Annotated in this window: 36 protein-coding genes; 28 read left to right on the forward strand and 8 right to left on the reverse strand. The window is 72.6% G+C overall.

Annotated features, from left to right (window positions below; genetic code table 11):
• The first annotated feature begins 480 nt into the window (after positions 1-480).
• Positions 481-1,341, forward strand: coding sequence for a tetratricopeptide repeat protein (locus NLX94_RS37450; RefSeq protein WP_254387792.1), 861 nt, complete (start codon positions 481-483; stop codon positions 1,339-1,341).
• Positions 1,342-1,416: 75 nt separating this feature from the next.
• Here the strand turns inward: NLX94_RS37450 and NLX94_RS37455 are convergent, their stop codons facing one another.
• Positions 1,417-2,688, reverse strand: a complete 1,272-nt coding sequence (locus NLX94_RS37455; RefSeq protein ID WP_254387760.1) for a DUF1015 family protein — start codon at positions 2,686-2,688, stop codon at positions 1,417-1,419.
• A 112-nt stretch (positions 2,689-2,800) separates the two neighbouring features.
• On the opposite strand from NLX94_RS37455, the gene NLX94_RS37460 reads away from it, so the two are divergent.
• The 4 genes from NLX94_RS37460 to NLX94_RS37475 all read left to right on the forward strand — a co-directional run bounded on the left by NLX94_RS37460 (position 2,801) and on the right by NLX94_RS37475 (position 6,976).
• A complete protein-coding gene (locus NLX94_RS37460) occupies positions 2,801-3,850 on the forward strand; it encodes an HAD-IIA family hydrolase (RefSeq protein ID WP_254387762.1) in 1,050 nt (349 codons plus the stop codon).
• A 152-nt stretch (positions 3,851-4,002) separates the two neighbouring features.
• A complete protein-coding gene (locus NLX94_RS37465) occupies positions 4,003-5,049 on the forward strand; it encodes an iron ABC transporter permease (RefSeq protein WP_254387763.1) in 1,047 nt (348 codons plus the stop codon).
• Between the two features lie 71 nt (positions 5,050-5,120).
• Positions 5,121-6,122 carry an iron chelate uptake ABC transporter family permease subunit gene (locus tag NLX94_RS37470; RefSeq protein ID WP_254387793.1) on the forward strand — a complete coding sequence of 334 codons (1,002 nt, stop codon included), beginning with the start codon at positions 5,121-5,123 and terminating at the stop codon, positions 6,120-6,122.
• Positions 6,119-6,976, forward strand: a complete 858-nt coding sequence (locus NLX94_RS37475; protein WP_374684070.1) for an ABC transporter ATP-binding protein — start codon at positions 6,119-6,121, stop codon at positions 6,974-6,976. Before NLX94_RS37470 ends, NLX94_RS37475 begins: the two co-directional genes overlap by 4 nt.
• Positions 6,977-7,074: 98 nt before the next feature.
• On the opposite strand, the gene NLX94_RS37480 is transcribed toward NLX94_RS37475, so the two are convergent.
• Positions 7,075-7,422, reverse strand: a complete 348-nt coding sequence (locus NLX94_RS37480; protein ID WP_254387765.1) for an SCP2 sterol-binding domain-containing protein — start codon at positions 7,420-7,422, stop codon at positions 7,075-7,077.
• A gap of 66 nt (positions 7,423-7,488) precedes the next feature.
• On the opposite strand from NLX94_RS37480, the gene NLX94_RS37485 reads away from it, so the two are divergent.
• The 5 genes from NLX94_RS37485 to NLX94_RS37505 all read left to right on the forward strand — a co-directional run bounded on the left by NLX94_RS37485 (position 7,489) and on the right by NLX94_RS37505 (position 12,768).
• Positions 7,489-7,773: a hypothetical protein gene (locus NLX94_RS37485; RefSeq protein WP_254387766.1), complete on the forward strand. Its 285-nt coding sequence runs from the start codon at positions 7,489-7,491 to the stop codon at positions 7,771-7,773.
• A 7-nt stretch (positions 7,774-7,780) separates the two neighbouring features.
• The gene (locus NLX94_RS37490; protein ID WP_254387767.1) at positions 7,781-8,596 is read left to right on the forward strand and encodes a TlyA family RNA methyltransferase; all 816 of its coding nucleotides are present in this window, start codon (positions 7,781-7,783) and stop codon (positions 8,594-8,596) included.
• Entirely contained in the window at positions 8,593-9,552 is a 960-nt protein-coding gene (locus NLX94_RS37495; RefSeq protein ID WP_308402648.1) for an NAD kinase, read from the forward strand. Before NLX94_RS37490 ends, NLX94_RS37495 begins: the two co-directional genes overlap by 4 nt.
• Before the next feature lie 152 nt (positions 9,553-9,704).
• Positions 9,705-11,441: a DNA repair protein RecN gene (recN, locus tag NLX94_RS37500; protein WP_254387795.1), complete on the forward strand. Its 1,737-nt coding sequence runs from the start codon at positions 9,705-9,707 to the stop codon at positions 11,439-11,441.
• Between the two features lie 184 nt (positions 11,442-11,625).
• Entirely contained in the window at positions 11,626-12,768 is a 1,143-nt protein-coding gene (locus tag NLX94_RS37505; protein WP_254387768.1) for a glycosyltransferase family 4 protein, read from the forward strand.
• A gap of 118 nt (positions 12,769-12,886) precedes the next feature.
• Here NLX94_RS37505 and NLX94_RS37510 read toward each other — a convergent pair whose 3' ends face one another.
• Positions 12,887-14,509, reverse strand: a complete 1,623-nt coding sequence (locus NLX94_RS37510) for a PucR family transcriptional regulator (protein WP_254387770.1) — start codon at positions 14,507-14,509, stop codon at positions 12,887-12,889.
• A gap of 181 nt (positions 14,510-14,690) precedes the next feature.
• On the opposite strand from NLX94_RS37510, the gene NLX94_RS37515 reads away from it, so the two are divergent.
• On the forward strand, positions 14,691-16,232 hold the full coding sequence (locus NLX94_RS37515; RefSeq protein WP_254387771.1) for an APC family permease: 1,542 nt from the start codon (positions 14,691-14,693) through the stop codon (positions 16,230-16,232).
• 15 nt (positions 16,233-16,247) lie between these two features.
• On the forward strand, positions 16,248-17,885 hold the full coding sequence (locus NLX94_RS37520; protein ID WP_254387772.1) for an NAD(P)/FAD-dependent oxidoreductase: 1,638 nt from the start codon (positions 16,248-16,250) through the stop codon (positions 17,883-17,885).
• 9 nt (positions 17,886-17,894) lie between these two features.
• Here NLX94_RS37520 and NLX94_RS37525 read toward each other — a convergent pair whose 3' ends face one another.
• Positions 17,895-19,280, reverse strand: coding sequence for an FAD-binding oxidoreductase (locus NLX94_RS37525; protein WP_254387773.1), 1,386 nt, complete (start codon positions 19,278-19,280; stop codon positions 17,895-17,897).
• A gap of 54 nt (positions 19,281-19,334) precedes the next feature.
• Positions 19,335-21,140, reverse strand: a complete 1,806-nt coding sequence (locus tag NLX94_RS37530; RefSeq protein WP_254387774.1) for a glycoside hydrolase family 15 protein — start codon at positions 21,138-21,140, stop codon at positions 19,335-19,337.
• Positions 21,141-21,611: 471 nt separating this feature from the next.
• On the opposite strand from NLX94_RS37530, the gene NLX94_RS37535 reads away from it, so the two are divergent.
• From NLX94_RS37535 to NLX94_RS37600, 14 genes are all read left to right on the forward strand, one after another.
• The gene (locus tag NLX94_RS37535; RefSeq protein ID WP_254387775.1) at positions 21,612-23,264 is read left to right on the forward strand and encodes a CTP synthase; all 1,653 of its coding nucleotides are present in this window, start codon (positions 21,612-21,614) and stop codon (positions 23,262-23,264) included.
• Positions 23,265-23,352: 88 nt separating this feature from the next.
• The gene (locus NLX94_RS37540; RefSeq protein WP_254387796.1) at positions 23,353-23,985 is read left to right on the forward strand and encodes an NUDIX domain-containing protein; all 633 of its coding nucleotides are present in this window, start codon (positions 23,353-23,355) and stop codon (positions 23,983-23,985) included.
• A 128-nt stretch (positions 23,986-24,113) separates the two neighbouring features.
• Positions 24,114-26,153: an AAA family ATPase gene (locus NLX94_RS37545; protein ID WP_302171612.1), complete on the forward strand. Its 2,040-nt coding sequence runs from the start codon at positions 24,114-24,116 to the stop codon at positions 26,151-26,153.
• 152 nt (positions 26,154-26,305) lie between these two features.
• Positions 26,306-27,421, forward strand: a complete 1,116-nt coding sequence (gene ald / locus NLX94_RS37550; protein WP_254387777.1) for an alanine dehydrogenase — start codon at positions 26,306-26,308, stop codon at positions 27,419-27,421.
• 326 nt (positions 27,422-27,747) lie between these two features.
• Entirely contained in the window at positions 27,748-28,908 is a 1,161-nt protein-coding gene (locus tag NLX94_RS37555; protein ID WP_374684071.1) for a ParA family protein, read from the forward strand.
• Positions 28,893-29,378: a hypothetical protein gene (locus NLX94_RS37560; RefSeq protein ID WP_254387778.1), complete on the forward strand. Its 486-nt coding sequence runs from the start codon at positions 28,893-28,895 to the stop codon at positions 29,376-29,378. Before NLX94_RS37555 ends, NLX94_RS37560 begins: the two co-directional genes overlap by 16 nt.
• Before the next feature lie 271 nt (positions 29,379-29,649).
• Positions 29,650-30,642, forward strand: coding sequence for a ScpA family protein (locus tag NLX94_RS37565; RefSeq protein ID WP_254387779.1), 993 nt, complete (start codon positions 29,650-29,652; stop codon positions 30,640-30,642).
• Positions 30,639-31,271 (forward strand): SMC-Scp complex subunit ScpB, encoded by a 633-nt coding sequence (gene scpB / locus NLX94_RS37570; protein ID WP_254387780.1) that lies wholly within the window; start codon positions 30,639-30,641, stop codon positions 31,269-31,271. The genes NLX94_RS37565 and scpB overlap by 4 nt, the downstream gene beginning before the upstream one ends.
• Positions 31,271-32,701: a pseudouridine synthase gene (locus NLX94_RS37575; protein WP_254387781.1), complete on the forward strand. Its 1,431-nt coding sequence runs from the start codon at positions 31,271-31,273 to the stop codon at positions 32,699-32,701. The genes scpB and NLX94_RS37575 overlap by 1 nt, the downstream gene beginning before the upstream one ends.
• A gap of 96 nt (positions 32,702-32,797) precedes the next feature.
• Positions 32,798-33,436, forward strand: a complete 639-nt coding sequence (gene pnuC / locus NLX94_RS37580; protein ID WP_254387782.1) for a nicotinamide riboside transporter PnuC — start codon at positions 32,798-32,800, stop codon at positions 33,434-33,436.
• The gene (locus NLX94_RS37585) at positions 33,433-34,551 is read left to right on the forward strand and encodes an AAA family ATPase (RefSeq protein WP_254387783.1); all 1,119 of its coding nucleotides are present in this window, start codon (positions 33,433-33,435) and stop codon (positions 34,549-34,551) included. Before pnuC ends, NLX94_RS37585 begins: the two co-directional genes overlap by 4 nt.
• Positions 34,548-35,318, forward strand: a complete 771-nt coding sequence (locus NLX94_RS37590) for an NUDIX domain-containing protein (RefSeq protein ID WP_254387784.1) — start codon at positions 34,548-34,550, stop codon at positions 35,316-35,318. The genes NLX94_RS37585 and NLX94_RS37590 overlap by 4 nt, the downstream gene beginning before the upstream one ends.
• A complete protein-coding gene (locus tag NLX94_RS37595) occupies positions 35,315-36,340 on the forward strand; it encodes an ADP-ribosylglycohydrolase family protein (protein WP_254387785.1) in 1,026 nt (341 codons plus the stop codon). The genes NLX94_RS37590 and NLX94_RS37595 overlap by 4 nt, the downstream gene beginning before the upstream one ends.
• A gap of 3 nt (positions 36,341-36,343) precedes the next feature.
• A complete protein-coding gene (locus NLX94_RS37600) occupies positions 36,344-37,096 on the forward strand; it encodes a DNA polymerase beta superfamily protein (RefSeq protein ID WP_254387786.1) in 753 nt (250 codons plus the stop codon).
• Here the strand turns inward: NLX94_RS37600 and NLX94_RS37605 are convergent.
• The 3 genes from NLX94_RS37605 to NLX94_RS37615 all read right to left on the reverse strand — a co-directional run bounded on the left by NLX94_RS37605 (position 37,093) and on the right by NLX94_RS37615 (position 38,754).
• Entirely contained in the window at positions 37,093-37,818 is a 726-nt protein-coding gene (locus NLX94_RS37605; protein WP_254387787.1) for a DNA polymerase beta superfamily protein, read from the reverse strand. The genes NLX94_RS37600 and NLX94_RS37605 overlap by 4 nt on opposite strands.
• 28 nt (positions 37,819-37,846) lie before the next feature.
• The gene (locus tag NLX94_RS37610; protein ID WP_254387788.1) at positions 37,847-38,329 is read right to left on the reverse strand and encodes a Rieske (2Fe-2S) protein; all 483 of its coding nucleotides are present in this window, start codon (positions 38,327-38,329) and stop codon (positions 37,847-37,849) included.
• Positions 38,330-38,412: 83 nt separating this feature from the next.
• Complete coding sequence (locus tag NLX94_RS37615) at positions 38,413-38,754, reverse strand: DUF952 domain-containing protein (RefSeq protein WP_254387789.1); 342 nt, start codon at positions 38,752-38,754, stop codon at positions 38,413-38,415.
• A 148-nt stretch (positions 38,755-38,902) separates the two neighbouring features.
• On the opposite strand from NLX94_RS37615, the gene NLX94_RS37620 reads away from it, so the two are divergent.
• Complete coding sequence (locus NLX94_RS37620) at positions 38,903-39,343, forward strand: YidB family protein (RefSeq protein ID WP_254387790.1); 441 nt, start codon at positions 38,903-38,905, stop codon at positions 39,341-39,343.
• 178 nt (positions 39,344-39,521) lie between these two features.
• Positions 39,522-40,610 (forward strand): prephenate dehydrogenase, encoded by a 1,089-nt coding sequence (locus NLX94_RS37625; RefSeq protein WP_254387791.1) that lies wholly within the window; start codon positions 39,522-39,524, stop codon positions 40,608-40,610.
• Positions 40,611-40,681 lie beyond the last annotated feature (71 nt).

The raw sequence follows: 40,681 nt of genomic DNA on the forward strand, positions 1-40,681 counted from the left end.
GGTGGCGGCTTCCGCCGTGACGACCGCGGCGAGCGTCCCTCGTACCCGCGTCGCGATGACGACCGTGGTGGGTTCCGTGGGAACGACCGTGGCGACCGTCCGTCCTACCCGCGTCGCGATGACCGTCCCTCCGGTGGGGACCGTCCTTCGTACCCGCGTCGCGATGACGACCGTGGTGGGTTCCGTGGGAACGACCGCGGCGACCGTCCCTCGTACCCGCGTCGGGACGACCGGGGCGGGGACCGTCCTTCGTACCCGCGTCGGGACGACGACCGTGGTGGGTTCCGTGGGAACGACCGCGGCGACCGTCCGTCCTACCCGCGTCGCGATGACCGGGGTGGCGACCGCGGTGGGTTCCGCGGGCGTGACGACCGGGGTGGCGACCGTGACTTCCGTGCGGACCGGGACCCGATCAAGCGGCTTCCGATCGACGAGGACGTCACCGGTTTCGAGATCGACTCCGACGTTCGCCAGGAGCTGCTGAGCCTGCCCAAGGGGCTGGCCGAGGAGGTCTCCAAGAACCTGGTCATGGTGGCCCGGCTGATCGACGAGGACCCGGAGCAGGCGTACGCGTACTCGCGCATCGCCCTGCGTCTGGCCTCCCGTGTCGCCGCCGTGCGCGAGGCCGCCGGCTTCGCCGCGTACGCCAACCAGAAGTACGCCGAGGCGATCGCGGAGTTCCGCGCCGCCAAGCGGATGACCGGTTCGGTCGAGCTGTGGCCCGTCATCGCCGACTGCGAGCGCGGTCTCGGCCGTCCGGAGCGGGCGCTGGCCATGGCCGGCGAGCCCGAGGTGCAGAAGCTGGACAAGGCCGGACAGGTCGAGATGCGTCTGGTCGCGGCCGGTGCCCGCCGGGACATGGACCAGCTCGACGCGGCCATCGTGACCCTGCAGAGCCCGGAGCTGGCCTCCAACGCCGTGCAGCCGTGGACCGCGCGCCTGCGGTACGCCTACGCCGACGCCCTGCTTGCGGCCGGCCGTGAGGACGAGGCGCGCGAGTGGTTCGCCAAGACCCTCGAGGCCGACAAGGACGGGGCCACGGACGCCTCCGACCGTCTCGCCGAGCTGGACGGTGTCGAGTTCGTCGACGCCTCCGCCGACGACTCGGACGGGGACCTCGAGGTCGAGGACGGGTTCGACGACGACGAGGACGAGGACGAGGACGACCCGGAGGTCCGGGCCGCCGAGCGTGCCTCCGACCAGGCCGAGTACTACGACGAGGACGACGAGGAGTACGAGGGCGACGCCGATGTCGACGTCACCGACGAGATCGTCGTTCTCGACGAGGACGAGGACGAGGACGAGGACCAGGTCCACGCCGAGGCCCGCGACAAGGGCTGAGTGAACTGAGGAAAGGGCGGTACCCCCATCGGGGGTACCGCCCTTTTTCGTTCCTCTTTCGTTGCTCCGGGCCGTTCAGTCCACGCTGCGCAGGACCAGGCCGGTGGCCGGCTTCGGGCCGAAGGAGGTGGACTTGCGGGGCATCGTCACGCCCTGGCGGGCCAGTTCCCGTACGACCGACTCGCGTACGGGGTGCAGCAGGACGGCCGTGCCGCCGAGGCGCTCCGCCATTTCGACGGTGGCCTCGGTGTCGTGGATGTACGAGATCTGGTCGGGGGCGTCGGGGACGGACCAGAGGGTGTCGAGCAGGGTGGCGTGGAGGACCGTGGCGTCCAGCCGGCGCCAGGCCTCGGGGCGGTCGCTGCGGACCGTGCGCTCGATCAGGGCCGGCTCCGGGTCGGTGACCAGGTGGAAGGTGCCGTCGCCGGTGAGCAGGAAGGCGTTGCCGAGCTCGGCGGCCTCGGCGAGGGCCGCCATGGCGGCCGGCAGGGGGCCGTCGACGGTGCGGACCCGGAAGCGGCCGTCGAGGGCGGCCAGGGCGTCGGCCGGGGCCAGGCGCCGCAGGAGCCGGTGGATGGCGCGGACCTGGAGCGGGTAGCGGGCGGTGTCGACGAGGAGGACCAGGCCGAAGTCCCAGGGGGTGGGGGACCCGTGCTCCTCCTGGAGGCGCAGGTACGTGGCCCAGCGGTGGTGGCCGTCGGCGATGAGGGCCTGGCGGTCGCCCAGGTCGGCGGTGATCGCCGCCAGGTCGGCGGGGTCCGTGACGGCCCACAGCCGGTGCTGGAAGCCGTCCTCCGTGGTGGTGGAGAACAGCGGGGTGGTGCGGGCGGTGCGCTCGACGACCGCGGCCGCGCCCGCCGCCGGATCGTCGCCGAGGTAGGTCAGGAGGAGGGGTTCGAGATTGGCCGAGGTGGCGCGCATCAGGCCGGCGCGGTCGGTGACCACGTGCGGCATGACGTCCTCGTGGGGCAGGACGATCCCGGCGTCCGCCGCGGAGAGGGCGAGGGCGCCGATGACACCGCGCTGCAGGAGTTCGTCCCGGCGCTGCTCGTAGACGTAGAGCGCGGGGACCGGATCGGCGCTGAGGATGCCCTCGGCGAGCCAGTCGCGCAGCGTGTGCGCCGCCTGCTGGTTGCGGGCCGCGGGGGTGTCGGCCTGCGGGAGGATCAGGCGGACGATGTTGTGGGGGTCGGCGGACTCCAGGTGGTTGAGTCCGTCGGGGCGTACGACCACGTCGTACGGCGGCGAGGTCACGGCGGCCAGGCTGCCGACGCGCTCGGGGACATAGCGCAGGCCGTGGAACGGGATCAGGCGCAGTCCGTGGTCCGCGGTGCCAGATGTGGTCATTGGTGAATCGTAAGACCCGTCTCGCCATGCGGGATGATCGGGGGGAGTACGGAACCGGACAAGATCGAACTCCCCCAGCTACCGCTGGGAGGTACCCAGAGGAGCGGACACCATGACCCGGCAGAGCAGGACCCTTCCCGCGGGCAGTGAGCGGAGTCTGCACCAGGCTTACGACACGGCTCTGCTGGACCTCGACGGGGTGGTGTACGCGGGCGGGGAGGCCATCGCGCACGCCGTGGACTCGCTCGCCGCGGCGCGGGCCGACGGGATGCACCTGGCCTACGTGACGAACAACGCGCTGCGCACGCCGGACGCGGTCGCCGGGCACCTGACCGAGCTGGGGATCCCGACCGAGGCCGGCGAGGTGATCACATCCGCGCAGGCGGTGGCCCGGCTCATCGCGGAGCAGGTGGAGCCCGGGTCGAAGGTGCTGGTGATCGGCGGTGAGGGGCTGCGGGTCGCGCTGCGGGAACGCGGGCTGGTGCCGGTGGACTCCGCCGAGGAGGAGGGGCTCGCCGCGGTGGTCCAGGGGTACGGGGGGCCCGATCTGCCGTGGGGGCGGTTCGCGGAGGCCTCGTACGCGATCAACCGCGGGGTGCCGTGGTACGCGTCGAACACCGATCTGACGATTCCGGGGGCGCGGGGGATCGCGCCGGGCAACGGGGCCGCCGTGGAGGTCGTACGGATCGCCACGGGCGCGGAGCCGCAGGTGGCGGGCAAGCCGCTGCCCCCGATGCACCGCGAGACCGTGCTGCGGACCGGGGCGAAGCGGCCGCTGGTGGTCGGAGACCGGCTGGACACGGACATCGAGGGCGCCTTCAACGGGGGTGTGGACTCGCTGCTGGTGCTGACCGGGGTGACGGACGGGGCGCAGCTGCTCCGGGCCGAGCCGAAGTACCGGCCGACGTACGTGGACCGGGACCTGCGCGGGCTGCTGACCGGGCAGCCGGAGGTGGTGCCGGCGGCCGGGGGCGGGTTCCGCTGCGGTGGCTGGACGGCGGTGGCGCTGGACGGCGTACTGGAGCTGCGGGGCGAGGGCGCGGAAGATGCGGATGGTGCCCTCGACGGGCTGCGGGCGCTGTGCGCGGCGGCCTGGACCGAGGCGGGGGACGGCGCGTGCGGGCTGGACGCGGGGAAGGCGCTGGCCAGGCTCGGGCTGTAGGGGCGGCCGCAGGGCTGGTGCCGGGCGGGTGCGGGGGCGGCTGCGGCCGGTGCGAGGGCGGCTTCGGGCGGCCGGCGAAGGGACGTAAGGCCTGGCCGGAGGGCCTGTTCGGGGGAGCCGAGCGAGGTGGAGGGTAGGCTAACCTAACTTCCGTGTTGGTCGAGAGTCCCCCCGAACCGAGCGCGGCGCAGCCCGCCGCCACCCGCTCGCGCCCCGGCGCGCGCGCCGCCGGTCTGCTCGCCGCCTTCGGCGTGCTCGCGCTGATCATGGTGGCGAGCATCGCCGTCGGCGCCAAGCAGATACCCCTCCCGGAGGTGTGGCACGGCCTGTTCCACTACTCCGGGACGACCGCCGACGTCGTGGTCCGGGACCTGCGGGTCCCGCGGACCCTCCTCGGCGTGCTCGTCGGCCTCGGCCTCGGGCTGTCCGGCGCCGTGATGCAGGCCCTGACCCGCAATCCGCTGGCGGAGCCGGGCATCCTCGGCGTCAACGCGGGGGCCGCGGCCGCCGTCGTATCGGCCATCAGCTTCTTCGGGGCCTCCTCGCTGAACGAGTTCGTGTGGTGGGCCTTCCTCGGCGCCGCCGTGGTCTCCGTGGTCGTGTACGTGCTCGGCGGCAGCCGCAGCGCCACGCCCGTGCGCCTGGCGCTCGCCGGTACGGCGGCCACCGCGGCCCTCGTCGGGTACATCAACGCCGTGCAGCTGATGGACAGCAAGGCGCTGGACAAGCTCCGCTTCTGGACCGTGGGCTCGCTGGCCTCCGCGAACATGGACACCGTCCGGCAGGTGGCGCCCTTCCTGCTGGTCGGCGCCGTCCTCGCGCTCAGCCTCGGCCGGCCGCTCAACGCCATGTCGCTGGGCGAGGACACCGCCCGGGCGCTCGGCGCGCACCTGACCCGGACCCGGATCGGCGCGATGATCGCCATCACCCTGCTCTGCGGGGCCGCGACCGCCGCCTGCGGGCCGATCGTCTTCGTCGGCCTGATGATCCCGCACCTCGTACGGTTCTTCACCGGCCCGGACATGCGCTGGGTGCTGGCCTACTCGGCGGTGCTCTCGCCCGTCCTGCTGCTCGGCGCCGACGTCATCGGCCGGGTCGTCACCCGGCCCGCCGAACTCCAGGTCGGCATCGTGACCGCGCTCATCGGCGGCCCCGTCTTCATCTACCTCGTCCGGCGCAAGAGGATGGCCCAGCTGTGACAGTCACCGACGCACCCCGCACGGCGCGCGGGGGCCGGAGCGGGCCCCGGCGCGTGGACCTGCCCGGCGGGATGTCGCTGCGCGTGGAGCGGCGCGCGCTGGGCGTCGGGGCGCTGCTCCTGGTGCTCGTACTGGCGACGGCCGTCCTGCTCATCGGGACCGGCGACTTCGTCATCGCTCCCTGGGACGTCGTACAGACCCTGCTGGGCAACGGCACGCCCGCGCACGAGTTCATTGTCAACGACCTGCGGCTGCCGCGGGCGCTGGTCGGCCTCCTGGTGGGTGCGGCGCTCGGCATGGCCGGAGCGGTCTTCCAGTCCGTCTCGCGCAACCCGCTCGGCTCGCCGGACGTGCTGGGCTTCGGCTACGGATCGGCCGTCGGCGCGCTGGTGGTCATCGTGCTGTTCCACGGAGGCGCCGGAGAGGTGGCCGCCGGGGCCCTGGTGGGCGGGCTGGTGGCCGGAATGGCCGTGTACCTCCTCGCCTACAGGCGGGGCATCCACGGCTACCGGCTGGTTCTCGTCGGCATCGGTGCGTCCGCGATGCTCGTCGCCGCCATCCAGTACCTCCTGACGAAGGCGCAGCTCGTCGACGCCACCCGCGCGATGGTCTGGCTGACCGGCTCGCTGGCCGGCCGGGACTGGGCGCAGGTCTGGCCGCTGCTCGTCACCTGCGCGGTGCTGTTCCCGCTGATCCTCGGGCAGAGCCGGGCCTTGCGGATGATCGAGATGGGGGACGACGCGGCGCACGCCGTCGGAGTGCGGGTGGAGCGGACCCGCCTGCTGCTCATGGTGTCGGCGATCCTGCTCACCACCGCGGCCAGCGCCGCGGCCGGGCCGATCAGCTTCGTCGCCCTGGCCGCGCCCCAGCTCGCGCGCCGGCTGACCCGCTCGCCCGGGGCGAGCCTGCTGACCGGCGCGCTGATGGGCGCGCTCCTGCTGCTGGTGTCCGACTGGGCCTCGCAGCGGGCCTTCGGCGCCGACCAGCTGCCGGTGGGCGTGGTCACGGGGCTGGTCGGCGGCGTCTATCTGCTGTGGCTGCTCGTCACCGAGCGCAAGGCGGGCCGGATATGAGGAACCAGAAGGCCATGAGTGATCAGAGTGACCAGAGTGACCGAGGGAGCAGGCAAGTGCAGCGGCTGACCGCGGAGAACGTGACCCTCGGCTACGACCAGCGGGTCATCGCCGAGAACCTGTCGGTGGAGATCCCCGACCACTCCTTCACCGTGATCGTCGGGCCGAACGCCTGCGGCAAGTCCACCCTGCTGCGGGCGCTGTCGCGGATGCTGAAGCCGACGGTGGGGCGGGTGCTGCTGGACGGGCAGGCCATCGGGTCGATGCCTGCGAAGAAGGTGGCCAAGACGCTGGGTCTGCTGCCGCAGTCCTCGATCGCCCCGGACGGGATCACCGTGTCGGACCTGGTCTCGCGGGGCCGCTATCCGCACCAGGGGCTGCTGCGGCAGTGGTCGGGCGAGGACGAGCGGATCGTGCAGGAGTCGATGGCCTCCACCGGGGTCGCCGAGCTCGCGGACCGGGCGGTGGACGAGCTGTCGGGCGGGCAGCGGCAGCGGGTGTGGATCGCGATGGCGCTCGCGCAGCAGACGCCGCTGCTGCTGCTGGACGAGCCGACGACCTACCTCGACATCCAGCACCAGATCGAGGTGCTGAACCTCTGCGCGGAGCTGCACGAGGAGCGGGGGCGGACGCTGGTCGCCGTGCTGCACGATCTGAACCACGCGGCGCGCTACGCCACCCACCTGATCGCGATGCGGGACGGGAAGGTCGTGGCGGAGGGGGCGCCGGGCGAGGTGGTCACGGCGGAGCTGGTGGAGCGGGTGTTCGGGTTGCGGTGCCAAGTCATCGACGATCCGGAGACGGGGACGCCGCTGGTGATTCCCGCGGCCAGGGTTGCTCGCGCGGTCGGGTAGGAGGCGTGCCGCGCCGTTGCCGGGGGCCAGCCCCCGGACCCCCGCTCCTCAAACGCCGGAGGGGCTGGATTTGGCGGGGCTGGATTTGGCTGGAGTGGTTAGAGGAGGCTCTTGAGCTTCAGGAGGTCGCGGAAGCCTGCTTCCAGGCGGATGCGGCCCGAGGCCCAGGCCTTGGGGAACTTCAGGTCGCCGGATACCAGGGAGACCAGGTCGTCGCCGGTCATGGCGAGGCGGATCTCGGCCTTGGTGGACGGGGGGCCGGGGGACACCGCGTCCACGCGGATCCGGCCCGCGTCGAGGCGGCCCGTGAAGGTCCGGTCCAGGTCGGTGATGTGGCAGCTCAGCGAGCGGTCGAGCGCGGTCGCACCGCGCACGTCGCCTTCGGCCCGCGCCAGGTTGTCGGAGAGTTGGTCGAGTGCCGCACGGCACTCCTCGATCGTAGCCATCGTGATCCCGACCGTACCGCAGAGCCGTGCGCGGTCGTGGACCCCCTACGCGGTAGCGTCGGGGGCATGAGCGAAGAAGTGCCCGCCGCGGACCGGGCCCAGGAGCAGGCCCAGGAGCAGGGGCAGGACGAAGCCCTGGCCGCGCCCGCCGGGCCGGTCGCGCTGGGCGTCGTACGCACGCCCACCGGGCACGCCGGGGTGGACGCCGCGCTGGAGCGGCTGGCGGACGCGAACCACCTCCCGGCGGACGGTCACGTCGAGGTGTACGAGGATGTGCACAGGGGGTTGCGCTCCGCGCTGACCGCGCTGGACGCGACCGAAGGCCCCCGTCCGTACGAAAACAGGAGCTGAACCGATCGTGGCAGGAGTGGCACGCCGCCGCCTGGACGCCGAACTGGTACGCCGCAGCATGGCCCGCTCGCGCGAGCACGCCGCGCAGCTGATCGCCGCCGGCCGGGTGACCGTGGGCGGCAACACGGCGACGAAGGCGGCCACCCAGGTCGAGACCAGCGCGGCCCTCGTCGTCCTCAAGGACGACAGCGACCCCGACTACGTCTCCCGGGGCGGCCACAAGCTGGCGGGGGCGCTCGCGGCCTTCCAGCCACTGGGGCTGCGCGTGGAGGGCCGCCGGGCGCTGGACGCGGGCGCCTCGACCGGAGGGTTCACCGACGTGCTGCTGCGCGCCGGGGTGGCCCACGTGATGGCCGTGGACGTCGGCTACGGGCAGCTCGCCTGGTCCCTGCAGAGCGACGACCGGGTCACCGTCAAGGACCGTACGAACGTGCGCGAGCTGACGGTGGAGCTGATCGACGGGGTGTCCGTTGACCTGGTCGTCGGCGATCTGTCCTTCATCTCGATCGGGCTGGTGCTGCCCGCGCTCGTACGCTGCTGCGCGCCCGACGCCGATCTGGTGCTGATGGTCAAGCCGCAGTTCGAGGTGGGCAAGGAGCGGCTCGGCAGCGGTGGCGTGGTGCGCAGCGCGGAGCTGCGCGCCGAGGCGGTGCGGGACGTGGCGGCGCAGGCGTGGAAGCTGGGCCTGGGTGTGCTCGGGGTGACCGCGAGCCCGCTTCCGGGCCCCTCGGGCAACGTCGAGTATTTTCTGTGGCTGCGGGCGGGGGCACCGGCCCTCGACCCGGCGGATGTTGACCGTGCAGTGGCGGAGGGGCCGCAGTGAGTGATCTTTCGGGGGACCCGGCGCAGTCGGGGGAGTCAGGGAAGCCGGGGGCGCCGGGGAGGCGGACCGTCTTCCTGCTCGCGCACACCGGGCGGCCGGCGGCCATCCGCAGCGCCGAGCTGGTGGTGCAGGGTCTGCTGCGCAGCGGGCTGGGCGTACGGGTGCTGCGGCACGAGGCGGCGGACCTGCCGCTGCCGCCCGAGGTGGAGCTGGTGGCCGAGTCCGAGTGCACCCCGGAGGTGCTCGACGGGTGCGAGCTGCTCATCGTGCTCGGCGGCGACGGGACGCTGCTGCGCGGCGCGGAGTTCGCGCGCGGCTCCGGGGTGCCGATGCTCGGCGTCAACCTGGGCCGGGTGGGCTTCCTCGCGGAGGCGGAGCGGGACGACCTGGACAAGGTCGTGGACCGGGTCGTGACGCGGGAGTACGAGGTCGAGGAGCGGATGACCCTCGACGTGATCGTGCGGACCAACGGGGACGTGGTGCACCGGGACTGGGCGCTGAACGAGGCGGCGGTCCAGAAGGTGTCCCCGGAGCGGATGCTCGAAGTGGTCCTGGAGATCGACGGGCGGCCGGTGTCGGGCTTCGGCTGCGACGGGATCGTCTGCGCGACCCCGACGGGCTCGACGGCGTACGCCTTCTCGGCCGGCGGGCCGGTGGTCTGGCCGGAGGTGGAGGCGCTGCTGATGGTGCCGATCAGCGCGCACGCGCTGTTCGCGAAGCCGCTGGTGACCTCGCCGGACTCGGTGCTGGCCGTGGAGGTGCAGAACGGGACCCCGCACGGGGTGCTGTGGTGCGACGGGCGGCGGACGGTGGAGCTGCCGGCCGGGGCCCGCGTGGAGGTCCGGCGCGGCGCGGTGCCGGTGCGGCTCGCCCGGCTGCACCACGCGTCGTTCACGGACCGGCTCGTCGCGAAGTTCGCGCTGCCGGTGTCGGGATGGCGCGGGGCCCCGCACTAGTCCCGTACCGGTGGCGTACGGGTTCTGCCGGGTTCCGTGCATGTCCCGTGCACCGTGCGTACGTAAATAGCATGACTGTTCGAGTGGGTTCGGGCGGGTGACGTCACATGGCACCCATGAAACCTCGGTATCGTCGTCCCGTGCTTGAGGAGATGCGGATACGGTCGCTCGGGGTCATCGACGACGCTGTGGTCGAGCTGTCACCCGGTTTCACCGCGGTGACCGGCGAGACCGGCGCGGGCAAGACCATGGTCGTCACCAGCCTCGGGCTGCTGCTCGGCGGGCGGGCCGACCCCGCCCTGGTCCGGATCGGGGCCAAGGCGGCGGTCGTCGAAGGGCGCATCGTCATGCGCCCGGACGCCCCCGCGGCTTTGCGCGCCGAGGAAGCCGGCGCCGAGCTCGACGACGGCGCGCTGCTGATCAGCCGGACCGTTTCCGCCGAGGGCCGCTCGCGCGCCCACGTCGGCGGCCGCGCCGTGCCCGTCGGACTGCTCGCCGAACTCGCCGACGACCTCGTCGCCGTCCACGGCCAGACCGACCAGCAGGGCCTGCTCCGGCCCGCCCGGCAGCGTCAGGCCCTCGACCGGTACGCGGGCGACGCCGTCGCCGTTCCGCTGGAGAAGTACGCCGCCGCCCACCGCAGGCTGCGCGCCGTCGCCGGAGAGCTGGAGGAGATCACCACCCGGGCCCGGGAACGCGCCCAGGAGGCCGATCTGCTGCGCTTCGGGCTCGACGAGATCGCCGCCGTGGAACCGGTCGCCGGTGAGGACGCCGAGCTGGCGGCGGAGGCGGAGCGCCTCGGGCACGCCGAATCCCTGTCCTCGGCCGCCCAGGTCGCGCACGCGGCCCTCGCCGGCAACGTCGAGGACCCGGAGGGAGTCGACGCGGGAGCGCTCGTCGCCGGGGCGCACCGCGCGCTGGAATCCGTACGCTCCCACGACCCGGCGCTCGGCGCGCTCGCCGAGCGGATCGGGGAGCTGGGCATCCTGCTCGGGGACGTGGCCGGGGAACTCGCCGGGTACGCGGACGATTTGGACGCCGATCCGCTGCGGCTGGCGGCCGTGGAGGAGCGGCGGGCGGCGCTGACCCAGCTGATCCGGAAGTACGGGTCCGCCGGGGACGCCGGGAACACGGTGGACTCCGTCCTGGAATGGGCCGAACGGGGTTCCGTACGGCTGCTGGAGCTGGACGGCGACGACGAGCGGATCGACGAGCTCACCGCGGAGCGCGACGGGCTGCGGCTGGAACTCTCCGCACTGGCGCAGGCGTTGACCGATGCGCGGGGCGAGGCGGCGACCCGCTTCGCGTCGGCGGTCACCGAGGAGCTGGCCTCCCTGGCGATGCCGCACGCCCGGGTCAGCATCGACGTCCGGCAGACCGAGGACCCCGAGGGGGTCGAGGTCGGGGGCCGGCTCGTCGCGTACGGGCCCTCCGGCGTCGACGAGGTCGAACTGCTGCTGGCCCCGCACCCCGGAGCCCAGCCGCGGCCGATCGCCAAGGGCGCCTCGGGCGGTGAGCTGTCCCGGGTGATGCTCGCGGTCGAGGTCGTCTTCGCCGGCTCCGACCCGGTGCCGACGTACCTCTTCGACGAGGTCGACGCGGGCGTCGGCGGCAAGGCGGCCGTGGAGGTCGGGCGGCGGCTGGCGAAGCTGGCGAAGTCGGCGCAGGTGGTGGTGGTCACCCACCTGCCGCAGGTGGCGGCCTTCGCCGACCGGCAGCTGCTGGTCGAGAAGACCAACGACGGTTCCGTGACCCGCAGCGGCGTCACCGTCCTGGAGGGCGAGGACCGGATCCGCGAGCTGTCGCGGATGCTCGCCGGTCACGAGGACTCGGCTTCGGCCCGGGCGCACGCGGAGGAGCTGCTGGCGGCGGCGCGGAGTCCGGAGTAGGGCCTCTCGTTGTCATGAGGGTCATCCGGCTGACGCCCGGCTAGCCCGTGTGGGTGAGGATCGGGGGGTCGGGGCGGTATCTCGTACGGGATCCGCACCCGAATGGTCCCGGAACGCGCGTGCGGACTGGCATTCTGGGCGACGTCCCTGCCTTTTTCCTTCCCTCACCCTGGAGCTTCGGCCCGTGAGCAGCTCCCCGGTCCCCGTTTCTGTTTCCGCTTCCGTTTCCGCTTCTGTCCCCGTCCTGCGCACCGTTCAAGTGCTCTGCGGCGCGAGCGGCGGTGCGCACGTGCGGTCGCTGGCCACCGGGCTCGCCGCGCGCGGCGTCCGCGTCACCGTGTGCGGACCCGTCGAGACGGAGGGGGAGTACGACTTCACCGGCGCCGGGGCGCGGTTCACCCCCGACGCGGTGAGCGCGCTGCGGGCCGCGTGCGTAGAGGCCGACGTCGTGCACGCGCACGGGGTGCGGGCGGGCCTGCGCGCGGCGCTGGCCCTGCGCGGGCGGCGGATCCCCCTGGTCGTCAGCTGGCACGGCGGCGGGCCCGGCGGCAGCCGCCTGAGCCTGCTCCTGGAACGGCACGTCGCGCGGGCCGCGGCGATCGTCCTCGGGGGCTCCTCGGCGCAGGTGGACGTGGCCCGGCTGCGGGGGGCGCGGGACGCGCGGCTGGCGGCGGAGGCGGTGTCGTCGGGGGCGGTGTCGGGGGTGGCGTCGGGGGCTGCGGCGGCCGGGGTGGCGGGAGCTGCGGATGCTCCGGACCACGGGAAGGTGCGGGCGGAACTCGGGGCGGTGGAGCGGCCGTTGCTGATCGCGGTCGGGAGCCTGGTGCCGCGGCGGGGGTACTCCGTACTGCTCGACGCGGCGCGGGAGTGGCGGAAGCTGGACCCGGTACCGCTGCTGGTGATCGCGGGCGAGGGCCCGATGCGGGGGGAGCTCGCGCGGCGCATCCAGGCGGAGCAGCTGCCGGTGCGGTTGCTCGGGCAGCGGCGGGATGCGGTGCGGCTGCTGGCCGCGGCGGATGTCGCGGTGCTGGCCAGCCGGTGGGAGGCGCGGTCGCCGCTCGCGCAGGAGGCTCTGCGGAGGGGGGTGCCGTTGGTGGCCACGGCGGTTGGTGGCGTGCCGGAGTTGGTGGGGGTGGGGGGTGTGCTGGTGCCTTACGGGGATGCGGGGGCGATGGCTTCGGCGGTGGCTGGGCTGTTGGCGGATCCCGTGCGGCGGGGGGAGCTGGTGGTGGCGGGGCGGGCCCAGGCTTTGACGTGGCCGTCGGAGGACGACACGGTGGCGCAGGTTCTTTCCGTCTACGACGAGTTGACTTCGCGGCGGCGCTGAGGGCTGTGCTTGTGCGGGGGCGCTGCCCCCGGACCCTGCGCCTCAAACGCCGGCGGGGCTGGATGTTGGCCGGCGTCCGGGCGCCGTCGGGTGGAGGGCCGAAGGGTTGGACCGGGTGTCAGGCGGTCGTGGTGTGGCGGCGGGCTCGGAGGGCGAGGCTCAGGGAGAGGACCGTTTCCGGGTCGTCCAGGTCCGCGCCCAGGAGTTCTGAGATGCGGGCCAGGCGGTTGTACAGGGTCTGGCGGTTCAGGTGGAGCTCGCGGGCGGTCTCCGCCTTGCGGCCCGCGTGGGCCAGGTAGGTCTCCAGGGTGGGCAGGAGGGGCGGGCGCGAGACCGTGTCGTGCACGCGCAGGGCGCCGATCGCGCGGTCCACGAAGGCCGCCAGGTCGGGGTGTTCGCGCAGGCGCCACAGGAGCAGGTCGATGTCCAGGCGGCGGGCGTCGTACCAGGGGCGGGCGGGGAGTCCGTGCGCGGCCGTGGCCGTTTCGGCGGCGTGGCGAAGGCCTGCGGGGACTGTTGCCCAGCCGCCGCCGACGCCGACGACGACCGCGGGGGCGGCCCCCGCACGGTCCAGGCCGGCCCGCTCCACGCCGGCCCGCAGGGCCACCGCGACCCGGTCCGCCACCGTCGTGCGCTCCGCGTCGGAGCGGAGGGAGACCAGGAGGGGGACGCGGCCCTCCACCGGGCGGACGCCGAGGAGCACCGGGACGCCGACCGAGGCGAGTTCCTCCAGGACCGCACGGGCCAGGACCGCCCAGTTCCCCGACGGGGCGAGGTCCGAGGAGAGCCGCATGACGATGGGCAGGAGCGGGCCGGGGCCCGGTTTGAAGCCCAGGACGCGGGCCTGGGCGGGGGCGTCCTCCGCCGAGATGCGTCCCTCCGCCAGGTCGGTGAGGAAGTCGCCGCGGCCGCGCGCCGCCAGCTCGTCCTCCTGCCGGGCCTGCATGAGGACGACGGCCAGGACGCCCGCTGTGCGCTCGGCCGCCATCCGGTGAACGGGGAGGAGGGGAGCGGACACGCCCAGCAGGACCAGCCGGGCCCGGACCGAGCCCGTGCCGCGGCCGCCGCCCGCGACGTCGACCACGACGGCGTTGCCGGAGGGCTCCGCCGTGCGCTGGCCCCGTAGGCCCTCCCAGACCTGGAGCGGGTCCGCCGCGGCCTCGCCGGCGACCGGGCCCGCCGCGTAGAGCAGTTGGCCGTCGGGGGTTTCCATGAAGACCGGGTTCGCGGTGAAGTCCGCCAGGATGTGCAGGACTTGGGGGATTCCGCCGCCGTCGAGCAGGGCTTCCGTGCAGCGCCGGTGGACTTCCTCGGCCCGCTGGAGCAGCGCGTAGTGCCCGTTGACGATCTCGGTGTGGACCTCCTCCGTGACGGTGACGAAGGGGACCTCCCGGTGCAGCTGGACGAGGGGGAGGCCGACCGCGCGGGCCGTTTCCACGAGGGTGGCCGGGAGGCGGGTGAAGCGCGGGCCCAGTTCGACGACGAGTGCGGCGATGCCGCGGTCGGCGAGGCGGCGTACGAAGGCGCGCTGCTCGGCGGGGCGGGTGCCGAGGCCGAGGCCGGTGGTGAGCAGCAGTTCGCCGCCCTTGAGCAGGGAGGCGATGTTGGGGACCTCGCCCGCGTGCACCCAGCGCACGGTCCGGCCGAGCCGGTCGGCGCAGGCCACCACCTCCGGGAGGCCGCCGCGCAGCCCCGGCAGCTCAAGTGCCCGCTGAACCGTGATCCCGCCCTGATTGTCCATATGCCGGACGCTACCGGGGCTCTTGTTCCGAGCACATCACCGAGCGGTTACGGGGTTTCATCTACCCCCGTCCGGCCCGACAACTCGTCGCCTTCGTAAGGAGATTATCGGACTGCATGCCGATTGTGGCGTACGTCACGCGGGGCGAGAGTGAGCGCCCTCACGACAGGAACGAGGAGCCATGAGCACGGATAGCAGCCCCGGCGGCGGCGCACCCCAGGTCCAGCGGCTGAAAGCCAATTCGGTGGGCCTGGTCGGTGTCGTCTTCATGGCCGTCGCCACCGCCGCTCCCATCACCGCGATGACCGGGAACCTGCCCATCGCCGTCGGCTTCGGCAACGGCATCGGCGCCCCCGCCGGATACCTCTTCGCGACCGCCGTCCTGACCGTCTTCGCCGTCGGCTACGTGGCCATGGCCAAGCGGATCACCGCCGCCGGAGCCTTCTACGGGTACATCTCGCACGGCCTCGGCCGGATCGCCGGCATGGCCTCCGGCATGCTCGCGGTCCTCGCCTACGTCGTCTTCGAGGCCTCGATCGTGGGCGTCTTCGCCTACTTCACCAAGACGACCGTGCACGATCAGCTCGGGGTGGACCTGCCCTGGATCGTCTACGCGGCCGGCATGATCGCGATCACCGCCGTCCTCGCGCACTTCGACATCAACCTCACCGCCAAGGCGCTGGGCGTGATGCTCATCGCCGAGATCGCCGTCCTCTTCGCCGTCGCCACCGCCGTCCTGATCGCGGGCGGCGGGCCGGACGGGATCCCGGTCGACCCCATCAATCCGAAGAACGCCTTCACCGGTGCCTCCGCCGGGCTCGGCCTCTTCTTCGCCTTCTGGTCCTGGGTGGGCTTCGAGTCCACCGCCATGTACGGGGAGGAGTCCAAGAACCCGAAGAAGGTCATCCCCAAGGCCACGCTCATCTCCGTCGTCGGCGTCGGTCTCTTCTACATCTACGTCTCCTGGATGACCATCGCCGGCAACGGGCTGAGCCGGTCGGTGGAGCTGTCCGCCTCCGCCAGCCCGCTCGACCTGTTCTTCGCCCCCACTCAGACCTTCATCGGCGCCTGGGCCGTGGACGCCTTCCAGTGGCTGCTGCTCACCGGCTCCTTCGCCTGCGGCATGGCCTTCCACCAGTGCGCCGCCCGTTACCTCTACGCCATCGGCCGCGAGGGCTTCCTCCACCCGGGCCTCGGCCGTACGCACGCCGCGCACGGCTCCCCGTACATCGCCTCCATGGTGCAGACGGCCATCGCCACGGGCCTGGTCGCGCTGTTCTGGCTGACCGGGCAGGACCCGTACATCCACCTGTACACGCTGCTCGCGATCCTCGGCACCATGGCGATCCTCATCGTCCAGACCCTGTGCTCCTTCGCGGTGATCGGCTACTTCCGCAAGAACCACCCCGAGGACCGGCACTGGTTCCGCACCTTCACGGCCCCGCTGATCGGCGGCGTGGCCATGGCCGCCGTGGTCGTCCTGCTGCTGGTCAACATGAAGACCGCGGCGGGCCTGGCCGCCGACTCCTTCTTCTTCACGCTGATCCCGTGGATCGTCGGGGTCGTCTTCTTCGGCGGGCTCGGACTCGGGCTGTGGATGAAGTACAAGGCCCCCGCGCGCTACGAGATCATCGGCCGGGTCGTCCTGGAGGACGCAGCCGAGCGCGTCGACGAGCCCGCCGGGTCCTCCGGCGAGTCAGCCCCCTCCGCCGCGAACGTCTGAGAAGGAGCCACCGCCATGGCACGTACACCCCTCATGCACGCGCTCCGGCAGCTCGCCGCGGAGCACGACGCCGCGCGCCGGCTCGGCCTGCCCGTCGCCGAGGTCCGCGGCTCCACCCGCCGCCAGCTCCTGGGCCGCGCCGCCGCCCTCGGCCTCGGCACCGCCGTGGCCTCGGCGGCACTCGCCCCGGCCGGCGCCCACGCGGTGGAGGCCGGCGCGGACAAGAAGCCCGTCGCCCCCGCCCGCGTCGTCATCGTCGGCGCCGGCATCTCCGGGCTGACCGCCGCCCTCACCCTCAAGGACGCGGGCGTCCCCTTCACCCTCTACGAGGCCGACCCGGGCCGCGTCGGCGGCCGCATGTGGACCCAGCGCTCCCACTGGGCCTACGGGCAGACCTCCGAGATCGGCGGCGAGCTGATCGACACCAGCCACAAGAAGATCCTGGAGCTCTGCCGCCGCTTCGGCCTGCAGACCGAGGACTTCCTCGGCGGCGGCCCCAACGGGGCGGAGGAGGTCCTCTGGTTCAACGGGACGTACTACCCGCGCGAGCAGGCCGACGAGGACTTCAAGGCCGTCTACCAGGCCCTGCGCCGCGACCTCCAGGAAGCCGGCGAGGTCTCCTGGAACTCCTCCACCCCGGCCGGCACCGCCCTCGACAACATGACGATCCACCAGTGGATCGAGACCCGGATCCCCGGCGGCCACGGCTCCCAGCTCGGCCGTTTCATCGACGTGGCGTACAACGTCGAGTACGGGGCCGACACCGACCAGCAGTCCGCCCTCGCGCTGGTCCTGCTGATGGGCTACCAGCCCAACCCGGGCAACTTCAACGTCTGGGGCCTGTCCAACGAGCGCTACCACATCACCGGCGGCAACGACCAGCTGCCGAACGCCATCGCCCAGGCCCTGCCCGCCGGTTCGATCGTCATGGGCCGCGAACTGCTCGCCGTACGCGTCTCCGCCGACGGCACCCAGACCCTGACCTTCAACGACGCCGGTGCCACCCGGACGGTCGTCGCCGACCACACCGTCCTGTGCCTGCCGCTGCCGGTCCTCCAGCGGATCGACATCACCGGCGCCGGCTTCGACCCGCTGATGAAGAACCTCCTGCGCGACGCCCGGATGGGCTACTGCACCAAGCTCAACATGCAGTTCACCAGCCGCCCCTGGCGCGGCACCGGCCCCTGGCCCGGGGTCTCCGCCGGCGACTGCTTCACCGACAGCGAGGTCCAGCAGACCTGGGACACCACCAAGGTCCAGCCGGGCAACGGAGGCATCCTGCTCCAGTACGGAGGCGGCACCCTGGCCGGCGCGCTCACCCCGGCCACCCCCTTCGCCACCGATTCCGACCCCTACGTACGCGCCCTCGCGGGCCGGATGCTCACCGGGATCGACGCCTTCTTCCCCGGCACCAAGGCTGCCTGGAACGGCAGGGCGCAGCTGTCGGCCTGGCACCGCAACCCGTACGCGCTGGGCGCCTACTCGTTCTGGCCGACCGGCTACCTGCACAAGTACGCCAAGTACGAGGGGACCGCGCAGGGCCGCATCCACATCGGCGGTGAGCACTGCAGCTACGACTTCCAGGGGTTCATGGAAGGCGGGGCGACCGAGGGGGAGCGGGCGGCGAAGGAGGTGATCACCGCCCTCACGTAGGGGCCGGTTTCAGGACGGCGCGATGTTGTGGTTGAAGCGGAAGACGTTGTCCGGGTCGTACCTCCGCTTCAGCTCGCCCAGCCGCCGCATGTTGTCGGGTCCGAGGCCGGCCACCACCCGGTCGCCGCCCTCGTCGTCCCCCGTGAAGTTGAGGTAGACCGCGCCGGTGCTCCACGGCCGGACGTCGGCGCGGACGTCCTTGACCCACTGGCGGACGCGCTCGTCGTCGGCGGGGTCCTCCCAGGCGCCGAACGGGTGCACCGCCCAGGGCGCGTCGCGGAACGGCACCGGGTAGTCGGCCGGGCCCTCCGCGATCGCCCCGCCCTGGGGCCACACCACGTGCTGGGTGCCGGTCGGCACCGGCATGGAGTCCGCGCGGGCGCAGAACACGTCCACGAACGCGTCGGGCACCCCGGTCAGGTACTCCGCCGACCAGTAGTTCCGCATCCCCGGCGGGTCGTCGAGCATGCACTGGAGGTCCGCGTAGGGGATGTCCGTCACCAGCTCCGCCTCGTGCGGGATCGCCAGCAGCGGCGCGGCCAGCCGGCGCAGCTCCTCCACGGGACCCGCGTACGTGATCAGCGCGCCGGCCAGCAGCAGGCCGACCAGGTGCGGCGGGACGAACTCCTCGGGCGGGCCGGTCATGTAGATGGCGCCGCCACCGGCCTCGCGCGGGCCGTCCTGCATGACGTCCCGGTACGTACGGACCATCTCGGGCCCGTGCTCCGGCAGGTACAGCAGGAACGCGACGGACATGGCCGGCAGTTCGTGCAGCCGCAGGGTCAGGGAGGTCGCGATGCCGAAGTTCCCGCCGCCGCCGTGCAGCCCCCAGAACAGCTCGGGGTGGTCCTCCGCGGTCGCCGTCACCATCTCCCCGTCGGCGGTGACCAGGTCCACCGCGAGCAGGTTGTCCACCGCCAGCCCGAACTTGCGGTCCAGCCACCCGGTGCCGCCGCCCAGGACGAAGCCGCCGACCCCGGTGGTGGACACGCGGCCGCCGGTGGTCGCCAGCCCGTACCGCTCGCAGGCCCGGTCGAGATGGCTCATCGTGGCCCCGCCCTCGACGCGGACGGCCGAGGCCCCGGGGTGCACCGTCACCGCCTGCATCCGGCGCAGGTCGACGACGAGGCCGCCGTCGTTCAGGGACATCCCGGCCACGCTGTGGCCGCCGCCGCGCACCGCCACCGGCAGATCGAGCCGCCGCGCGAAGCGCACGGCGGTCACCACGTCCACCGGACTCTCGCACTGCGCGATGACGGCCGGCCGGCGGTCGATCATTCCGTTGTAGACGGTGCGGGCCTCGTCGTACCCCGGATCATCCGGGACGAGGACGGGGCCGGACAGGTCCTCGCGGAGCTCGGCCAGGGCCGTGCCCGCCTTCGAGAGGGGAGCCATGGCTACCCCCTTCCGGGAGATGCTGCGGAAGGGCCTACGACTCCTCCAGGTTAGTCAGCCCCCGTACGCCCCGCTCGCTGTCAGCCGCAGGGCCGTGTCGATCAGGGGGACGTGGCTGAAGGCCTGGGGGAAGTTGCCCACCTGGCGCTGGAGCCGGGGATCCCATTCCTCCGCCAGCAGGCCCAGGTCGTTGCGGAGCGCGAGCAGCTTCTCGAAGAGGCGGCGGGCCTCGTCGACCCGGCCGATCATCGCCAGGTCGTCCGCCATCCAGAACGAGCACGCCAGGAAGGCCCCCTCGTCGCCCTCCAGGCCGTCCACGCCCGCCTCCTCGCCGGAGGTCGGGTAGCGCAGGATGAAGCCGTCGGGGGTCGACAGCTCGCGCTGGATCGCCTCGATCGTGCCGATCACCCGCTTGTCGTCCGGCGGCAGGAAGCCCATCTGCGGGATCAGCAGGAGGGAGGCGTCCAGCTCCTTGGACCCGTAGGACTGCGTGAAGGTGTTCCGTTCCTTGTCGTAGCCCTTCTCGCAGACGTCCTGGTGGATCTCGTCGCGCAGCTCCCGCCACCGCTCCAGCGGCCCGTCCGCGTCCCCGCTCTCGATCAGCTTGATCGTGCGGTCCACGGCCACCCACGCCATCACCTTCGAGTGGACGAAGTGCCGGCGCGGGCCGCGCACCTCCCAGATCCCCTCGTCGGGCTGGTCCCAGTGGGTCTCCAGGTAGCGGATCAGCTTCAGCTGGAGCAGCGAGGCGTAGTCGTTGCGCGCCAGGCCGGTCATGTGGCCCAGGTGCAGGGCCTCGGTGACCTCGCCGTACACGTCGAGCTGCAGCTGTCCGGCTGCGCCGTTGCCGACCCGGACCGGGCGCGAGTTCTCGTACCCGGGCAGCCAGTCCAGCTCGGTCTCGCCGAGCTCCCGCTCGCCAGCGATCCCGTACATGATCTGCAGGTTCTCCGGGTCGCCGGCCACCGCCCGCAGCAGCCACTCGCGCCAGGCGCGGGCCTCCTCGCGGTACCCGGTGCGCAGCAGCGAGGACAGGGTGATGGCGGCGTCGCGGAGCCAGGTGTAGCGGTAGTCCCAGTTGCGGACCCCGCCGATCTCCTCCGGGAGGGAGGTGGTGGGCGCGGCGACGATCCCGCCCGTGGGGGCGTACGTGAGCGCCTTGAGGGTGATCAGCGAGCGGATCACCGCCTCCCGGTAGGGCCCGTGGTACGTGCACTGCTCGACCCAGTCGCGCCAGAACTCGGTGGTGGCCTCCAGGGCCTCCTCCGCCTCGGGCGGCTGCGGCGGCTCCTTGTGCGAGGGCTGCCAGCTGATGCAGAAGGCCTTCCGGTCGCCCGGCCCGACGGTGAAGTCGGAGTACGTGGTCAGGTCCTTGCCGTACGTCTGCACCTCGGTGTCCAGCCAGACCGAGTCGGGGCCCGCGACGGCGACGGTGCGGTCGTCGACCCGGTGCACCCAGGGCACGACCCGGCCGTAGCTGAAGCGCATGCGCAGGGCCGAGCGCATGGGAACGCGCCCGCTGATGCCCTCCACGATGCGGATGAGCTGCGGTGCGTGGTCCTCGCGGGGCGGCATGAAGTCGATCACGCGGACCGTGCCGCGCGGGGTGTCCCACTCGGACTCCAGGACCAGTGAGTCACCGCGGTAGCGGCGCCGGGTGGCACGCGGGGCCTCGGCGCCGGCCGGGAATGCCGGGCCGATCCGCCAGAACCCGTGTTCCTCGGTGCCGAGAATGCTCGCGAAGACGGCATGGGAATCGAAGCGTGGCAGGCACAGCCAGTCCACCGCCCCGTCCCGGCAGACCAATGCCGCGGTCTGCATGTCGCCGATCAGTGCGTAATCCTCGATGCGCCCGGACACGTTGCATCTCCAGTCGAACAGCCACGTCCGCCCCGAAGGGCGCTTGCATTGCGCGATGCCGCGGATTCTCCGGTGGTGTGGATGACCGCGTCCAGCCCATGATTCCGGAACCGGACGGGTTACGCCGTTCGCGGGGCCGCTCGGCAGGGATGTGATCGAGATCCGAGCAGGACAAGACGGCACCCTAGTGATCCCCGTCAGCTTGGGGACAATGAGGTTCGGCCGAACGGGTGAGCGGCGGCGATACCGCCGGGACGGACCGCGCGCAGGCCCCCGAGGACGCCCCCGCCGCGTGGCCGGAGGCGGACCGGCCCGGGCGCTGATAGGCTGGTATCCCGTGGACCGGTGGTCTGCCTGTGCGAATCAGGAGCCCCGAAACCGCAGCTTCGGCGCCCCCTGAGACCCTCCGGTTCGATGGTGGCCGGCGCCGGACGCACCTCACCTCGCGACCACGGGAGCCCCCTCTTGGCGATGCCGCCCAAATCCATGACGACCAAGCACATCTTCGTCACCGGGGGTGTCGCTTCCTCCCTCGGCAAGGGCCTGACGGCCTCCAGCCTGGGTGCGCTGCTGAAGGCGCGCGGTCTTCGGGTCACGATGCAGAAGCTCGACCCGTACCTCAACGTCGACCCCGGCACGATGAACCCGTTCCAGCACGGCGAGGTGTTCGTCACCAACGACGGCGCCGAGACCGACCTGGACATCGGCCACTACGAGCGTTTCCTCGACGTCGACCTCGACGGCTCGGCCAACGTCACCACCGGCCAGGTCTACTCGCAGGTCATCGCCAAGGAGCGGCGCGGCGAGTACCTCGGTGACACCGTGCAGGTCATCCCGCACATCACCAACGAGATCAAGCACCGCATCCGGCGCATGGCCACCGCGGACGTCGACGTGGTCATCACCGAGGTCGGCGGCACCGTCGGCGACATCGAGTCCCTGCCGTTCCTGGAGACCGTCCGCCAGGTCCGCCACGAGGTCGGCCGCGACAACGTCTTCGTCGTGCACATCTCGCTGCTGCCCTACATCGGCCCCTCCGGCGAGCTGAAGACCAAGCCGACCCAGCACTCGGTCGCGGCCCTGCGCAACATCGGCATCCAGCCCGACGCCATCGTGCTGCGCGCCGACCGCGAGGTCCCCACCTCCATCAAGCGCAAGATCTCGCTGATGTGCGACGTCGACGAGGCGGCCGTGGTCGCCGCGATCGACGCCAAGTCCATCTACGACATTCCCAAGGTGCTGCACACCGAGGGCCTGGACGCCTACGTCGTGCGCAAGCTCGACCTGCCGTTCCGCGACGTCAACTGGACGGTGTGGGAGGACCTGCTCGACCGGGTCCACAACCCCGACCACGAGGTCAAGGTCGCGCTCGTCGGCAAGTACATCGACCTGCCCGACGCCTACCTGTCGGTGACCGAGGCGCTGCGCGCCGGCGGCTTCGCCAACCGGGCCCGCGTGCAGATCAAGTGGGTCACCTCGGACGACTGCAAGACCCCGGCGGGCGCCGCGGCGCAGCTGGCCGACGTGGACGCGATCTGCGTGCCCGGCGGATTCGGCGACCGCGGTGTCAACGGCAAGGTCGGCGCGATCACCTACGCCCGCGAGAACAAGATCCCGCTGCTCGGCCTCTGCCTGGGCCTGCAGTGCGTGGTCATCGAGGCCGCGCGCAACCTGGCGGGCATCGAGGACGCGAACTCCACCGAGTTCGACGCCTCCACCCCGAACCCGGTGATCTCCACGATGGAGGAGCAGCTGGCCTTCGTCGAGGGCGCGGGAGACCTGGGCGGCACCATGCGCCTGGGCATGTACCCGGCGAAGCTCGCCGAGGGCTCCATCGTGCGCGAGGTCTACGGCGACCAGGCGTACGTGGACGAGCGCCACCGCCACCGCTACGAGGTCAACAACTCCTACCGCGGTGAACTCGAGAAGAAGGCCGGCCTGGTCTTCTCCGGCACCTCCCCGGACAACAAGCTCGTCGAGTACGTCGAGTACCCGCGCGAGGTCCACCCCTACCTGGTGGCCACCCAGGCCCACCCGGAGCTGCGCTCGCGCCCGACGCGCCCGCACCCGCTGTTCGCGGGTCTGGTCAAGGCGGCCGTGGAGCGGCAGCAGGCCGCGAAGTAGTCGTACGGCACATACCGTAGACAGCCGGGGTACGGAGATCCGTACCCCGGCTGTCGCGCGTCGTGGAGGGCTTCGGGGTATGTCGGGCATGGAGATCAAGGACACGTCGGAATCCTGGGAGACGCTGTCGTCCCAGCGGCCGTTCCAGGGCGCGAAGACGGCGGTGGCTTCCGACGAGGTGCGGATGCCGGACGGGTCCGTGGCCCGCCGCGACTACCAGGTGCACCCCGGGTCGGTGTGCGTGCTGGCCCTGGACGACGCGGGGCGGGTGCTGGTGCTCAGCCAGTACCGGCACCCCGTGCGGCGCCGGCTGTGGGAGCTCCCGGCGGGGCTCCTGGACGTGGTGGGGGAGAACCCGCTGCACGGGGCGCAGCGGGAGCTGTATGAGGAGGCGCACGTCAAGGCGGAGGAGTGGCGGGTGCTGGCCGACTTCTACGCGTCCCCCGGCGGCTCCGACGAGGCCACCCGCATCTTCCTCGCGCGAGGGGTGTCGGCGGCGGACGGGGAGCGCTACGCGGAGTCCGGGTCGGAGGAGGCGGACATGGAGCTGGCCTGGGTGCCGCTGCCCGAGCTGGTACGGGGCGTCCTGGCGGGCGAGCTGGGCAACCCCGGGCTCGTCACGGGAGCCCTGGCCCTGACGGCGGCCCTCGCCACCGACCCCTCCCTCACCTCCCTCCGCCCGGCGGACACCCCCTGGCAGGCCCGCCCGTACGAGGCGTAGCCCCGCCCTTCACCTTCTCGACGCGGAGCGAGCTCCGCGTCAAGAAGGTGGGCGGTGCGTCAGAAAAGCTGCACATCCGCTGATCCGATCGGGCGATTTGTCCGCCGCGCTCCACCCGGTCCGTCGCTCTGCGTGAACTACGCTCGCAATCCGAAGGCAGCGAGAGGAGCGGATCCGTGACGGTTTTCGTCGGGCGGCGGCGTGAGCTCAAGGAGCTCCGCGAGGACATCGCGCGGACCGGGCTCGACACCCTCTCGGGCCGCAAGGCGAAGGCCCCCCGCGCCCGGGTGCTGCTCGTCGCCGGGCGCCCCGGCTCCGGCCGGACCGCCCTCGCGGAGGCGCTGGTGCGCGAGATCGCCGAGGACTATCCCGACGGGGTGCTGAGGGTGCGGCTCACCGCTCCCACGGGGGAGGGCGTCGCTACCGAGCGTGCCGTCCGGACCCTTCTGGAGGGGCTCGGGCAGCCCACCCCGCCCGGCGCGGCCGAGGACGACCTCAGCTCCGCCCTGCGCACGGCCCTGGCCGGCCGCCGCGCTGTGCTTCTGGTCGACGACGCCTCCGATCCGCATCAGGTCGACGCCCTGCTGCCGGACACCCCCGATTGCCTGGTCGTCGTCACCGCCGAGGGTCCGCTGACCGGGATTCCGGATGTCCGGCCCTGCACCCTCGGCGGCCTCGACACCCCCTCGGCCGTCCGCATGCTCGTGCAGCGGATCGGTGACATCCGCGTCGCCAACGATCCGCGCGCGGCCGAAGCCCTCGCCGAGGAGTGCGGAGGGCAGCCCGCCGCGCTCGCCCTGGCGGGCGGCTGGCTCGCCGCACGCCCCAAGGCCTCCGTGGCGGACGTGGGCAAGCAGTTGCACGACATGCCCGCCGGCGTGGGCGGGCCGCTGGCGAAGGCCTTCAGGCTGGTCTACGAATCCCTCCCGCAGCCCGCCCAGCGGACCCTGCGGCTGCTTCCGCTCGCCCCCGCGGGCCTCGCCGACTCCCACGTGGTCTCCGCGCTCGCCGGCTGCTCCGTGGCCGCCGCCCAGTCCACCCTGGAGGACTTCGCCGCGCTGGGCCTGCTGCGGCCCGCGTCCGACGGGCTGTACCTGCTGCCCGGCTGCCTCGCGCCGCTGCTCCAGGCCCTGCTGGAGGCCAAGGAGCGGCCCGCCGAGGTCCAGCTCGCCCGGGCCCGGATGCTGGAGCGCACCGTACGGCTGCTGCTCTCCTGCCGGGCGATGGCCGAGCCGGACGAGGAGGGACAGGACGGGCCCGGCGGGGTCGTCGGGGCGCCCGAGAAGCTCGACGGGGTGCCGCGCGCGCTGCGCTTCGCCGACCGGCGGGCGGCGGAGACCTGGCTGGACACCCGGCTGCCCGCGCTGCTGGCCGCGGCCTCGCTGGCCGTGGCCGACGGGGAGCTGGACACCCTGGCGCGCAGGTTCGTAGCGGCCCTCGCGGGGGCCCTGTCCGAGCACCGGGGCACGGCCGGGGCCGCGCCCGAGCTGTACGGGCTGCACCAGCTGGTGCTGGACGTGGCCGAGCGGCGCGATCTGTACCGGGAGCAGGCCGCGGCACTGCTGAACCTGGCCGATCTGGATGCGGAGACGGGCCGGACGCGGGAGGCGCTGGAGCGGTACCGGGCCGCGCTGGACGCGGGAAGGGCGGCGAAGGATCCGTACGCGTCGGGCCGCGCGATGGAATCCGTAGGCGGTGCGCACCAGGAGCTGGGCGACTGGCACCGGGCCTCCGACTGGTTCGGCCGGGCCCTGTCCCACGCGCTGGCGCGCGGGGAGCGCGCGGACGAGGCGCGGCTGTACGGGCGGCTGGGCAACGTGCACACCTACGCGGGCCGGTACGGGGACGCGCTGCGGAGCTGGCGGGCGGCCTCGGCCGGGTACCGGAAGCTGGCCGATGTCCCGGGCCAGGCAAAGGCGTTGAGCGAGATGGCGCGGATCCAGGAGTACGCGGGGCGGCCCGAGGAATCGCTGCACACCTGCCGGGAGGCGGTGGAGCTGGCGCGGAAGGCGGGGGACCTGCGGCTTCAGGCCGCGCTCCAGGTCCGGCTGGCGGACACGCTGGACCGGCTAGGGGATCCCGCGGCGGCGAGGCTGCACCGGTCCGCGGCCGACAGATTGCTGGGAGATGACCCCGCAGCCTGCGAAATCCGCAGTGGTTCCGACTGAGATTATTGGTTTGCAAGGCTAGACAGCCGCTCATCCTTCATTAGACTGGCTTCACCAGGTCATCCTCTGGTGCATCCCGTTGCGCGTTCTTGTGGACGGGTTTGTATTGAAGTAGCCCGAAACATCCCCTGAGCCAAGGACCGTGAGCCACGATGAAGGTCGGCATCCCCCGCGAGGTCAAGAACAACGAGTTCCGGGTCGCCATCACGCCCGCCGGCGTGCATGAGCTGGTCCGCAACGGCCACCAGGTCTTCATCGAGCAGAACGCCGGTGTGGGCTCCTCGATCACGGACGCGGAGTACGTCTCCGCCGGCGCCGAGATCCTCGGCACCGCCGACGAGGTCTGGGCGACCGCGGACCTGCTGCTGAAGGTCAAGGAGCCCATCGCGGAGGAGTACCACCGCCTCCGCAAGGACCAGACCCTCTTCACCTACCTGCACCTCGCGGCCTCCCGCGAGTGCACGGACGCCCTGCTGGAGTCCGGCACCACCGCCATCGCCTACGAGACGGTCGAGACGGCGAACCGCGCCCTCCCGCTGCTCGCCCCGATGTCCGAGGTCGCGGGCCGCCTGGCCCCGCAGGTCGGCGCCTACCACCTGATGCGCTCGGTCGGCGGCCGCGGCGTGCTCCCCGGCGGCGTCCCCGGCACCCACGCCGGCGAGTGCGTGGTCATCGGCGGCGGCGTCTCCGGCTGGAACGCCGTGCAGATCGCCGTCGGCATGGGCTTCCACGTGACCCTGCTGGACCGCGACATCAACAAGCTCCGCGAGGCCGACAAGATCTTCGGTACGAAGATCAAGACGATCGTCTCCAACGCCTTCGAGCTGGAGAAGGCCGTCGTCGAGGCCGACCTCGTCATCGGCGCGGTGCTGATCCCGGGTGCGAAGGCCCCGAAGCTGGTCACCAACAAGCTCGTCGCCAAGATGAAGCCCGGAAGTGTCCTTGTCGACATTGCGATCGACCAGGGCGGCTGCTTCGAGGACTCCCGCGCGACCACCCACGCCGAGCCGACCTTCCAGGTCCACAACTCGGTCTTCTACTGCGTCGCCAACATGCCGGGCGCGGTGCCGAACACCTCCACCTACGCGCTGACCAACGCCACGCTGCCCTACATCGTGCAGCTCGCGAACCTCGGCTGGGTCGAGGCGCTGCGTCGTGACCCGGCGCTCGCGCTGGGCCTCAACACCCATGACGGCCAGGTGGTTTACCGTGAGGTCGCCGAGGCCCACGGTCTCGAGACCCTCGAGCTGAGCACGCTGCTCGGCTGAGTCGTCAACGACTGACGTCAATCTCACGTATCCGGCCGGACCTTGCTCGCGAGGTCCGGCCGGAGGCGTTCCCGGGGGTGCCCGAGGGGCCGCTCAACTCGCCTCGAACGTAACCCTTTAACCCTTTCGCACACCCGCGAAACTTCCCGGCGACAGCTCGTACGCCCTTGACAGAGTGGTGTTCGGTTGCCGACACATCGCGGCGGGTCCGGCGGATTGTGTTGCCGCTGAGTGGTGACACGCCATAGAGTCGCCAACCGTCGGCATGGTGCCACGCTGACCTATCGATAAGTGTCCTGGTCACGTCCGAGGAGGTAAGACGACTTGTGAATGAGTCGACATTTGCTCCTGGAGGTGGTCGAGCAGGAGGGCCTGCGCGGGGCCAGGGTCCTGCCGGTATCGAAGCCGTGGGATCCGTAGCGGTCCGCACCTTCGCAAACCACCAGCACATGACGACGCCCCAAAAGAGCATGGACGGCCTAGACGTGAACTCCAGGGCCGGCGACCCGAGCGGCGACAAGCCCGTGGGTTTCGCCGACTACGAACAGGTGCCCGAGGGGCACTTCTACGACCCCGACGCGGAGTACGAGCCCGACCCCGAATACGCGGCCACTCTCGCCCCCGACGCTGCCCGCCAGCGCCGTGAGCGGATCGGCCCGACCGGAAGGCCGCTGCCGTACTTCCCGATCCCGGGTCCGCTGACCGACCACGGTCCGGCGACGATCATCGCGATGTGCAACCAGAAGGGCGGCGTGGGCAAGACCACGTCGACCATCAACCTGGGTGCGGCGCTGGCGGAGTACGGGCGCCGGGTGCTGCTCGTCGACTTCGACCCGCAGGGCGCGCTGTCGGTCGGCCTCGGGGTCAACCCGATGGAACTCGACCTGACGGTCTACAACCTGCTCATGGAGCGGGGGATGTCGGCCGACGAGGTGCTGCTGAAGACGGCGGTCCCCAACATGGACCTGCTGCCGAGCAACATCGACCTGTCCGCCGCAGAAGTGCAGTTGGTCAGCGAGGTCGCGCGCGAGTCGACGCTGCAGCGGGCCCTGAAGCCCCTGCTGCCCGACTACGACTACATCGTGATCGACTGTCAGCCCTCGCTCGGTCTGCTGACCGTGAACGCCCTGACGGCGGCTCACAAGGTCATCGTGCCGCTGGAGTGCGAGTTCTTCGCGCTGCGCGGTGTGGCGCTGCTGACCGAGACCATCGAGAAGGTGCAGGAGCGGCTCAACCCGGAGCTGGAGCTCGACGGCATCCTCGCCACGATGTACGACTCCCGTACGGTGCACAGCCGTGAGGTGCTGGCGCGCGTGGTCGAGGCCTTCGACGACCACGTCTACCACACGGTCATCGGCCGCACGGTGCGGTTCCCGGAGACCACGGTCGCCGGCGAGCCGATCACCACGTACGCCTCCAACTCCGTCGGCGCCGCCGCCTACCGCCAGCTGGCCAGGGAGGTGCTCGCCCGGTGTCCCGCCGAGTGAGTCTGCCCGGAGCCGACGAACTGTTCCGTACGACCGGGGGGATGGCGCTGACCTCCTCCTCGCCGAATCCGGCACGGGGCGTGGAGCACGCGGCGGCGGCCGCGGAGGGCACGGCGGGAGAGGGCCGCAGCCGGGAGGCTGAGGCCGGTACGGAGCCGGGCGTCGGCCCGCAGCGGCGTCCGCAGGAAGGTTCCGGTGGCGCGGTTCCGGCCCCCGGCCGGGGCAAGGGGCAGGGCCGGGGCGCGAACCGGCGGCCCAGCGGGCGCGAACGGCACGACGAGAAGATCACGGTCTACGTCTCCGCGGAGGAGCTCATGGACCTGGAGCACGCGCGGCTGGTGCTGCGCGGGGAGCACGGTCTCGCGGTCGACCGCGGGCGGATCGTGCGCGAGGCCGTCGCGGTGGTCCTGGCGGACCTGGAGTCCCGCGGCGACGCGAGCATCCTGGTGCGGCGGCTGCGGGGGCGCTAGCCGCTTCGGGGGCTGGGCGGGCTCGGCCCGTCGGCTTCCGGCGGCCTTGCCGGGCGCGGGGCCGTGGCCGGGCGGGCGGGCGGCCCTGCGGGGCCGAGTCCCCTACCCGCCCTTCCACCGTTCCCCGGGCTGCGCCCGGACCCCTTCCGGGGCTCCGCCCCGGACCCCGGTCCTCAAGCGCCGGACGGCTTGATTTGCCGGCGCACGTGGGAGTCTTGGGGGCCGGGCCCCGGCTCGATTCGATGCTTCCTCCGTACCACCCTGGACCGCGATGCCCTCTCCCGCCGAATCCGGCTCCCCGCCCCGACGCTCGTTGGGCCGCGGCCCGGGTGCTCCCGTAGAGGCTCCAGCGGCTCCGGCCGGGGTCGGGACGGCCTCGGAGGCCCCCGGCGGCCCCGAGGGGCCTGGGGAGCCCGTAGCGGCCCCTGTGGCCCTGCCCGGGGCCGAAGCCGTGGCGGACCCCGTCGGGGACGGGCGGTTCACGGTCCGGCTCGAGAACTTCGAGGGGCCCTTCGACCTGCTGCTGCAGCTGATCTCCCGGCACAAGATGGACGTCACCGAGGTCGCACTGTCGGAGGTCACCAACGAGTTCATGGCGCACATCCGCGCCATGGGGCCCGACTGGGACCTCGACCAGACGACCGAGTTCCTCGTCGTCGCCGCCACCCTGCTCGACCTGAAGGCGGCCCGGCTGCTGCCCGTCGCCGAGGTCGAGGACGAGGCGGACCTCGCACTGCTGGAGGCCCGGGACCTGCTGTTCGCGCGGCTGCTCCAGTACCGGGCGTACAAGAGGATCGCCGAGATCTTCGAGGACCGGGCCGAGACCGAGGGCAAGCGCTACCCGCGCACCGTCGGGCTGGAGCCGCACCTCGCCGAGCTGCTCCCCGAGGTGGTCATCGGCATCGGCGGCGAGGGCCTGGCGAAGCTCGCGGTCAAGGCCATGCAGCCGCGGGCGAAGCCGCAGGTGTACGTGGACCACATCCACGCACCGCTCGTGAGCGTCCGGGAGCAGGCGGCGCTGGTCGTGGCCCTGCTCAAGGCCCGGGGCGAGGCCACCTTCCAGGAGCTCACCGAGGACGCCGCCGACACCCTGACCGTCGTGGCGCGCTTCCTGGCCCTCCTGGAGCTCTACCGGGAGAAGGCGGTGGTCCTGGACCAGGAGGAGGCCCTGCGGACGCTCACGGTGCGCTGGAGCGGCGGGGACGGGGACGGCATGCCGACGGTGACGGACGAGTTCGACCAGATCGTGGAGGTCAAGGAATGAACGACGTGACGACCCCCGTGGCCGGTCTGGCCCTGAAGCCGGCCCTGGAGGCCGTCCTCATGGTCGTGGACGAGCCGGCCACCGAGGCGCACCTGGCCAAGGTCCTGGAGCGGACCCCGCGCGAGGTCGCGCAGGCGCTCCGCGAGCTCGCGGAGGAGTACGAGGTCCAGGGCCGGGGATTCGAGCTGCGGCTCGTCGCCGGGGGCTGGCGGTTCTACAGCCGGGCGGACTGCGCCCCGGCGGTGGAGGCCTTCGTCCTGGACGGCCAGCAGGCCCGGCTCACCCAGGCGGCGCTGGAGACGATGGCCGTCGTCGCGTACCGCCAGCCGGTCAGCCGCTCGCGGGTCTCGGCGGTCCGCGGAGTCAACTGCGACGGGGTCATGCGCACCCTCCTCCAGCGGGGTCTGGTGGAGGAGGCGGGGACGGAACCCGAAACAGGTGCGATCCTGTACAGGACGACGAACTACTTTCTGGAGCGGATGGGCCTGCGCGGCCTGGACGAGCTCCCGGAGCTCGCGCCCTTCCTCCCCGAGGCGGACGCGATCGAAGCCGAGACGCAAGAGGGTGTTCCGTCGTTCGATCCGGACTCTCCGGATACCGATGAAGACGACAAGACGACGGAACTTTGATGCGAAGCAGCGGCAACGGCAACGGTGGCGGCAACAGGAACAGCGGCGGCGGCGGTGGTGGCGGGCGCGGTGGCGCCCCCCGCGGCGGCTCCGGCGGCGGTGGTTACCGCGGTGGCGGCTCCGGCGGTGGCAGCGGCTCGGGCGGCGGCTCCCGCGGCGGTTCGTCGGGCGGCAGCTCCTCGGGCGGCTACCGCTCCGGCGGCAGCTCCAGCGGCGGCGGCTACCAGGGCGGCGGCTCCCGCGGCGGCTCGTCCGGCGGCAGCTCCTCCGGCGGCTACCGCTCCGGCGGCGGCTACCAGGGCGGCGGCTCCGGCGGCGGCTACCAGGGCGGCGGCTCCGACCGCGACCGCGAGCCGGAGCCCCGCATCCGCAACCCCCGCCCCGAGCAGCGTCGCTACGACGTGGGCCCCGAGGGCGAGCGCAACGGCCGTGGCGGTGCCAAGGCGGGCGGCGGCGGTGCCCGCGGCGCGGCCGACGGCAACCGCGGTGGCGGTGCGCGCGGCGCGGCGGCCCGCGGTGGCGCCAAGGGCGGCCCGAAGGTCTCCCGTACCCCCGGCATCGGCGGCGCGGGCGGCCCCCGCATCGGCCCCGGCTCCCGCAGCGGCCGCGCCAAGCCGCGCGAGCTGGAGGCGCGGATCGAGGAGCGCGTGCGCGACCGGTACGCCGACAAGCCCGTGATCAAGACCCCGAAGACCTTCCCGGGCGCCGAGGAGGAGGGCGAGCGTCTGCAGAAGGTGCTCGCGCGGGCCGGCATGGGCTCGCGCCGTGCGTGCGAGGAGCTCATCGAGCAGGCGCGCGTCGAGGTCAACGGCGAGATCGTGCTGGAGCAGGGCAAGCGCGTGAAGCCCTCGGACGAGATCAAGGTGGACGGCCTGACCGTCGCCACCCAGTCGTACCTGTTCTTCGCGCTGAACAAGCCGGCCGGCGTCGTCTCCACCATGGAGGACCCGGACGGCCGCCAGTGCCTCGGCGACTACGTCACCAACCGCGAGACGCGCCTCTTCCACGTCGGCCGGCTCGACACCGAGACCGAGGGCATCATCCTGCTCACCAACCACGGTGAACTGGCCCACCGCCTCACGCACCCGAAGTACGGCGTGAAGAAGACCTACGTCGCCGCGATCACCGGCCCGCTGCCGCGCGACATCGGCAAGCGCCTCAAGGACGGCATCGAGCTGGAGGACGGGTACGCCCGCGCCGACCACTTCCGCGTCGTCGACCAGCTCGGCAAGAACTACCTGGTCGAGGTGACCCTCCACGAGGGCCGCAAGCACATCGTCCGCCGCATGCTGGCCGAGGCCGGCTTCCCGGTCGAGAAGCTCGTGCGGACCTCCTTCGGCCCGATCGAGCTCGGCGACCAGAAGTCCGGCTGGCTGCGCCGCCTGACCAACACCGAGGTCGGCATGCTCATGCGCGAGGTCGGTCTGTAGCAGGCCGGCCCCACCGGGGCCTCCAGAACCCGCGGTGCCTTCGGGCGCCGCGGGTTTTTTGGTTGTGCGGGGCTCCGAGTCCTGTTTATAGTCAACATGACTATAAAGAGATCGGGGTGGGGCACCATGGGGTGGCAGACGAGCTGGACCGAGATCCTCGGCTTCGTCACGGGGGCCGTGTGCGTCTGGCTGGTCGCCCGGCAGCACATCGCCAACTGGCCGGTCGGCATCGCCAACAACCTCTTCTTCATCGTGCTGTTCGCCCAGGCCGGCCTCTACGCCGACGCCGGGCTGCAGATCGTCTTCATCGCCCTCGCCGGCTACGGCTGGTGGTCCTGGACCCACGGCGGCGCCCCGGGCACCCGCACGGCCCTGCCGGTGCGCCGCACCACGGCCGCCGAGTGGGGCGTACTGGCCGCGGCGGGGGCGGTGGCGGTGCTCGGCCTCACGCTCCTCCTGAGCCGGGCCACCGACTCCACCGTCCCGTTCTGGGACGCCCTGACGACCGGGCTCTCGCTCACGGCCACGTACGGGCAGTGCCGCAAGCTCGTCGAGTCCTGGTGGCTGTGGATCGCCGCCGACCTCGTCTACATCCCGCTGTACGCGTACAAGGGGCTCTACCTGACCTCGCTGCTCTACGTCGGCTTCCTCGCCCTGTGCGTGGCCGGACTGCTCGGCTGGCGCCGGGCGCTCCCGGCCCGCGGAGCCCGGGACGCGCTGGGGGTGACGGCGTGAAGCGCTACGGCCACGGGCTGGTCCTCGGCAAGTTCTATCCGCCGCACACCGGCCACCACCACCTGGTGCGCACCGCGCAGGACCAGTGCGAGCGGCTGACCGTACTGGTCTGCGCGGCCTCCGTGGAGTCCGTACCGCTCGCCGACCGGGTCGCCTGGATGCGCGAGGCGCACCCGGGGGCCGAGGTGGTCGGCGCGGTCGACGACATCCCGGTGGACCTCGAGGACCCGGCCGTCTGGGAGGCCCACATGGCGATCTTCAGGGGTGCGGTGCGCCGGTCGGTCGACGCCGTCTTCACCTCCGAGGCCTACGGGACCGAGCTCGCGCGGCGGTTCGGAGCCGAGGAGGTCTGCGTGGACCCCGGCCGCAGCCTCTTCCCGGTGTCCGGCACGGCCGTACGGGCCGACCCCGCCGGGAACTGGGAGTTCCTGGGGCCCGCCGTACGGGCCGCGCTGACCCGGCGGATCGTCGTACTCGGCGCCGAGTCCACCGGTACGACCACGCTGTCGCGGGACCTCGCGGCGCACTGGCGGGCGCGGGGCGGGGTGTGGGCGAAGACGGGCTGGGTGGCGGAGTACGGCCGCCGGTACAGCGAGGAGCGGCTCGCGGCGGCCCGTGCGGCGGACCCGGCGGCGACCTGGGCCGACGTGAGCTTCAGCCCGGCGGAGTTCCCGGTGATCGCGCGGCGGCAGGACGCCGACGAGGAGCGGGCGGCCCGGCTGGGATCACCCGTGCTCTTCTGCGACACCGACTCCTTCGCCACCGGGATCTGGCACGAGCGGTACACGGGAGCGCGCAGCGCGGAGGTCGAGCGGATCGCCGCCGGGACGCGGCGGGACCTGTACCTGCTCACCGACCACGCGGACGTGCCCTTCGAGGACGACGGGCTGCGCGACGGGGAGGAGCTGAGGCCGTGGATGACCGGGCGGTTCCTGGAGGAGCTGGAACGGACCGGGCGGCGCTTCCTGGTGCTCCGCGGGGACCGGGAGACGCGGCTGCGGGCGGCGGCGGCGGCCGTCGACGGGCTCCTGGCGGAGGGCTGGCACTTCGCGGACCCGCTTCCGGAGCGGGTGTCGGAGCGGGTGTTGGGGCAGACGGGGGAGCGGAGCCGATGAGTGACACCGGAACCGGACAGGGGCACGGCCCCGGGTACGACCCGTACGCCTTCGCGCCCTTCGCGGTGACCGTCGACCTCGCCGTCCTCACCGTGCGCGGCGGAACCCTGCACGTGCTGCTGATCCGGCGCGCGCAGGAACCGTACGCGGGCGCCTGGGCGCTCCCCGGCGGCTTCCTGCTGCCGCGGGAGTCCGCCGAGACGGCGGCCCGCCGCGAACTCGCCGAGGAGACCGGTCTGTCGGAGCAGGTGATCGACGGTCTGCACCTGGACCAGCTGCGCACCTACAGCGAACCGGACCGGGACCCGCGCATGCGGGTGGTCTCGGTGGCCTTCACCGCGCTCGTCCCCGACCTGCCGGAACCGGCGGCCGGCGGCGGCGGGGACGCGGACCGGGCCCGCTGGGTACCGGTGGGGGATGCCTGCGCGCCGGCCTTCGGACTGGCCTTCGACCACGCGGAGATCCTCGCGGACGCCCGTTCCCGCGTGGGCTCGAAGCTGGAGTACAGCTGTCTGGCCACCGCCTTCTGCCCGCCGGAGTTCACCCTCGGCGAGCTCCAGGCCGTCTACGAGACCGTCTGGGACACCGTCCTGGACCGCCCCAACTTCCGCCGCAAGGTCCTGGCCACGCCCGGCTTCGTCGAGGCCGTGCCCGGAGCCGCCCGGCTCACCGGCGGCCGCGGCAAACCGGCCGCGCTCTACCGGCCCGGACCGGCGACCACCCTGCACCCGCCCCTGCTGCAACCCTCGGAAGGACACACGCGATGACGAGCACGACGAACACGAAGCGGGCGGCCACCGGCGCCCTGATCGGACTGGCCCTGGGCGACGCCCTCGGCTTCCCGACGGAGTTCAACGACGTGCCGGGGATCCTGGCGAAGACCGGCCCGTGGCGGCAGATGGACCTGCCCCGGCCGGCCATCGTCACGGACGACACCCAGATGACCCTGGCCCTGGCCCGTGGCATGCGGACCGCCTCGGAGCGGGGTCGGGTGGGCCCGCTGCGGCTGGCCCGGCCCGTCCGGGAGGAGTTCGTCGACTGGTACCACTCCCCGGAGAACAACCGGGCCCCGGGCAACACCTGCCTGAAGGCCTGCAGCCTCCTGAACCTGCCCGAGCGGGACTGGCGCGACGCCAGCCAGCTCGGCTCCAAGGGCTGCGGGGCGAACATGCGGGTGGCCCCGGTCGGGCTGGTGCCCGGGTGGACGGAGGAGGAGCGGGCCGGCGCGGCCCAGCTCCAGTCGGCCCTCACCCACGGCCACCCGACGGCGCTGGCCGCCTCCGACCTCACGGCGCGGGCGGTGTTCCTGCTGGCGCGGGGCACGGAGGTGACCGGTCTGGTCGGGCAGCTGCGCTCGTACGCCCTCGAGAACCGCACCCGCTACCACGAGCGCTGGCTCGGCGACCTCTGGACGCGGACGGCCTCCGACACCTCGGCCGAGTCCTTCATGGCGCGCGGCTGGGACGAGTGCCTCGGGGTCCTGGACCGCCTCGCGGCCGCCCTGCGCACCCCGTCCCCGGAAACGGACCCCTGCCTGACGACCGGCGACGGCTGGATCGCCGAAGAGGCCCTGGCCACCGCCCTCCAGTGCTTCCTGCTCTTCCCGGAGGAACCGCTCCTGGCCCTGCGCCGCGCGGCCTGCACGGCAGGCGACTCCGACTCCATCGCCTGCCTGGCCGGCGCCTTCGCCGGCGCCCACCTGGGCGCGGACGCCTGGCCCCGCGATTGGGAGGGCCGCATCGAGTACCGCGCGGAACTCCTGTCCTTCGGCACCCTCTGGGACGCGTGAAGGGTGCTCGACGTGAGGGAACTCGACCTGACCGCCGTAGTCGCGGAACAGCCGGACCCGCTGCTCTTCGCGACGGTCTCCGGTGCCCACCTGTACGGGTTCCCCTCAAAGGACTCGGACGTGGACCTGCGCGGGGCGCACCTGCTGCCGGCGGCGGAGCTGCTCTCGCTCCGCGACCCGGAGGAGACCCGCAGCCGGATGTGGTTCCGGGACGGCACCGAGATGGACCTGGTCACGCACGACCTGCGCAAGTTCGTCCGGCTGATGCTCAACCGCAACGGCTACGTCCTGGAGCAACTGCTGTCCCCGCTGGTGGTGCACACGACGCCGACGCACCAGGAGCTGGTGTCGCTGGCCCCCGGGGTCCTGACCTCGCACCACGCGCACCACTACCGGGGCTTCGCGAACACCCAGTGGCGGCTCTTCGGGAAGTCCGCCGAACTGAAACCGCTGCTCTACACGTTCAGGGCGCTGCTCACCGGCATCCACCTGATGCGCTCGGCGCGGGTGGAGGCGCACCTGCCCACGCTGCTCGACGAGGTCCCGGAGGCGCCGGGGTACCTGGCCGGGCTCATCGAGGCCAAGGTGGAGGCCGAGCACGGCGCCGCCACCGGGGTGGACGCGGCTCGGGTGGAGCGGGACTTCGAGGCGCTGCACGGGGTGCTGGAGGCCGCGCAGGGTGCCTCGTCGCTGCCGGAGCACGCGGACGCCTTCGACGCGCTCGACGAGCTCGTCGTGCGGCGGCGGGGCGGTTAGGGCTGGGCTGTGGCCGATGTTCGGCGGGTGCGCAGGAGGAAGTCCTCGATGCGGGGGAGGTTCGGGGACTCGGGGAGGGGGGTCTTCTTGAGGGCGGTTTCGGATTCTTCCGTCAGGAGGGTCATCCAGGCGTCGACCTCCTCCCAGGTGAGCTCGCCGCGGCGGACCGCGAGGAGGCGGTCGCGGTAGGGGGTGGCGTCGATCACCAGGCGGCCCGTGCGGAGCAGGTCGCGGCAGGACAGGAGCAGGCGCAGCAGGTGCATGGCGTGCTTCCAGCGCGGGGCGCCGTGGTTGCGGAGGTCGCCGAGGAGTTTGCCGCGCTGGGAGACGGCGTACCGGCTGAAGGTGACGTGGGCCCGGCGGGAGAGGAACGCCCCGCGGAGCGAGAGGAGTTCCTCGCCGACCGGGGCGAGGTCCTCCACGAGCGGGGAGTGGAGGACCTCCAGGATGTTCGGGTTGGCGCGCAGCGCGAGTTCGCAGAAGCGCTCCAGCTCCCACGAGAACTCCTCGTCCCGGGGCCCCTCCACGTGCGTGGGCGGCTTCTCGAAGCGCCAGAACAGCGGCGTCGGGGCGAGGTAGACACCGCGCCGGTCGGTGTCGCTCGCCTCCGTCGCCAGGCCGAACGCCCTCGAACCCATCACGCAGGAGTAGACCGTGTGGTCCCTGACCAGCGTGAGTGCGAGCGGGTCGGGCGTCGGTTCGTTCGGGTCGGCCTCGTTCATCCCGCGAGGCTAGTGCGGGGGCCGCGGGCTACGCGAGCGAGATTTCGCCCGCCGGGGAGACGGTGATCTTCTTCTCCTCCAGCGGCTTGGTGGCCGGGCCCTTGGCCACCGCGCCGTCCGCCACCTTGAACTTGCTGCCGTGGCACGGGCAGTCGATGGTGCCGGCCTCCACCTTGTTCACCAGGCAGCCCTGGTGGGTGCAGACCGCCGTGAAACAGCGGAAGGTGCCCGCCGTCGGCTGGGTGACGACCAGCTTCTCGTCCTTGAGGACCGTGCCGCCGCCGACCGGTACCTCCGAGGATTTGAGCAGGGGCTTCTTCTCCTCGGCCGGCGCGGGGGCCTTCGAGGCCGGTGCCGGGGTCTGCGAGGCCTGTGCCGAGGGCGTGCTGCCGCCCTCGGCCTTGGGCTTCGTCTCTTCGGATCCGCCGCACGCGGTCAGCGCGCCGCCTGCAAGGACGCTCGCGCCGGCCGCCAGTACCGTGCGCCGGGCGGCGCGGGTGGGGTCGCTCATGACTTCTCCTCGGGTGATCGCCGGGATGACGAGAGGCATCCTGGCGTGCGACGGGCTCCAGGAACACCCCGCCACGCCTTGGCTCAGCCCTCCGGAGGCAGGGGAACGAGTTCCGCCGCCCCGCCGGGGGCCCGTACGACCTCCCACACGCGGACCACGGCCTCCCGGTTCAGCGGTCCGTGGACGTGCGGATAACGGAGCCCCGCTTCACCCTCCCGGCGGACCTCGGAGGTGAGGGCGTGCTCGTCGAGCTCCACGGCGAGCAGCGTGCCCGGTACGTCCGCGTAGTGCGCGGCGGCGATCGCGAGCACCGTCTCCGGATCCGCCGAACAGTGCACGAAACCCTCGGAGTCGAGGGAGGCGGGGGCGTACGGGCGCGCGGGATCGGCGCTCCAGTCGGCGAGCGGTACGAGGTGGAAGATCATGCCGATCGTTCTACCGCCCGCCCTGCCGCGGTCGATGCGCGGCCCTGCTCCAAGTGGCAGACACGCCCCGATTGGGTGACATTGTCCGTATCTCGAAGCCGGGTGCGCCGATGTCCGCGCGCCCGGTCCCTCTTCGAAAGGCAGCACCATGGCGGGCAATGACCTCGGCTCCCTTCTCGGCGGCCTCCTCGGCGGCGGTGGACAGGGCGGCAGCGGCGGCGGCAACATCCTCGGCTCCCTCCTCGGCGCCCTCATGGGCGGCGGCGGCGCGGGCGGCGCCCAGGCCGCCGGAGGCGCGGGGAACAACCCGCTCGGCGGGCTGCTGGACATGCTGACCAAGTCGGGTCTGGTCGACCAGGCCCAGTCCTGGGTCGGCACCGGCGAGAACCAGCCGGTCAGCGGCGCGGAGATCGCCAAGGCCCTGCCGGACGACACCCTGGCCAAGGTCGCCGAGCAGGCGGGCGTCACCCCGGAGGCCGCCGCCGACCAGATCGCACAGGCGCTGCCGCAGGCCGTGGACAAGCTGACCCCCGAGGGCTCGGTCCCGAGCGGCTCGCTGGAGGACATCATCAAGGCACAGAACCTCTGAGCGGCCGGCTCCTCTGAGCGACTGGACCTCTCAGCGACCCCGGTCCTCGCGAGGACGGCTCCCGAGGGCCCGGCGTCCCGTCCCAGCGGACGGGACGCCGGGCCCTCGCGCCGTCCCCGCTGGCTACCCTGAGGCAGGCACCGACGCCCACACCCCCGTTGCACCTGGAGCGCACCCCGTGAGAACCGCCGTCGTCATCGGAACCGGACTGATCGGCACCTCCGCGGCGCTCGCCCTCGCCGCCCGCGGCATCGCCGTCCACCTGTCCGACCGCGACCAGGGGCAGGCCCGTACGGCCGCCGCGCTGGGCGCCGGCACGGAGGAGCCCTTCCAGGGCAAGGCCGACCTCGCGGTCATCGCCGTACCGCCCGCCCACGTGGCCGCCGCCCTCGCCGACGCCATAGGCCGGGACCTGGCCCGCGCCTATGTGGACGTGGCCAGCGTCAAGGGCGGCCCGCGCCGGGAGCTGGACGCGCTCGGAGTGGACACCAAGGCGTACATCGGCACCCACCCGATGGCGGGCAAGGAGCAGTCCGGACCCCTCGCGGCCTCCGCCGACCTCTTCGAGGGCCGTCCCTGGGTGCTCACGCCGACCCGGGAGACCGACCACGAGGTGCTGAACCTGGCCCTGGAGCTGGTGGCGCTGTGCCGGGCCGTCCCGGTGGTCATGGACGCCGACGCCCACGACCGGGCCGTCGCGCTGGTCTCGCACACCCCGCAGCTCGTCTCCAGCATGGTCGCGGCCCGGCTGGAGGAGGCCGACGAGACCGCGGTGCGGCTGTGCGGGCAGGGCATCCGCGACGTGACCCGGATCGCCGCCTCCGACCCCCGGATGTGGGTGGAGATCCTCTCCGCCAACCCGGGACCGGTCGCGGACGTGCTCTCCGGGATCGCCGCCGACCTGGAGGAGACCGTGGAAGCGCTACGGGGCCTGCAGTCGGCCGACGAGGACAAGCGCCGGAGCGGGGCCGCCGGCATCGAGGACGTCCTGCGCCGCGGCAACGCGGGGCGGGTCCGGGTCCCCGGCAAGCACGGGGCCGCGCCGACGGTCTACGAGACGGTGGCCGTGCTCATCTCCGACCAGCCGGGCGAGCTCGCGCGGATCTTCGCCGACGCCGGGCGGGCCGGGGTCAACATCGAGGACGTGCGGATCGAGCACGCGACGGGACAGCAGGCGGGCCTGGTCCAGCTGATGGTCGAACCCCGGGCCGTGGCCGGCCTCCAGGCCGAGCTGCGTGAACGCGGCTGGGCCCTGCGCCAGTCCTAGACGAGTCATTCCGAATGCTGACGATGTGTTCGGGAACGCAGACAGGGCGTCCAAGATCGTTGTGTGACGAA

The sequence above is a fragment of the Streptomyces sp. TBY4 genome, from assembly GCF_024213195.1.
Lineage (GTDB): Bacteria > Actinomycetota > Actinomycetes > Streptomycetales > Streptomycetaceae > Streptomyces.

What these genes read in the sequence shown, in the direction of transcription:
- scpB (WP_254387780.1), top strand. Translation starts at nt 30,639, where the DNA reads ATGAACGACGTGACGACCCCCGTGGCCGGTCTGGCCCTGAAGCCGGCC.
- NLX94_RS37460 (WP_254387762.1), top strand. Translation starts at nt 2,801, where the DNA reads ATGACCCGGCAGAGCAGGACCCTTCCCGCGGGCAGTGAGCGGAGTCTG.
- NLX94_RS37575 (WP_254387781.1), top strand. Translation starts at nt 31,271, where the DNA reads ATGCGAAGCAGCGGCAACGGCAACGGTGGCGGCAACAGGAACAGCGGC.
- NLX94_RS37605 (WP_254387787.1), bottom strand. Translation starts at nt 37,818, where the DNA reads ATGAACGAGGCCGACCCGAACGAACCGACGCCCGACCCGCTCGCACTC.
- NLX94_RS37615 (WP_254387789.1), bottom strand. Translation starts at nt 38,754, where the DNA reads ATGATCTTCCACCTCGTACCGCTCGCCGACTGGAGCGCCGATCCCGCG.
- NLX94_RS37620 (WP_254387790.1), top strand. Translation starts at nt 38,903, where the DNA reads ATGGCGGGCAATGACCTCGGCTCCCTTCTCGGCGGCCTCCTCGGCGGC.
- NLX94_RS37455 (WP_254387760.1), bottom strand. Translation starts at nt 2,688, where the DNA reads ATGACCACATCTGGCACCGCGGACCACGGACTGCGCCTGATCCCGTTC.
- NLX94_RS37475 (WP_374684070.1), top strand. Translation starts at nt 6,119, where the DNA reads ATGAGGAACCAGAAGGCCATGAGTGATCAGAGTGACCAGAGTGACCGA.
- NLX94_RS37520 (WP_254387772.1), top strand. Translation starts at nt 16,248, where the DNA reads ATGGCACGTACACCCCTCATGCACGCGCTCCGGCAGCTCGCCGCGGAG.
- NLX94_RS37535 (WP_254387775.1), top strand. Translation starts at nt 21,612, where the DNA reads ATGCCGCCCAAATCCATGACGACCAAGCACATCTTCGTCACCGGGGGT.
- NLX94_RS37590 (WP_254387784.1), top strand. Translation starts at nt 34,548, where the DNA reads ATGAGTGACACCGGAACCGGACAGGGGCACGGCCCCGGGTACGACCCG.
- NLX94_RS37470 (WP_254387793.1), top strand. Translation starts at nt 5,121, where the DNA reads ATGTCGCTGCGCGTGGAGCGGCGCGCGCTGGGCGTCGGGGCGCTGCTC.
- NLX94_RS37540 (WP_254387796.1), top strand. Translation starts at nt 23,353, where the DNA reads ATGGAGATCAAGGACACGTCGGAATCCTGGGAGACGCTGTCGTCCCAG.
- NLX94_RS37515 (WP_254387771.1), top strand. Translation starts at nt 14,691, where the DNA reads ATGAGCACGGATAGCAGCCCCGGCGGCGGCGCACCCCAGGTCCAGCGG.
- NLX94_RS37510 (WP_254387770.1), bottom strand. Translation starts at nt 14,509, where the DNA reads ATGGACAATCAGGGCGGGATCACGGTTCAGCGGGCACTTGAGCTGCCG.
- NLX94_RS37595 (WP_254387785.1), top strand. Translation starts at nt 35,315, where the DNA reads ATGACGAGCACGACGAACACGAAGCGGGCGGCCACCGGCGCCCTGATC.
- recN (WP_254387795.1), top strand. Translation starts at nt 9,705, where the DNA reads ATGCGGATACGGTCGCTCGGGGTCATCGACGACGCTGTGGTCGAGCTG.
- NLX94_RS37485 (WP_254387766.1), top strand. Translation starts at nt 7,489, where the DNA reads ATGAGCGAAGAAGTGCCCGCCGCGGACCGGGCCCAGGAGCAGGCCCAG.
- pnuC (WP_254387782.1), top strand. Translation starts at nt 32,798, where the DNA reads ATGACTATAAAGAGATCGGGGTGGGGCACCATGGGGTGGCAGACGAGC.
- NLX94_RS37480 (WP_254387765.1), bottom strand. Translation starts at nt 7,422, where the DNA reads ATGGCTACGATCGAGGAGTGCCGTGCGGCACTCGACCAACTCTCCGAC.
- NLX94_RS37565 (WP_254387779.1), top strand. Translation starts at nt 29,650, where the DNA reads ATGCCCTCTCCCGCCGAATCCGGCTCCCCGCCCCGACGCTCGTTGGGC.
- NLX94_RS37610 (WP_254387788.1), bottom strand. Translation starts at nt 38,329, where the DNA reads ATGAGCGACCCCACCCGCGCCGCCCGGCGCACGGTACTGGCGGCCGGC.
- NLX94_RS37525 (WP_254387773.1), bottom strand. Translation starts at nt 19,280, where the DNA reads ATGGCTCCCCTCTCGAAGGCGGGCACGGCCCTGGCCGAGCTCCGCGAG.
- ald (WP_254387777.1), top strand. Translation starts at nt 26,306, where the DNA reads ATGAAGGTCGGCATCCCCCGCGAGGTCAAGAACAACGAGTTCCGGGTC.